The organism is Flavobacterium sp. P1_E4 (assembly GCF_056405915.1).
Genome location: NZ_JBFUBE010000005.1, coordinates 1 through 57,308 on the forward strand (window position 1 = coordinate 1; position 57,308 = coordinate 57,308).

Sequence of the window (57,308 nt, forward strand, 5' to 3'; positions counted from 1 at the left end):
TTATTGCAATTACGAGTTCGAAATTCTGATCCGAGGCTTTAGCCGAACAGAACGAAGTTAATTACGACTTGCAAATGATTGCCCAAAGCAATTGTAACGACTTAAGGTGGTTATTGCGGCGGGGCTCACCTCTTCCCATCCCGAACAGAGTAGTTAAGCCCGCCTGCGCAGATGGTACTGCAGTTATGTGGGAGAGTATGTCGCTGCCTTTTTTTACAAAACCCCGTTTCGAAAGAAACGGGGTTTTTTGTTTTACAATGGTTTTAAAAGAACAGATTTTGTAAAAATAAAGGATCAGGTGCAAAAGTTGGGGATTATGCAAAAAGATTAGATAATCTGAACAAGAAAAAATCTATATTTCTCACTCCTCTAAATTGACTTCTAAAAGCTTTTATTTTTGCATTGAAAGATTCGGCAGAAGCATTTGTACTTCTGTTATCAAAATAGTTTAAGATTGACTTGTAATTAAAAGTTATGGTATTAAGCAGAATGTTAAAGTTTTTAAAGCCTGAAGCGTGAGAATTAAGAAAATGATTGGATAATCTAAATTTTCAGAAAATAGTTAATAGATTTCAGAAAAATCATAAAAAATAATATCTTGTATTGTCTATATTTCTTTTTTTTTATGATTTTTAGGTTAAAATAACATCTTTTGTAGATGTAAAATTGCAATGATTTATGAAAAGATAAGCTGCTGTTATTATTAAAGTTGTTATGTGTGTGAGAGGGATAGAAGCAAGCTACCGAAGTAGCGCGAATAGCCCGACCGTATTTTTGAAAAGTGCCGTATAACCGCAAAGTAGATTTGGCTCTTTCTAAAAATGGGGTCTCGCCCAAATTTCTTGAATTAATTGGTAAGTATGCTTATTTTGAATTTTATTTATTGGCTGTAATGTAGTTTTAAAATATTTTATGCTTTAAAAATGTAAAAAAATGGTTTATTTTTACAGTAAAATAATTTAAAAGTTAATAGAATGGATTGGATTACCGCCAAAGAATTTGAAGATATAACCTATAAAAAATGTAATGGTGTTGCTAGAATCGCATTTAACAGACCTGATGTGCGCAATGCGTTTAGACCAAAAACAACATCTGAATTATACCAAGCTTTTTATGATGCGCAAGAAGATACTTCTATAGGCGTGGTTTTGCTTTCTGCAGAAGGGCCATCTTCTAAGGATGGTGTGTATTCTTTTTGCAGTGGAGGAGATCAAAATGCCCGTGGACATCAAGGTTATGTGGGGGATGATGGACAGCATCGTTTGAATATTCTTGAGGTTCAGCGCTTAATCCGTTTTATGCCAAAAGTTGTTATCGCTGTAGTTCCTGGTTGGGCCGTTGGCGGAGGACACAGTTTGCATGTGGTTTGCGATATGACTTTAGCGAGTAAAGAACATGCTATTTTTAAACAAACCGATGCAGATGTAACAAGTTTTGACGGTGGATATGGTTCTGCCTATCTTGCTAAAATGGTTGGACAAAAAAAAGCCCGTGAAATTTTCTTTTTGGGACGTAATTATTCTGCTCAAGAGGCTTTTGAAATGGGTATGGTTAATGCCGTTATTCCGCACGCGGAGTTAGAAGACACTGCTTACCAATGGGCCCAAGAAGTTTTAGGTAAATCTCCTATGGCTATAAAAATGTTGAAATTTGCCATGAATCTTACAGATGATGGTATGGTGGGACAACAAGTGTTTGCAGGTGAAGCAACAAGATTGGCTTATATGACCGAAGAGGCTAAAGAAGGTAGAAATGCATTTCTTGAAAAGCGTAAACCGAATTTTGAGAAAAAATGGTTGCCATAAAAAGGCTTAAGAGCATAAAAGTTTAAGGTTTCAAGTTTAATATCTTGAAACCTTAAGTTTATAATCAAAAAATAAAAATGGAAGATTTTATAAACGAAAAAATTGATACTACACAGCTTCCAAAATATGAAGAAGTTGAATTCTCTGTTTTGCATCCCAATTATTGGAAAGTTATTTTGATAAGCCTATCGTTTTTCTTTTTGATTACTGGAATTGGTTTAGGTCTTGCATTGTGTTTTAATGAGAAACTAACTGTGTTTATTTCGGAAATGAGTATAGCTTATGTTGTTTTGTTGTTTCTTGTGCTTTTCTTTTGCAGATTAGGTTTCAAGAAAAAAGGTTTTGCATTTCGTAATCATGATGTGTTGTTCAGACATGGCATAATTGCGACGAATACTCTTGTAATTCCATATAACAGAGTACAACATGTAGCTTTACATGAAGGGTTATTGTCCCGAGTTTTTGGTTTGGCCAAAATAGAAATTTTTACCGCTGGTGGTAGCTCCAGTGATATTGAAATTCCTGGAATTGCCAAAGAACAGGCCGAAAACATCAAACAGCTTTTGATGGGTAAAATTCAAAAACAATTGTGATGGAGGAGGATTTCAGTAAGCCTCAGCGACAGTCCATTGTGGGGATTTTTGTAATGTTCATTTATTCTGTTCAGGGTTATGCAAAAGCATTTTGGCCTTTATTGGTAATTTGTATTCTTAAATTTAATGAGTTTGATAAATTAAATGTATTAATAGGGGTGTTAATTGTTTTGGCTTTTTTTTCTATTATGGGAATTATATCCTATTTAAGATACTTGAACTTCACATTTTATATCGATCACGAAAATAATGAGTTTATTATAACTGAGGGTATTTTAAATAAAACTATAACAACTATCCAACTTTATAAAATTCAGCAAGTAAATATCAATCAGTCTTTAATCCAAAGATTGGTAGGTGTTTATGAATTGGTAGTCGATACTGCAGGTTCTAATAAAAAAGAGGGAAGTATCAAGGCAATTTCGCACGCTTTGGCATTGGACTTAAAAGCTCGGTTATTGGAAAATGAAAGCAAAAAGGCTTTAGTTTTTCATGATGACAGCACAGCTTCAGGTGAAATTTCAATTGAGAAAAGAAGTGATGCTGAAATTCCGTTTATAAAGATCAGTTTTTTGAGTTTATTGAAAATTGGAATTACCTCAAATTATGTAAAAAGTTTTTTTGTCTTGTTGGCTTTTTTTATTTCTCTTTATGATCATATCAAACAAATTACAGGAAAAGATGTTTTACATGATCAAAATATTGAGGATTACGTAGACAGAAGTCAGATTGTGACAGCATTTTTAACATTATTTATTGTTTTCTTTTTGACGGTAATTGTCATTAATTTGGTAAGAACTATTTTTACTTACTTTGATTATAAAATTGCGAGACAAAAAGGCTCTTTGTTACTGTCTTATGGTTTATTGAATACTAAAAGTACCATTATAAAGCCTGAAAAAGTTCAAATTACAAGTATTATCCAGAATTTTTTCCAAAAGAAAATGAATGTTTTACAGCTAAAGATAAAACAGGCAACTGGCGGAGAGCAGGAAGGTAACAAACAGCTTATCGAAATTCCAGGTTGTAACGAATTGGAAAAAGAGGGGATTCTGAAGCTGTTATTTCAAAAAATTCCTGAAAAGGGAGTAATGTTAAAGCCTAATTTTAGAAAACTCGGATTTTCTGTTTTTTTAACAATTGGATTACCATTATTAGGTTTCTATTTTATTAGAGATTTGATAACGGAACAACTGCCCATGAGTGATTATTTGGTATTGTTGTATGTTATTTTTGCTGGAATTATTCAATTTTATATATTTAAAAATAACCGACTGTATATAAATAATGACTTCATAATCCTGCAAAGTGGAGCTTGGGATGTTACTAATAAAATTATTTTACCAAGTAAAATTCAAGCGATTACAACTTCTCAACTGTTTTGGCATAAAAATATCAATATAGGATCTTTAACTTTGCATACCGCAGGAGGGAATATTAGTTTTCAATTGGGTAATTTTACAGCTATTAAGCAATACGTCAATCTTTGGTTGTACGAAATGGAAACTTCCGATAGTAATTGGATGTAAAAAATAGTTTCAAGTTTCAGGTTTCATGTTTGAAGCTTGAAAATATGAGACTTTAAACTTTAAACAAAAAATATGAAACACTGGATTGAAGCAGCAAGATTAAGAACATTACCATTATCAGTTTCTGGAATTATAGTAGGAAGTATGTATGCATTGGCAAACCCTACCGAGAATGTACTTACACCAACAGAAGTTTTCAATTGGGAAATATTTGCTTTTGCCTTATTGACAACTTTAGGTTTACAAGTACTTTCTAATTTTGCAAATGATTATGGAGATGGAGTTAAAGGAACAGATAATGAAGACAGAATAGGACCAAAACGCGCTATTCAAAGTGGTGTAATCACTCCGGAAGCAATGAAAAGTGCCTTGGTAATAACCTCAGTGCTTACATTGTTTTCGGCAATATTCTTGATTTATGTTGCTTTTGGTGAAACCAATCTTGTTTATTCCTTATTTTATTTAGTATTGGGAATTTTGGCCATAGCTTCTGCGATTCGTTATACAGTAGGGACTTCAGCATATGGATATCGTGGATATGGCGATATTTTTGTCTTTGTGTTTTTTGGTTTAGTAAGTACTTTGGGAGTTAATTTCTTGTATTCAAAACAATTAGATTTGGTACTTATTTTGCCAGCTATGGCAATTGGATTATTAAGTGTAGGAGTTCTGAATTTAAACAATATGCGTGATCAAGCTTCGGATGCCAAATCTGGAAAGAATACTATGGTGGTCAAAATGGGTGCCGATGCAGCCAAAAAATACCATTATTTTCTAATCGTTACCGCAATGGTTTCAGTAGTTGTTTTTGCTATTTTGGAAGATTTCCGTTTTGATCAATATTTGTTTTTATTAGCATATATTCCGTTGACAAAACATTTAATCACGGTTTCTAAAAACCAAGATCCAAAACTACTTGATCCAGAATTAAAGAAAGTGGCATTGAGTACCTTTTTGCTTTCGATATTATTATCTTTATGTATGATTTCTTTAATTTCAGACATCATTGTAAATGTTTTCTTGGGAGGAAGGTAATTCCTTTTATATTTCTCGATTTTTAATTTTAAACATATACTAAAATGAAAATAACTTTCTACGGTCATGCTTCTTTAGGAATTGAAGTTGGTGGCAAGCACATTCTTGTGGATCCTTATATTTCGGCAAATCCAAAAGCAGCACATATTGATATCAACAGTCTAAAGGCTGATTTTATTCTATTGACTCACGCTCACGGAGATCATATTTTGGATGTTGAAGCCATTGCTAAACGTACCAATGCAGTAATTGTTTCCAATGCTGAAATCGCAGGATATTATGGTAAAAAAGGGTTTCAATCACATCCTATGAATCACGGTGGAAGCTGGAATTTTGATTTTGGAAAACTAAAATATGTAAACGCCATTCACTCTAGTTCTTTTCCTGACGGAAGCTACGGTGGAAACCCTGGAGGTTTTGTAATCGAGGGCGAACACAAAAATATCTATATTGCTGGAGACACTGCCCTTACGATGGACATGAAACTCATTCCGATGCGAACAAAGCTCGATTTAGCTATTTTGCCTGTAGGCGATAATTTCACCATGGATGTGGATGATGCCATAATTGCCTCTGATTTTATCGAATGCGATAAAATTCTAGGTTATCATTACGATACATTCGGATATATCGAAATCAATCACGAGGTAGCCATCAAGAAATTCTTTGACAAAGGAAAAGACTTGATGTTACTAGAAATTGGCAGTTTCATCGAATTATAATTTGGAGCTATTTCCTGCTGTCCACTATATCTTTTGTGCCGAACCCCGGCACAAAAGGATGTCGTTTCCATCAGGGCTAGGAAATCCCTTTTTTAATATCTTTTATTTTAAAGAAAGATCAATATTTTCATAATGAAGAAAAAATATTTTCTATTATTTATTACACTTCAAATCACCATCAATGCTTTCTCGCAACAAGACGGTTATTGGGATAAAGATAGATCCACAACCAAAGAAATAAACGTTTCGGCAAGAGATCGAATTATTATCAAAACCGAAGATTTACCACTCGGTACTACCGAAATCGTATATAGAATCACGCTTTTGGACGAAAATCAGCAACTGGCAAGCAGTTTGGTTTCTGTCTTAAAATCAATTCCCGATCCAACTGGAATCAGTCAGGGTTCTGCTGGAGCCGTTTTTGTCTTGTCAAAAATTTCTGGTGACGATAAATGTACGTATGCCATTTTTTCTACCGATAAATTGGCAACAGAGTACAAAGATTCAGGCAAAACACTCGAATCCTGTTTGATTCAGGACGAACCTGTGAGCAAAGATGCTAAACGTCTTTCTGTTGATAAATCAAGCTGTTTGAATGGGAATTCATCCGCTTTGTGGTTTGGTTTTGAAAGCAAAAACTGGATAATGAAGCAAAAAATCATTTTGGAAGTTGTGCCTTGGGTCGATAAAAAATTAAGCCGCGGATGGAGTGTGGATAACAGAAAAGCAATTATTGATCAATGCAAAACCTCCAATTTGGCGCAAAAAATGACTAACTCGGATAATTTTTGTGTTTGTGTATTAGACAAAATTCAAACTAAGTACAAATACCAAGAGTTTCAAAAATTATTATCGATGGAACGGTCCAAAGTTTTTAAAGATGCTGGAGATAATTGTTTTGGCGAAACGAGCACTTCTACCGCTGTTTATGCCGATTTGCGTAAAGAAGCATCACTTTTAATAAAAAAGGGCAAATATGGTGATGCAATTGAGAAATTAGGGGTAATTATAAATGATGGTAAAGCTACAGTTCTGGATTATAATGCAATTGGGAGTAGTTATCTTTTGACCAAACAATACGGAAAAGCTTTAAGATACCTGAAAGACGGTGAAAAACTTGATAGTACGGAGTTATTAATTCAATTAAATTTAGCTCATGCGTATTTGCTGAATGATAATTACAAAGAAGCCAAAAAAATCTATAAGAAATACCAAAATCAAAACGTAACAGACAGCTTGAGTTGGACTCAAAAAACCGAACAGGATATTTTGGCTTTCCAAAAAGCCGGAATTCAGAACCAGGATTTTGAAAAAGTGCTGAAATTGATTAAAGAGTAGTAGTTAGTAGGTGGAATTTAGTTTGTAGTGAACAGGCTTTGTTTACGACAATTAGTATCAGTATTCTTAAACTCTAAAATATGTTTGCATCTTACCATAAATACATTTTAAACTTCAAACGACCGTCTGGAACTTCCCGTGGTGTGATGACCGAAAAAGAGACTTGGTTTATCATTCTGGAACAAAACGGTAAAAAGGGAATAGGCGAGTGCGGAATCTTGAGAGGTTTGAGTATTGATGATCGTCCCGATTATGAAGAAAAACTACAATGGACTTGTGCTAATATTCATCTTGGGAAAGACCAACTTTGGGATGCTTTATTAGAGTTTCCTTCAATACAGTTTGGAGTCGAAATGGCGTTCCTGTCTTTGGCTAGTGAAACTCCTTTTTTTCTTTTTCCTTCAAGCTTCACAAATGGTACAAAATCAATCCAAATAAATGGGTTAGTTTGGATGGGAGAAGAGGCTTTTATGAAGCAACAAATCGAAGAAAAATTAGCAGATGGATTTCGATGTATTAAACTCAAAATAGGAGCTATAGATTTTGATAAAGAACTGCAATTATTGCGGTTTATCAGACAGCATTTTACTCGTGAACAAGTCGAAATACGAGTTGATGCAAACGGGGCTTTTGATTTAAACGAAGCTTTAGGTAAATTAAATCAATTATCTGAATTTGAGTTACATAGTATTGAGCAGCCGATACAAAAAAGCAACACTGACAGTATGGCAGAGCTGTGTAAAAAGACTCCTTTTCCTATTGCATTGGATGAAGAGCTAATCGGAGTGTTTACAGCTGCCGAAAAAGAAGAATTGTTACTCAAAATAAAACCGCAATACATCATTTTGAAGCCTAGTTTTGTGGGTGGATTTCGAGGTACTCAAGAATGGATTTCCTTAGCCGAAAAGCATAATATCGGGTGGTGGATTACTTCGGCTTTAGAGAGTAATATTGGATTGAATGCCATCGCTCAATGGACTTTTTTACTCAATAATTCGATGCCACAAGGATTAGGGACTGGAGCATTATATACCAATAATTTTGATTGTCCTTTACTGGTTTCTCAAGGGCAATTATGGTACAGTAGTGAGTTGGATTGGAATTTGGATATTGATGTTTTTTAGGTTTTATACCAAAGAAAATAAAACGTATTAAAAGCAAAAGGCACAAAACAGATATTGTTTTGTGCCTTTTGCTTTTAGTATAATTAGGGTTTTAATATTAGTAAGGTAAAACTCTTTTGTTTTTTGTTTCTTCCAAGAGTTCGGCTACTGCTAAATAAAAAGCACTGCTTCCGCAAATTACTCCAATTGCACCCGCTACAGGAGCTAAAGATTCGATTCCACTAAATTTTTCAATAGCCAAAACGAAAAACAAAATAGTTAATGATAAAAAGACAAATTGCTGTACTTTGCTGCCGCCCCAAGTTCCCCACCACATAAAAGCGGTAAAAATTCCCCAAAGAGTTAAATAACATCCGAAAAATGGTGCAGGAGTTGTTCCAGCCATTTCAAATCCAGTATTTGGAAAAAGCCAAATTCCAACCAAAGTAAACCAAAAGAAACCATAGGAAGTAAAAGCAGTCCCTGCGAATGTTTTTCCGTTTTTGTATGACAATATACCGGCTATTATTTGAGCCAATCCACCATAAAAAATGCCCATAGATATGATAACGGCACTTACTGGGAAAAAACCCAAATTGTGGATGTTCAATAAAATTGTGGTCATTCCAAAGCCCAAAAGGCCTAAAGGAGCTGGATTTGCTGGTTTATTCTCCATTCTAGTTTTTTTAATTGTTAGTAAAGTTAAAAATAACGTTATAGTTCGTTATCAATTGGTATAAAAATAACAATTTATGATATTAAAAACTCATTTACTAGAATAAAGAGTTGCAAGGATGAATTATTTAAGCGTCTAAATCCAAGCCAAAAGTAGTTCTCAGTAATTCGATATTTGGATTGATTTCTAAAAGTCTGTTGTAACGATCTTGGTCAGTAAAGTTTCTTCTTATTTCGATGCTTTCATTGACATTTACTTCGATAGTGATGTCGTGATTATGCAAATGTCCACGCAAATGTCTTAAAAGACCAATCATTTCACTTTCGAAGTCTAATTTAGAACCCTCATTTGGAAGTTCAAAAGTGATGCTGGTGCCGTCTAATTTTGGATCATTGATCAGTAATAAGGATTCCATTATTTTGTATCCTTTTTCACCTAGACGCTGAGCATACTTTGTCCATTGCAAAAGCATTTCGGTTTCGGTAAAAGTTTCTGAAGGTAAAACAGTATTGTCTTCTTTGACAAATCCTTTTAAATTTTCTTCCAAAGATTTTTTAGCTCTAATGCTAGAAAGTGATAAGGCAGAAAACTTAGCTTCGTTACTTAGTATGCTTGATGTTACAGGACTTGAAGTTTGTGGTTTTTCTTCAGTAACAACAATTGGTTTGGTAATTTCAGCCTTTTCTATATTATTGTTAATATTGCTATTAGGGCTACTAGTTTCGTTGGTTTCTTTTTTAGAAACTTCAACTATGGAATAATCTGTTCTTCTGAAATAAGTAGGTGGAATTATAAATTGTTCAACTTTTTTTTTTCTCCATCATAAGTGATGGAGGCAAGTTGCATTAAGCAAAGTTCAACAAGTAGTCGTTGATTCTGGCTGGCTTTGTATTTTAAATCACAATCATTGGCAATTTCGATTCCTTTTAATAAAAAATCCTGACTGCATTTTTGCGCTTGAATTCCATACATTTTTTGAGCTTGTTCTCCAACCTCAAGTAATACAAGTGTTGCAGGCGTTTTGCTTACTAATAAATCTCTAAAATGAGTGGCTAATCCCGAAACAAAATGATGACTGTCAAAACCTTTTGATAGAATGTCATTGAATGCCATTAATAAATCAGGGATTTTATTTTCCAGAATTAAGTCGGTAACATTAATGTAGGTTTCGTAATCTAAAACGTTTAAATTTTCGGTAACGGCCTGACGTGTTAAATTATTTCCACAAAAAGAAACTACCCTATCAAAAATAGACAAAGCATCACGCATGGCACCATCTGCTTTTTGCGCAATAATATGAAGAGCATCATCCTCGAAAGCTACAGATTGACTAGTGGCTACTTCGGCAAGATGTTCTTTGGCGTCTTTTACGGTAATTCTTTTGAAATCAAATATCTGGCAACGCGATAAAATCGTTGGAATAATTTTATGTTTTTCGGTGGTTGCCAATATAAAAATGGCGTGTTTTGGCGGTTCTTCCAATGTTTTCAGGAAAGCATTAAAAGCGGCCGAAGATAACATATGTACCTCGTCAATGATATAGACCTTGTATTGTCCGGTTTGTGGAGGAATACGAACTTGATCTATCAAATTTCGGATATCATCAACAGAATTGTTGGAAGCGGCATCCAATTCGAAGACATTAAAAGCAAAATCTTCATTGGGATCATCGTAACCTGGCTGATTTATTTTTCGAGCCAAAATACGAGCACAAGTTGTTTTTCCAACACCACGAGGTCCAGTGAATAAAAGGGCTGAAGCTAAATGGTTGTTTTCTATGGCGTTGAGTAATGTGTTGGTAATCGCTTTTTGTCCCACCACATCTTTAAATGTTTGGGGGCGGTATTTACGAGCCGATACTACAAATTGTTCCATAGGTTTTTTTATTCGAAAGCAAATATAGGGCTTGAAAAATCAAAAAACAAGTTCCAAAATTTTAATTTTTTAAGCTTGTAATTTTCTTTCAAAAATACCTTTGAATTCGGTTTTTATGTAACATTTGTGTATTTTCACCTTAGTTTTGAAAACCAATCTTTTAAAATTAACTTTTCTATGAATGCTACTAAAACGGTTACAATTGTTGGAGGAGGGTTGGCTGGACTAACAGCGGCCATACATTTGTCTAAAATTGGTTTAAAGGTTATTGTAATAGAAAAAAATGAATATCCAAAGCATAAAGTTTGTGGTGAATATATTTCAAATGAAATTCTGCCTTATCTGAATTGGCTTTCGATAAATTTATCAGAGTTAAACCAAACTCATATCTCAAAACTAGATTTTTCAACCTCTGAAGGAAAAATAATTAAATGTGATTTACCGCTTGGTGGATTTGGTGTAAGTAGATTTGCTTTGGATGCTTTTTTATGCAAAAAAGCCATCGAGAATGGTTGTGAAATAATACAGGACAACGTTGATAATATTGTTTTTGATAATGATTTTTTTTCTGTTTCGACTTTAAACAATAGAATTGTTACTTCTGAAATTGTTATAGGAGCTTTTGGTAAACGATCCAATATCGATCAGAAATTAAAAAGAGGATTTATTCAAGAAAAATCGCACTGGCTAGCTGTGAAAGCTCATTATTCGGGTGAATTCTCTAATGATGTAGTGGGTTTGCATAATTTTGAAGGAGGTTATTGTGGGGTTTCAAAAGTAGAAAACAATGTTATTAATATCTGTTATTTGGTGAGTTATGAATCTTTTAAAAAATATAAAAGTATTGAGGACTTTCAAAATCAGATTGTTATTAAGAATCCATATTTAAAACTGATTTTTAATTCAAGTAAAATGCTTTTTGAGGCTCCGTTAACAATCAGTCAGATTTCATTTGATAAAAAGGCAACCGTGGAAAATCATATTTTGATGATTGGTGATACCGCGGGTTTAATTCATCCTTTATGTGGTAATGGTATGGCGATGGCAATTCATAGTGCCAAAATTGCTTCTGAATTAATAGGTGATTTTTATGCAAAAAAAATAAAATCCAGAGACGAACTAGAGAAAAAGTATATTGCAGAATGGAATGCTAATTTTAAAAAAAGATTAAGAATTGGACGTATTTTGGCATTTATACTGCAAAAAACAAAACTTTCTGCTGTTTTGATGGAAATAATGATTAAATTCCCATTTTTAATGCCGATTATAATTAAGCGGACTCACGGAAAACCAATTGTTATACAATGATAAAATAGCAATAGTAAAAGCAATTGAATTTAATTCGAAATAATTAAAAATAATGCTTGTAAATACACAACATAGAACGAATAATCCTGAAATAATGGATGATTTTGCGTTGGAGGGTGATGCTTTAAAAGTAGCATTGGATAAAATTGCACAAATAAATCGGCTTTTAGGAGGGAATCAATTGACTTTGAAAGGAGTTGAGAAATTACTAAAAAAAGAATCCTATTTAAGTCCGATCAAGATTGTAGATGTTGGGTGTGGAAACGGAGATATGCTGCGAAAATTGGCTGATTTTGGTTTGCAGAATAATTTAAATTTGGAATTGATTGGGGTTGATGCTAATAATTTTACCGTAAACTATGCAATTAATCTATCTGTGAACTATCCAAATATTAAGTATAGATGCGAAGATATATTTAGTGAATCTTTTAGTGAGTTAAATTATGATATTGTGCTTTGTACTTTGACTTTACATCATTTTAAAAATGATGAAATTATTGAATTGCTAGCGTTGTTTAATAAAAATTCAAAATTGGGTTTTGTTGTTAATGATTTGCATCGCAATTCTTTGGCGTATCGATTATTTCAAGCGCTTTGTTTTGTTTTTCGTATGAATAAAATGTCACGAGAAGATGGTTTGACTTCAATATTGAGGGGTTTTAAAAAAGAAGAGCTGATTGCATTTTCGGAAAATTTAAGATTTAAAAAATACAGTATTCAATGGAAATGGGCTTTTAGATATCAATGGATTGTGGAGAAATGAGTTCTTTTAATGATGTCAAAAAAGTAAAATATCTCTCTTTAGCCCCGATTGTAGCGAAAATCCTTATAAGCCGGGGTTCGGCTTATAAGATTGTAACGGAAAGCGGGAGGATATTGCTCAAAATGCCATATGTTTCTGCTCCAAAATTAATAAATGAATTAAAGTTTAAATTGACTTACTAAAGAAGATAAATGAGCGTAAAAATAAAATGTGTTGCCAAGCAATTGCCGAAGTTTTCAAGAACTACAGAGGAGATTCTTCCTTTTTTGGATATTTGGTTGGAAGGTCAAGAAGAGCGTTTTGTTAAAAAAGTAAAAAAAATATTTGAAGGGGCAGGAGTTGATAAGCGGTATTCGATAATGGATCCGATTGGGGTTTTTGAAAACACCTCCTTTGAAGAGAAGAATGATATTTATGTTCGGGAAGTAATCGATTTGGGTGAAAAAGTCTTGGATAAGGCATTGAAAAAAGCCCAATGGTTGCCTGAGGATTTGGATTATATTATCACCGTGAGCTGTACAGGGATTATGATTCCTTCTTTGGACGCTTATTTGATTAATAGTTTGAAATTGAGGCAAGATATTGTGAGGTTGCCTGTGACTGAAATGGGTTGTGCGGCGGGAATTTCGGGGATTATATATGCCAAGAACTTTCTTCAGGCAAATCCAGGTAAAAGAGCAGCTGTTATTGCTATAGAAAGTCCGACAGCAACGTTTCAATTGGAAGATTTTTCAATGCCTAACATTGTTAGTGCGGCAATTTTTGGTGATGGTGCGGCCTGTGTTTTGCTTTCGTCAGTAGAGGAAGAGGAAGGGCCTGAGATTTTAGCCGAAGAAATGTATCATTTTTTTGATAATATTCATATGATGGGTTTCAAGCTAACGAATTCGGGATTGCAAATGGTTTTGGATATTGAGGTTCCTGAAACGATATCGTCTCATTTTGGAGATATTATTCATCCTTTTCTAGAAAAGAATAGTTTGGAAATAGGAGATATTGATCATTTGATTTTTCATCCAGGAGGAAAAAAAATCGTTCAAATTGTTGAAGATCTCTTTTTAGGTTATGATAAAAATATTGATGACACAAAAGCTGTTTTAAAACTTTACGGAAATATGTCAAGTGCAACCGTGTTATATGTTTTAGAGCGATTTATGGATAAAAAACCAAAAAAAGGCTCTAAGGGCTTGATGTTGAGTTTTGGACCCGGATTTTCGGCTCAAAAAGTATTATTGCAGTTTTAGGGTGCTAAATAGGATATGGAAAAAATAGATATAATTTCAAAATTGCCTTATTCTAAACCGTTTTTGTTTGTTGACAAAATAATTAGAATAGATGAAGAAGGGGTAGAGGGCGAATATACTTTTGATGAAAATCTGGATTTTTACAAAGGTCATTTTAAAGGAAATCCAGTTACTCCAGGAGTTATTTTAACAGAGGTTATGGCTCAGATTGGTTTGGTTTGTTTGGGTATATTTATATTAAATGAAAATGTAAGTTCAATATCGCTAATCGGCTTAACATCAACTAATATTGATTTTTTAAAACCTGTTTTTCCGAATGAAAAAGTAAAGGTGATTTCAGAAAAAATCTATTTTAGGTTTGGGAAATTAAAATGCAAAGTCAGTATGCAAAATGATAAAGGAGAAATAGTTTGTAGTGGAATAATTGCCGGTATGATCGTTTGAAATTGTAATTTAAAATGAAAAATCGAGTTGTTATAACGGGTCTTGGTGTAGTTGCTCCAAATGGAGTGGGCCTTGATGTATTTAAGCATTCGATAAAAAATGGAATTTCCGGAATAAGACATTTTGAGGAATTGGAAAGATTGAAGTTTTCTTGTCAAATTGCTGGAATGCCTGATGTTTCAACGGAATTGGCATTACAATATTTCACGGAATTGGAACTCAAAAATTTTAATGCAACTGGGATTTTGTACGGTGTTATTGCAGGAATTGATGCTTGGAAAGATGCTGGTTTATCAACGGAAATACAGGAAGATCCTGATTGGGATAGCGGAACTATTTTTGGAACAGGTACTTCGGGAATCGACAAACTTCGAGAGAGTATTTATAAAATTGATGATTTAAAAGGAAGAAGCTTGGGAAGTACCACTGTAATTCAAACAATGAATAGCGGAATAAGTGCTTATTTAGCGGGGAAATTGGGTTTGGGTAATCAAGTTACAACCAATTCATCAGCTTGTACGACTGGAACCGAAAGTATCATTATGGCTTATGATCGTATAAAATCTGGTAAGGCCAAAAGAATTCTTGCAGGAAGTACCAGTGATTCTGGTCCGTATGTTTGGGGGGGATTTGATGCTATGAGGGTATGTACGTTTAGACATAACGATTCAGCGGAAACAGGTTCGAGACCTATGTCGGCGAGTGCTTCGGGGTTTGTGCCTGCGAGTGGAGCAGGAGCTTTGGTTTTGGAAGATATGGAGACAGCCTTGGCAAGAGGTGCTAGAATATATGCAGAAGTTTTAGGGGGAGATTTGAATTCTGGGGGACAAAGAGGTTTGGGGACATTAACTGCTCCAAATCCTATGGCTGTTCAAAAATGTATTCAGAATGCGATGAAGAGTTCAGGAATTACGGCTAAAGATGTTGATTTGATTAATGGTCATCTTACTGCTACGAGTAAGGATAGTTTGGAAATTTCGAATTGGAGTATAGCTTTGAATAGAGGAGGACTGGATTTTCCTTATGTTAATTCGCTAAAATCTACTGTGGGACATTGTTTATCTGCAGCGGGGAGCATTGAAAGTGTTGCTAGTGTATTGCAATTGTATCAAGGTTTTGTTTTTCCTAATCGTAATTGCGAAGATTTGCATCCAGAAATTACAGAAATAGTCGATTCGTCAAGAATTCCATTGCAACTGCTTGAAAAAGATTTAAATGTTATTTTGAAAGCTAGTTTTGGTTTTGGAGATGTAAATGGATGTGTTGTTTTTAAAAAATATATACCTTAGTAAACTTAAGTCTTAGTAGTTAGTTTAACAAAATAAAATAACTTTATGAGTAGAGAAGCGACAATAGAACAGTTAAAGAATATAGTAAAACCATATATTCAAAATCAAGAGGCATTTGATTCTCTTACGGAAGAAACAGATTTTGTGAATGATTTGAGAATCAATTCGGCTAATTTGGTTGATGTAATATTAGATATTGAAGAAAAATTTGACATTATAATTGATAATGAATCGATGGAGAAAATGGTCAATGTAAAATCAGCTATTGGTGTTATTGAGGCCGAATTGTTAAAAGAATGATTGGTAATGATATAGTAGATCTTGATTTGGCCCGAAAAGAAAGTAATTGGAAAAGGAAAGGTTTTTTGGGTAAAATTTTTTCTTTGCAAGAGCAACGTTTGATTCTCAATAATTCTAATCCAGAGCTCATGGTTTGGAATTTATGGAGCAGAAAAGAGGCTGCATATAAGATTTATAATCGTGAAACTGGAATTAGCGGTTATTTTCCAACCAGGTTACAATGTTATTATAAAGACGAAATTTCTGGAACGGTCTCTATTGACGGATTTGTTTTTTATACCCAAACTTATATTACGGATTTTTATATTTATTCTATTGCTGTTTCCAAAGTTGATTTTTTTAATAAAATAAAGCCTTTGAAATCTTTAGAAAATATAAAAAAAGAGAATGGTATTCCTTATATTTTGGATGCTCCCTCAAATGCAATCGTTCCAGTTTCTATAACACATCATGGACGTTTTCAAAAAATAATAACATTACAGCAATAAGTGGAAGTCTATTTGATTCCCAATCTGTTCTTTAATTTTAAAAACAGTAATGCAATGGAATATGCATCTTCTGAAGGAGATCTTCGATAGCTTTTGGGTAATTTGAAAATTTCTGATAATTCATCAAGTGAAAACTGTTTGTCATTGATGTCTACTAGTTTTCTATACATTACATCAATATCCAATGCTTCATTTTTTAATCTTCCACAATCCAATCTTAAAAGTGCACTATTGATCATATCGACATCAAAATCAACATGGTGCCCAATTAAAACGGCATTGCCGATATAATCTATAAACGCGTGAATCGCTTCTGGTTCACTTAATTTTTTCATTTTGCTTTCCAAAATAAACTCATTTGATAAACCATTATCGTGGAAATACTTGTATTGTAAGAAGATAGATTCAAAGCTGTCGCCAATATGAATTTTGTTGTTCACAATAGCAAAAGAACCAATGGATAAAATAACATCCTTATCAGGATTTAGTCCAGAAGTTTCTGTAGATAATACAACATATCGTTTTGATTTATGTTCAAACTTAGCAAGGTAAGTTTTCCAAAAATCAGGGTGTTCTTTATTTATGTTTTTAAGCCAATCTAGCATCATTATGAAAATTGCGTTAGTTTGAAATTACTTTTTATTAATTCTTCTAGTTCTTTCATTGGGGCTAAGGCATTCTTTAATTTTTCTTTGTCTAATTTGGTTAGTTCGCTCAGGTTAATGTATTGCCCTGAATTTTCGTTTTTTAAACCTTCATTTACTCTAAATTTTGATAAAGTTAAAAATGCTTCAGCGCAATTTAAGTAAATATCTGAATTTTTCGCGTCAATAATTGCTAATTGTTTGAAGCGCAGGTAGGTGCTGTTTAGTCCTTTTATGTTAAAATGCAAGGCAAACAGTCTGGCTCCATCAATTAAGGGCATTAATGCTCTCGTTTTTATGTCAAATTTGTTTTTATTTGGTCCCTCTTCTTCCAGAACAAATTTCTTGAAAAAAGTAAGAGGAGAATTTTTTCTTAATGCGTCATTTCCTAGGAAGTCAAAAAATAATGTGTTGTGATCCAAGTCTTTTAGGATGACATTTTCGATAGCTTCAAATATCTTTTTTTCTCCAAAAACAAGTTCCAAATCAAAGAAAATACTACTAAGATCATTGCTGTTTTCACCTGGAGTATTCATCCAGCTGTCATATTGTTTAGTCCAGTCTGTCAATGATTTACACCAAAGCATATTGCTGGCCATATGACCATTTGGACATAATTCATATCCGACTTTTTCAAGTGTTGCAGTTGTTCTTTTTGCTAATTTCAAGAAATAATCTCTTACGTCTCTATATTTATCAGGTGCTACATCTTCAAATATCAATAAACTGTCTTGATCTGTTAGTAATAATTGCTCTTTTCTACCCTGGCTTCCAATGCTTAACCATGAAAATCTTGCAGGAGGGGAGCCTAAATCTAAAATAGACAACTCAACGGCACGTTTTAATATAGCGGAGTTTATTTCACTGGCTATGTTATTTATATTAGAAAGTGGGATATTTTTATAAATTGAATTCTGAATCAATTCAGTCAATCTTTCTCTAAGGTGTTTTAGTTCCTTGGCATTTGATGATCTTTTGATTTCTTTGATTAAAACACCTGGATTATTGGCTTGAGCAATAATTAAGTCATGTTCAGAAATTACACCTTTCACAGGGGATTTATCCGTTCCATCCAAAGTAACACAAAGATGGGTTACATTGTTTTTTAACATCAAAAGCTGTGCTTCTGCTAAAGAGACATTTTCAACAACAGTTACAACCGGGGCAGACATAATGGCCTTCATAGTAATGGTCAAAGGGAACTGTCCTGTGGCAATTTTGGAACACATATCTGTATGCGTAACTATTCCAATAGGCAATTGATCATCGCAAATGACTACGCTGGTAGAACTATTTTCAGTCATTTTTAAGGCAACATCTTTGGCAATATCATTGATAGTTGCAGTAAGTGGCATTCTATTATAGGTTAGCGACTGAAAATATTGCATTTCTGACTTTTGGTCAATATAAACAACATTATCATTTGCTAATTTTCCTCTAAGATTTTCTTTTTCCTTTGGGTTCCAAGTATTTGTTGCGAAACTTTCCAAAAGAAAATTTAATACATCTGGATTATTTGCTACAAAAGGTCTAAAAGTGACAATGGGTATAGCATAAATAATACTTTCTTCACGGGCTTTGGCCGTCATCATGTAATTATTTTTAGCAAAAAAGGGTCTTAATCCCAAGACATCACCTGCATGACACTTATTTAATAAGGTTTCTTCAGCATCGGCGATAACGGATAAATGAATGATTCCTGAGGCAACTACATAGAAACAGTCATGTAGTTTGTCATTTATTTGGAATAAAGTTTCATTCTTTTCCATATTCAAAACTCGAATACTTGTAGCAATGGCTGATAGTTCTTGAAATGTCAAGTTGTCGAATGGTGGGTATTCTTTCAAAAAGTCAGCAATATTTTCCGCAATTGTATTCATAGTCTTGTTGTAAAGTAATGCTTGTAAAAATAATAAAAATAGATTTCAAAAGTAAGGCTAAAAAAACTAATTTTTATAAATTGCTGTATAGTTAAAATTTTCATAAAATACTATGTCTTAGAATGATATTGAAAGCAATTATTTAATTTTAATGCTAAATAAATAAATAAACTATGAAAATTTTAAAAATCTCATTGCTAGTATTATTATCTTTTTTTGCAATTTCATTTGCAAATGCCCAAGAGAAACCAAAGAGTCCGCCTGAAAAAGCGACTGGAATGATTAATGGAGCTACTATTCAAATTAATTATGGAAGTCCTTCGGTAAGAGGGCGAAAAATTTGGGGAGAATTAGTTCCTTTTAATGAAGTTTGGCGTGCTGGAGCCAATGAAGCTACGACATTCGAAACGGATAAAGATCTTACAATTGAAGGTTCAAAATTGCCGGCTGGTAAATATTCTTTTTTTGTTATTCCTAACCAAAACGAATGTGTCATCATTTTTAACAAAGAACCTAAACAATGGGGAGCTTATAAATATAATGTTAAAGAAGATCAGTTAAGAGTTACGGTTAAACAAACTGAATCTGAATCAAGTACAGAAAAATTAGTTTATAAAATTAATGCCAATGATGTTGTTTTGAGTTGGGACAAATGGAATGTTGGTTTCAAAGTGAAATAATTTTTATTTAAAGTATATAAAAATCATCGTCATATGGCGATGTTTTTTTTTGCCCTGAATTTATTTTAAATATTTATTGGAGATAAATAACAGAAAGGGTATAGTTTGTGAAAATTTCATTTGAAACCAATCAAAAGGGTAGACAATTGGATTTCTTTGAAATTGAAAACATTTAATCAATACTATTGATTAGGAGGCTTTTTAAATATTCTATTTTACATAATATAAATTATAGTTCAAAAAACTACATTGCAGATTAAAAAAAAATTGCTCTTTTTTCCTATTTTTTTTCAAAGATATAAACATTTATTTGATATTTCCTACTCTTTAAAGTTTGATTCTTAAAAACAGTCCATAAAAAAACCCCATTTAATTGGGGTTTAGACTTTTATATTTTAATTTCATTTATCAACTTATCATCAATATAATACCTTGAAAGTCGTTTATCACCATTTATATTAAATAAAGTTCGATAAACATGACCATTAAAAACGGTTACATTTCCATAAACAAAACCCAAATCTTTAGAGTTATACGAATAATCAAGTCTTGTATTATCGGGATAAATTAAAACATCATATTCCGTACAGTCCTTTGGCATTTCATAAACCAAATTCGACTCAACAAGAACCCTATTTTTTAAATCATTTGTATAATTATTGGTTACAGTTTTAGAAACTAAAATATCTGGATGATATTCATTGACCTTTTTTATTAAATCGTATTGATCAAAAGAAACCGCTACAGTTTGTTCTTCATAACCCTTTAATTTGTTTTGTCCAAAACCTAATACAGAAACAAAAAGAAATAAAAACGTAATTTTTTTCATATAATAATTATTTAGTTTGTGCGTAAATATAATATACATTGCGCATATTTCCTACAGAGAATTAATAATAAACCATTTTCTCAAACACCAATAAAAAAACCCCCATAACTCAATAAGGGGGTTTGTCAACTATAAACTTATCAAAATATTGCCGACACAGATACACACCAGTTTTTCTATTGTAAATATTTATATAGTGGTAGTCAAAGTCTTCTTTTTCAAGCAATTTATGTAAATAATAAATGCTTTTCATAAACTCGTAAATTAGAGGATGTCTATTTTTATCCTTATGAAATACAACACACTTGTAAGGCGTTGGCGTATTATTTGCCATATTTTTACGGTAAAGGTTGGTTCATAATTGTAACTATAAAATGTGGAGTTGTTAGAACTTGACCACCTACAACAGGCTTAACCATCCATTTTTTAATTCCACGACCACCCAAAGCTATTTCAGCATCTGGAAAGCCAAAACCAAAATATTGTAAATAAATTTCGTTTGTTCTTACGTCCATAATTAATTGACATTCACCCTTTTTTACATTTGCACTATACTCCATAAACGCACCAATCTGAGGCTCTACCTTTACATAGCAATCAAAGAAACGTACAAATTCTGTAAAAGGAACTACGGTACTTCTATAATTTGGATTAACATCATTGCTAAAATAATTTATAAACGGTCTAGTCGATTCATTATTAAATGAATCATTTGCAAAAATACGATTTGAGGTTGCAAACTCAGCAGTATCGAATTTGAATAATACCCTACATAAATACGGGTTATAATCCGTCCATTTTTGCGTTACATCTAGCAAATAAGGTGTACTATACTTATGTAAATATTTTGTAGGCTCTACAGGAGGAACATAAGGAAAATTTATAACCCTAACTTTTTGTTCTATTGCAATATAATCCAAAACAACCTCTTCAAATGCCGAAAAGAAAAAATTCTTTTCAATAGTATTTAAATCGATAACCGCCAAATCATTAATAACTGCCGAGCAGTTAACATTATCTTTGTTTAATATTTCTACACCTTGAACCCTCACATTATTGACAAACAAAGCCACAATCAAAAATTCCGTATTAATACCATCGACAACATAACCCCAATAATCATCCGTAGAATCAGATTTTTTCTCTACGTACTTTGTTTTTACTCTAAAATCCGAATCTATATACTGTATGAAATTTTTATTTTCCATCTTTATTTTATTTTATGTTATAACCATTTTTTACCATACTTTGCAAAGACCTTTTTTACCTCAGACAAATCCGAAGCAGACAAGTATTTATACAAATCCGTTTTTAAATTATGTGAACGTGTAAACACATTGTAATACAAATCCTCAACTATAGGAAAAGTAGTAGGGACAGTTTTTAATAATTTAACTACAGTAGCTTCGTCCTCAGTCCATGCATTCACATTGTACAAATCCGTGTTCAGTATGAAATGATTATCCTCAACATTTTCACCTAAAGCAATCGCAATCTTTTGAGCAACTGCCTTATATCTATCCATTTCGGGCGGTTTTACCTTTGGATATTTTTTAAAAATATCAAACGACTTTTGCTCTATTATATTCGGACTAGATTTACCGTTTTGGGCATTGCTTACAATAGTTTGTGCATTGTATTGGCTTGCTTTTGCTTGAGCAATCAGACCCGTAAACCAACGGTAAACGAAAGGAAATACAAGCAAACAGGCAACTATCAAGAGCCAATGAGTTTGTAGTTTTTCAAAAAAACCCGAATCACTTGAAACGGGTTTCCTTTGCGTAAAACGAGCTGTCATTTACTTCTTTTTTAAGAGTTTCCAACCAATGAAAACAACTAAAGCCCCAATTGCAATATTTACATAAAGTTTATGTTCTACGTAAAAAGTTTTGATTTTATCCCACATGATATTTTATTTTTTAAATTTTTGAATAATTATTTTTTATCTGTTTTTTTTTACACTGAAACGATTAAAACAGTATAGCAAAAAAGCAACAAACCCAACAGCAACGCTACATTAACTTTGCTTTTTGTATCGACTTTTATATTAGTCGTTTTAAACGTGCCTATATTGGCGATTGCGCTTTTAATATCCGAATCCGTAACATACTTAGAATCCTTACCATTTTCTTTTTTTACAATTGCTTTGGCAAGTAAAAATAAAAAATTCGAATCGATAGATTTGAGAACCTCGTCAGCGGTAACACCGACGGAAGTAGCAACTTGTTTAATATACAATTCCGTATCGTTTTCAATTGGAGGAGCATAAGTAGTTATTAATTTTCGAACGGTGTTTTCACCTTTATCTATATGGGTTACCAAATTGCGCAACATAGCACGGACCCCGTAAGACATATTTTCAAACTGTTCAAACTTTTTGCCTTTGTCAGTATTGAAACTTGATTGAATTTTACCAAGCCAAGTATTTTGTGTAAAAACCAAATTACCCGGATTGTTATTTCGAATCCCCCTCGATAAGTCCTTACGACCTAAATACGAAGCACTAGGCATCTTTTGCGGTTATTGATTTAACTTCTTTTTTATCATCCCCAAAGTCGATTTTTTCAAGTTCAGAATGCACAACCTCAATACCTTTGATAACCGCCATCACAATTGCGGAATATTTTACAATTAAGCCAATTACGGCAATTACACCTTTAATACTTTTCATTTTTAGCCTTTTTTAATTTAACAATATACCTTTGTTCRAGCGCATCGATAACCCCATCAACTATTGACAAGACTACCCTTTCCAATAATCTTTTAAACATGACTATCGTCTTAGCTTTGCGTTTTTAACCGCTTCTGGCATCAAGAAAGAGAAATAACCTTTACTTGGAGATACAGCGCATTTTTGATTACCTAATTCGAAAAAGAGTATCTTTTTCTTTTTGTTGTAAAGCGCACTTACTGTACTTTCCGAGATTCCAGTTTTTACTTTGCAATACCATTTTTCGTACCCCTCTTTTACAGGCTCACCCGATAAAATTTTTTGCTCTTTATTTTTATAAGCTTGTAAACTGATAAAACCAAATCTTTTAGTTGTTTTCCAAGCAAAAATCTTTTGAAAAGCGTCAAATCTATCACCGCTTTGCGGTTCAACTAACTGCATTTCAGCAAACGACTTGCTTTCGTGTTTTTTGTCGTTTCCGTTACTTCTTGGCGTTGAATTTGAACGCCCTCCACCGTTATACGATGCTTTTTTTGGATATGCCATTATTTATAAAATAAATGTTTAATATTTAGTAATACTTCTGTAAACTTTTTTAGAATAAGAATAAACGTATCTATTAAAAATAGTATCAAATAGATACGTTTATAATTTGTAGGCTTTCTATCGTCTCCCACGACCCCTCGTTCCTGTTTTGTTTCTAAATCCGAACCAATAAACTAGGAATCCAACAATTGAAGCACCCGCAACAATAATTAAAGTTTTATGCTTTAACCACATAGCCTGCAAGTACACTTTTGACATAAAGCCAGTCCCTTGGTCGGCTACGCTTTGCACCTCTTTTTTAGAAGCCAAGTAATTCACCGCTTTCGCTTCTTGTTGAGCGCCTTTTGCCATCAATGTATTTTGCAACACAGTAGGCAATTGATAATTTTCGGGTAAAAACGATTGGTCTGGCGTTAATACAGTAGGTTGTCCCACTTCTTTTTTTGGTCTGTCAGTTGTCGCAACCCTTAAAGCATCTTTTGCAACACCTAAATAGTTTCCTGTCGCTATTCCAATAACATTCTTTAGAGAAACAACCCTTTTAACCTTACTAGCTAATTTTTTAAATAAACCCATTTTGATTTTTTTATTAGTTAAACAAATTAGGTGTTAAACCTCTCTGATGTTTCTTACGACAAAATTGATTATTTCCCCTTGTGCCTTATTGATTTCGATACTGTCAACGTGTACCAACGGTAACGCTAACCTTGTATCAACTCTTTGAATCACGGTTGTTCCCTTCACTGCTGTAATCGGGTCAACATTTGTAGACAAAGTTTGCAACTCAAAAGGCAGATACTTTACAGTTTGACCATTTTCAAAACCGTATGAGATATCCTGTAAACTGTCTTTTCTGGTCATAATAGCCAAGTCAAAACCGTCCACATCAATTTTCTTATTGAAATCCTCTGATGCAATAGTTTTTTGCTCGAAAAAATACAAGTGGTTTGAACTTGACGGCTCTTCCACTCCGTACAAATCATAAGTTTCACCCGAAATTAAATCCTCTAAAAGAATTTTAATCGATTCCTTTTCGTCCAAAAAGATTCCACCATCTAAAGCCAATTCACACAAAGCAATACAATCATAATTTGCGTCAGATTGAACCGCCTCGTTCCCATAAGTGGAAGCCAAAATAAAATCCAATAAAGGCACTTTATTTGCTAGAATGACATTCGAACCGTTAGCACGTTCGATGTAAATAGAAATTTTTTCAGTTGTCAAGGCTGATAAATCCAAAGTAGTTCCAACAATCAAAGACCCAATTGATTTAGTGACTTGAATCTCGTTACTTCTTGTAACCCCTGTTAATGTGATAATTTTCATTTTTTTTGATTTTGTTAAATTTTACTGATGCAAAGATTTGTACAGAATCAAAACAGGGTTACCAATATTTACCTATTACGTTTCATTTTTACCGCTTTTTACCACCTTTACGACATTAAACCGTAATCCTCCAAGTCTTTTACGGTTAGATATAACCTAGTTAATTTTAGACTATCTAAAATGGTTTGATAATCTTTTCGAGCTGTTTTATAACTCACGCCTAAAAGAACACCAAGTTCTTTTTTATTGATTTTCTGAGTTGGGATACGTTTTGCCATTATTCTATAAATAGGTTGTTTTGTTCGTCATATAATCGGTAATCAAATTTTAAATCCATCTTTTCAAGTTCTTTGAACTCTGCCAAATAGAAAGACATTTTTTGCTTAAACCACTCAGAGAGTGGCAAGCCATCAAAAGGATTTGTTTCTAACAAAAGCCTATTTAACGCCACTATATAGGTGATATTCTGAAAGTTTGCGCAATACTCCCTAAAGAGGGCTTTCGCCAATCGCTTACGCTTGATTAGTGTTGGTACGTGGGTAGTTTTTAATTTTATAAACGTAGGATTGTATTCTGATTTTGTCGACAGTAAGTAATCGAAATCCAATATAAAAGGAACGGTTTCCTCTTTATTTGTTTGACTTTTACCCGTATTCTCACGAAGTTCGAAAAAGTTCTTTTGCGCCAATATTGTAAGATTGATTAACGCCCCATAGTCAAAAACCGCCCATGTTAAATCCTCAAAAGGCAAAGTTTGTTTTTCTTTTTGCACATCATAAAAATCCTTGTCATGCCCGAAAGCCTTTAAATTAGTGAAGAAACTTGCGTTTAACTGATATTCAAAACGCCATACATTAGAATTTTCAAAATTATTTGCTTTATAAAAGTCTACAATGTGCTGTTTTTCCTTTATTTCAAGAGAAAGTGTTTTATTATATACACGTAGAAATTTAGTACTAGTACGACTACCGAGATTGAAACCATTGTTAATGCATACACCCTTAACAAGTTCGTTATGAGTTGAAAAAGATTTTTTGCGCCCAGCAAGTTTATACTCTCCCCTAATGACGTTATTTGATAGATTGCGATAATAATCGTTATTATCATTAATATCGTAAGCGATATCCAATCGATTAATTGCAGTAAATTCAAGACTATAGGCGTTTGTAAGTTCATATATAATTGTTTTTATTTCTGTTAGTGTTTTAGTGTAAAAAATATGATTCTCGAATTGCATTTGGTTTAATTGATCGGGTATAATGTTTGAGCGTGGATTACTTAAAATCGATGCGATTTGCTCCCCTTTGTACTTCACTACGTTTTTATTAGCAAAAGTTTTTGTTCCAAACGGTTCGGTTATTAATTCAAAATCTAGTGAGTTGTTGGGCGTTCTAGGTATCAGTTCGCCCATTAAATTAATAATTAGGTAATCTATTGATATTAATGTATTTGGGTGCATTGTGTTAATTTTTTGGGTGAGTTAGTAGCCGTTTTACCTAACGGCTAGTTTTTAAATTGAAGTTTTATTTATGAAGAATAATTTGTGAAATCATCATCATCACATAATGTCAGTATAAACATTACATGAAACACTAAAATGATAAATAGTACCATAATCAAAAAGGTAAAATTTTCACTATTTCTAAGCGTGAAAAAACAAAACATTTACCGCTTATATCCTCTACAACTACCCCATAGATTTCAAAAGACATTACTTGATAAATTTCATCATTGATATAAAAAAAATCATTTACATTCAAATCGTTTAATATTAAAGGCATTTCCATAATTTTAAAATCTTAAGTCTAGAATAAATTGTTTTTCGTGTTCATTGGGTTTTTCGTTCATTTGCTCAAAATGCAACTTGATTCGTTCCTCTATGCTTTTCCAAGTTTGTGTAATCACCTCAGTTTTATAATGACTATGATTAACAATGGTAATACCCTTTAAATCTTTCTTAATTTGCACTTGGTATTGACTAACACTAGGAATATCCTTTTTATAGGTTTTATCTTTTAAAGTCTTTAGATAATAAAGGAATCTTTTCTCCGTTTCTTGATATTCAAGAGGTACGATAGCTTTTAACACTGTTATCATAACTCTCTAGGTTTTGTTAATTTGTAAACATGGTTAATTTTAAACATGATTTCCTTGCATGATTTCGCAGAAATCACAAGTTTGTCATATTTACAATCAGTCCAACCAATCTCAAAAAAATAGACCCCTTTCACGTAATTGTCGGGCAACCTAGTAATTGAAATAGTACGCTTGGAATTTTTTAAACAAAAGTTTATTCTAGTAGGTTCGTCAGATTTGACCCCCATACTCTGAGTCTTGCCATGAGGATAAGCAAGCCTTTGGATTGTACGTAAATTAATCGGGGATAGATTACGTAGCAAATCACATTTTATCACGAATTTGCGATAATTCAATAATTCATTGTGCATTTTTAACTCTTTTTTCGTCATAATACAATTATTAAACTGTAGGTTAATAATTGGAAAAAGAGTTTTTTTTGTAAGTAATCTAAGCGTTAAGCGCTTGAAATGTAGTTTTAATTCTCATACTATAAATTATAGTTCATTTTATATAGTCTTGCAAATGATGAGAAGGGATGCTTTTTTGATTTTATTCAGCCATTGTTGTCAGCTCAACTTCAAGTCTATCAAAGTTTTCTTCATTTTTGTCAACTACAAATGGTCTTAATTTATTGCTTTCTTCTGCTGTGTCGAAAATCATTTTGAAAACAATCTTGGTTTTGTCGCTGGATATTTCCTCAAATGTTGTCAAAATATTAAAAAGCGGTTTTGAATGACGTTTCCAGAAAATTAGATTTGGTTCGTCAATTTTTATAAATTCAATTTCATTGGGATAATTTCCTTTGTCTGGATCGTGCATAACAAAACTCCATTTTCCTCCAGGTCGTAAGTCGAATTCATTGAAAGTATTTGTGAATCCTTTTGGTCCCCACCAATTTTTTAAATGATTTGGATTTGTCCAAGCTTTAAAACAAAGATTTATGGGAAAGTTCATAATCCTTGTAGTTACTATTTCACAATCTGGTGTTGTTGAGAAAATTTCAGATTCCATTGGTTTTTTATTTTAAAGTTTAAAACTTGATGCTTGTCGACTATGTTACTTACGCGGAAAAAATTAGCCACAGATTGTACGGATCAAACAGATTAGCACAGATTTTTTTTGATTATTTAATTCAAAACTTCATTATAATTCTTGTAATTTATTGCTAAAATCTTTCTTTGAAATTAATTTTAAAAACAGACAGAAAGTTAGTAAAAATAATGGAAAGCTCAATTCTTGGATAAACATATTGTTGAGATTGCATCGTTATTTTCTTTTACAAGTGTTATCGTTCCTCGGAAAATTGAGAAATATGAGATTTCTATGCGCTATCTTTGCAAAAGATAAAAAAGATATTATGACAAAAGGAAAATACATTCAGCTGATATTAATTTTGGGTTCGATGACCGCACTTGGACCATTTTCTATTGATATGTATTTACCCAGTTTTTCGGGGATTGCCAAAGATCTTCATACTACAGTAACGATGGTTTCCGAATCTTTATCCAGTTATTTCATCGGGATTTCGTTCGGGCAATTGTTATATGGGCCGTTATTGGATCGTTACGGGCGGAAAAAGCCTTTGTTTATTGGATTGCTTGTTTATATTTTGGCTTCTTTAGGATGTGCTGTCGTTGCTGATATTCATATGTTTATTGGACTTCGGTTTATACAGGCTGTTGGAAGTTGTGCGGCTACTGTGGCTTCGGTTGCGATGGTTCGGGACTTGTTTCCGGTTAAGGAAATTCCCAATGTTTTGTCCAAATTAATGTTGGTTCTTGGGCTTTCGCCAATGTTGGCGCCGACTATTGGGAGTTATGTAACTACTTATTACGGTTGGCATCCTATATTTTTTATACTGATGTGCTTAGGCGGTTTGGTGCTTATTGCATCACAATTGGGCTTGCCTGAAACACACAAACCTGATCACACAATATCATTGAAACCACAACCAATCATCAGTAATTTTGTATCGATTATCAAAGTGCCACAGTTTTATACTTATGCTTTGACAGGTTCGATTGCGTTCTCGGGATTGTTCACGTATGTTGCGGCATCTCCTATTTTGTTTATGGATATTTTAAAAGTGGATGCCACGGTTTACGGTTGGATTTTTGCTTTTATGTCTGTAAGTTTTATTGGTTCGAGCCAATTGAACTCCATATTATTGAGACGATTCTCCAGTGAGCAGATGATTTTTGGCGCTTTGGTTGCTCAAATAGCAATCAGTGTGACCTTTTTGATTTTGGCAATAAATGATGATTTAGGATTGTATGGTACAATTGCAATGTTGTTCCTGTTTTTGGCTTGTTTGGGTATTTCCAATCCAAATACGGCAGGATTGACCCTTGCTCCTTTTGCTAAAAATACAGGAAGTGCCTCGGCATTGATGGGAGCCACTCAATTGGGGATTGGTGCTTTATCTTCTTTTGCAGTAGGTCTTTTTGTTAAAGATTCTATGGTTCCAATGGTCGTAATTATGACTTGCACCACGATTCTTGCTTTTATAATTTTGAATGTTGGTAAACGAAATATCAAGAAAACTGTTGTAAATGCTGGTGATGAAGAAATCATGATGGGGCATTAATTTGTGCCAATTATTGATTCACTTTACGGGGACGGATTACTTCGTCAGTTCACTTTCGCTAGTGTGTAAATCTACACTTATTAGATTTTTTTTAAAAAGCCTGCCAGTCAGAACCTTGTGTGTTGACTGGCAGGCTTTTTTCAACTAAGTCAGAAAATGAGTATCGAATTTCATAAAAATAAGAGCAATCATTGTACATTAGCAATCAGTTTATATCGAAGAATTTTAAGAAACACACATTATGAAACACTTTAAAAGCATCTTTTTATTTTTATGCATGACCCACTTTTTCTGTGCCAATGCCCAAGACAATGCACCTATTAAAGAATTTAATTTTGGCGCAAATGCTGATAAAAAATCAGGTACAGTCATAAGTAAAGCTGTTGCTTATACTAATGCTATAGGATACGGATTTGATTTACAATCCGATAAAAATGTAACATTTGACGAAAAATCAATATCGGCTAAGGGTTCGTTCTATTTTTCGATGAAGCTTCCAGAAGGGAATTATAGCGTGGAGGTCGTTTTGGGCGGAAACAACAGCGGAATTACAACTGTAAAGACGGAGTCCAGAAGATTGATGTTGCGAGAAATTAAAACTGCCGCAAAAGAAACTAAAACAGCACGTTTTGTAGTTAATGTCAGAAATGCGAAATTTGATATTAACAGTACCATTAAACTTAAACCTGCTGAACTTAAGGGGCTGAATTGGGATGATAAATTAACCTTGGAGTTTTTGGGGACATCAATTGTTCAAAGCATCAAAATTTATCCTATTTCAAAAATTAAAACAATTTATGTGGCTGGAGATTCTACCGTTATGGAACATGATTCGGAGCCGTGGGCATCTTGGACTCAGTTTTTTCCAAATTATTTGACGACAGATGTAGTGATGGCCAATTATGCTTGTTCAGGTTTGACGCTCCGTTCTTTTACATCCGGATATCGATTAGATAAAATTTTATACTTGATGGAACCAGGTGATTATCTTTTTATTGAGTTTGGCCACAATGACGAAAAAGCAACAGGAGACGGGAAAGAAGCTTCGGGAGTGTATACCGCATTACTAAAGGATCTTATTACAAAAACTAGAAATAAAGGAGGTTCTCCAATATTGATAACTCCAATACAAAGACGTTATTTTAATCCTAATGGGACTTTAAAGCCTACTCACGGCGAGTTTCCAGATGCAATGCGAAAAGTGGCTCAAGAGATGCAGGTTCCTTTGATAGATCTTACTAAAATGACAACTTCTTTGTACCAAAGCTGGGGTAATGAACTTTCAAAAAAAGCATTCGTTTATTATCCAGACAACACCTTCCCTGGACAAATAGGTGCTTTGGCTGATAATACCCACTTTAATAATTTTGGTGCCAATGAAGTGGCTAGATGCATAGTACAGAATATTAAAAATACAGGTATGGATCTTTTTAGAAATATAAAACCTGGAGTTCCTTATTATATTTTTAAAAGCCCAAGCAAACCAAGTGATTGGACTTTACCGATGAGTGCTCGAATTGAAGTTGCCAAACCCGATGGGGAATAAAAACTTGGATTTCTAAACATATTGCAATGCCTAAAAATTATCTTATATAAAAAAAATAAAGCTACTTGTAATAGTAGCTTTATTTTTTTATGGTATTAATAACTTTTATGAGATACAAAATGTTCGTCTTATGATTGCGGGCACGGACGGCAAATCCGCGCTATCGGGCTTTATGAGCAAAGAGTTATAACTTTTCCAAAAAGACGGATTTACCATTCACCATTACATCATACTGGCCTGTCTTTTCATTTAAAGTTGTTTTGACATATTTTCCTTTAAAAACAACAACGGCACCATAAATTTTTCCACTTTTCACTGATTCATAATCGAATACTATTCTTTTGTTATCAGGACTAATACTTACTTTATAAGTAGAAAATTCTGTGTTTTTTGTTGCAAATTCTTGTTTTGTGTCAATTATTTTATCATCGACGTAAAAATTGACAACTTTATCGCTTAAGCTAATATCTGGATAATATTCATTAGCTTTTTTTAGCAATTCATATTGTGCCGGAGTTGCAGTCTCCATTTTAGACGTAATGTTTTGTGAAAATGAAGCTACCGAAAACATAAGACCTAATATTAAAATGTACTTTTTCATAATGTTGATTTTTTAAATTTTTTAAAAGGTTAGTTCAAATCATAAAGCAATTTACGAATATTTTTTATAATTAATTGAAAGTTAATTAATTGTATTTTTTTTTATAATGATGTTGGCTCTTGTTTTTTTACCTAAAATATTGGTATTATCAAATTTGGTATTCAATTCTTTTACTTTGATAGCGGAGTTTCTTGTGGAGTTTCCTCCTCTGTCGGAATGACAATATTGGGTGTTGGTATTGTGTGATATGACTACTTGAATGTTATTTGATTTGCAAATGAGGATGCTAAGACCGTAAATGGGAATGCTAAATCCGTAAGTAGGAATGCGAAAACCATAAATGAGAATGCGACAACCGTAAATGGGAATGCAAGAATCATAAATGGGAATGCAAGAACTGTAAATGGGAATGCAAGAACTATAAATGGGAATGCAAGAACTGTAAATGGGAATGCAAGAACTATAAGTGGGAATGCGAGAACTATAAGTGGGAATGCGAGAACTATAAGTGGGAATGCGAGAACCGTAAATGAGAATGCAAGAACTGTAAATGGGAATGCGAGAACCGTAAATTGGGACGTTATATACGTAGTGAGATTGCTTCGTTCCTCGCAATGACTCAGATAGCCGTAATTGGGGACGTTATACAGGACAAGTTTAATTTTATAGACTTGTCCTGTTTTTATTTTTAGATTTTATTTTATGCTTTTTACGAATTTCAATCCTTTTACTTGAGCGAATTGCGGGGATGTTGCTCCGTAGATTGATTTTATGTATTTTTTTACATCGGCAGTAATGTCGAGTAATCCTGTTTCTTCTTTGTAAAATAGGGTGTTGCGAGCGATTCTTGAGTTACTTACGGCAGTATATGCTGTTGCAACGGCGTTGTTTTTGGCAGTCAGGTCGGTTTGTTTTGCGGTTAGGGTTGCCACTTTTAATTCGGTTTCGTTTGGGGCATAACTGGTTTCCGATTGCAGGACTGAAATTAATCCCGCCCAGTGCTGTATTTGCAGGTCAAAGGATTGCTGACTTGTAGAAATAGTTTTTGGAGCTTCGGCATTTGGATCTGTTGGCGTTTCGATTTTTCTTGATTTAGATCCTTGCAATTTTTGGTTAAATCCTTTTGCGTCGTCTATTTTGTTGGTTGTGGCATCTGTGATTTGCAATGCATTTACCACTCTGGTTGCCAGTGGTTTTAAATTACTAAAGGCCTCTCCCCTTTCGTTTGTTTTATTATTGAATGCGGTGTTTTTGGTTACCACATCTCCCAAACTTGCCTGGCTTGCTGTAGCGAGTGCTGTAAGCTGAGGCAGTTTTAATGCGTTTTTACTCGGGTTGTAACTTGCCCCGTAAGCCGTTACGAAAGCGATTAAACTCTGAAGGTTTGCCACGTTCTTTGCGTGACCTGTCTCGCTCACTGAAATTCTTTTTTTAGCGGAGTTCGCGCTTGTTAAGTCTGATGTTGTTGTCATTTTTAAAAGTTTAAATTGGTTAATTAATCTTTCAAAAATAAAATTATAAAATTTAACCTACACTATTTTTATTACAAAAAATAAAATAATTTGTAATATAAGTTTTCTTTTTTTGTGATAAATTAAATTTCAGAAAGTGGATTAGTCAATTATGATGTGGTATTTATTTTAAAATCACTTCAATTCTTCGATTGCCCTTTCCAGAACAGGATCCATTTTTTCTTCTAAATTTTTGCTAGTATTTAGAATCTTAATGTTTACAGGGGTTCCGGTGGCTTCATAGCATACCCATTTGTTATTATAATATCGCTGGTTCGAAAGTGATATTAGCCAACCGTTGGGCAAAGTGAAACCATACATATCTGAATAAATGCCACGACTGTTTGACCCGATTAATTTTACATTGGGGATTTCTTTCATTATTAATGAAAAAACATCGGCTGCACTTACGGTCTTATCGTTTGTCAAAACTACAACGGGCTTGAGGAATTTAAATTTTCCTTTTGGTTCAATGTACCAGGTTTCGGGATTATCGAAATCTTCGTATCCTTTTCCTGTTTTACGGGTTTTCTTGTACATTCCGATGATTTTGGTATTGGTAAATCGTCCGGCAACCTCATATGCAAATTCATCGTTCCCGCCTATATTGTCCCTAACATCTATGATGAGACTTTTGACATTTTGAAAGTGCTCGAAAACGGAATCGAGTATTTTAGAAGCTACTTCGGCATCTTTTATATTATCCGCATCACCGTCAACAAAACATCGGTTAAATCTTAAATAGCCACTATTTTTTGATGTTGTATAAGCAAACAAAGGCAGGCCATTTCTCGCGGGGCCAAAATATTTAATGGGACTGAAACCTTTATTTGTTAGTATTTGCTCTCCCATTTGCAGAAATGCGTTTCTCAGGCTATCTGTTGGGAATTCGTTTGTGTATTGTGATGGTTTGACAGACTTAAATTGCTTGACATTTGGAATTATCACGTTTATATGATTGTCTTGAAAAGGTGCCAACATTCTTGAAAAATATGTATATAGAGAATCATTGGTGGTTTTTGAATTGACCAATGGGCGGTATTTTTTGTATGTGTCCTGCCAATTTATATTTCGAAGAGTAAAAAAAGCATAATTGTCTTCGAAAGTATGCCAAAGGATTTCAAAGTTTAATTCTGTTTTAGAAAGTCCGACAGTATCTTTGGGATATGATATCGGATTTTGAGCCAAAACATTATTTGCAATAAAAATTGATACAATTAGGTAAGCTATCTTTTTCATAAGTTGTTTGTTGATACTGAAATCTGTCAGCTATAGTCGTTCTTCGAAATTATTTTGAAATAACTTTGAAAGCAATATAAGGAGCTATTGCCAACCAAATCGGTATAAGAATACAAATTTGGCCTTCAGTAAAATTATAAGCATGTAACAATTGTTTCCAAGAAATTCCACGTATAATTCCAAAGCCAAACTCAAAAAACAAAGTCAAGATTGACCAAACAATTCCTATTATTAATGCTTGTTTTGCCGTATTTGGAGGTAACCATTTTATGACTAAACAACTATAGATTCCAATTAGAATAATTAAGGAAAATGTTGAAATTTGATGTGCCGCTAATTCACTTATGTATTTTTTATACCATAAATCTCTAGCAGCTCCATTTAAAATTGCAAGCAGAACCATAGGAAACCAGCATAGTAAGTATTTTATCATTGTAGTTAAGGTTTCTGGAGTTCTTTGCAAATTTAGCTAAGTTTTGGTACTACAGCGAGACATCAAAACGTACACGAGCGTGACGCTCGCGCTAGCCGGGGGTATTTTTTACGAAATCCAAGTATCTTCCATTTTTTCGATTATCCACTTTCCGTTAATTTCTTTAATATAAATTCGATATCCTCTTCCGCATGTTCCGCAATAAGCAAAACTAGCTTCTAAAACTCCGCCTTTTTTGTTTTTGTCGAATTTTATTCTTGAAATTTCGAGAAAACCCGAAAACACAAAATTATATTTTTGCTCATATAACAAAACTTTATGAGCTAATAATAGCTTTTCTACTTTTGGAAATTCAGTGATATTTTTTATTTTAAATTTATTATTTAGTTTGATTTTTGAATAGTCAAATTTAAAATTACTGAAATTAGAATTCAATAATTTTGATTCGATATTCACTCTTCTTTCTCCATAATTTAATATGTATTGGTCAAAACCAATTATTATTTTAGAGGTATCATTGTCAACTCTTTTTTGCTCTTTCTTCCAATTATGATAAGTAATTCTTTCTTTATTCGTGGCTTTTGAAGTGTCAACTTTTATTATAATTCCTTTTTTCCAAGTTTCAATTCCGAATTTTGGTGGAGGATCCATTTTTCTGCTATCAAGACAAATTGAGTCAACTATTTTCGAAAATACTTCTGTCAATACATTTTTTTCAAATTCTACTTCATCTATTTTTTTTTCACAATTATCTATTTTCTTTTCACAATTCGTAAAAAGAATTAGGAATGATAGTAAAAAGGTTGTTTTTAGCAGTTTTTTCATAATATGTCGGCTAACGTTCTCGCGTTAGAAGCAGTTTAGGACTAAAGTAAGCCCATTCTTCGGATTTGCCAAATCTTCCAAATACAAAACCAATTTCAAATTAAGCCTAATACCCAAATTGCTTGTAGCGTGTGTTGGCAGGCGTTATTTTATTAATTTCCTTTTTTTGATTAATTTTTCTTTGCCATCAACTATCCAAAACATTTTAGTCCACAATCCGTCACTATTGTATACATACCTAAATTTTTCAATTTCGTATTGTGGCCTTCCTCCGGTCATAATTATTGGAAACTTAATATTCGGTTCATTTTCCCTTTTAATCTCAATTATATTATTGAATTTATCGTATTTATAGTGATTTGTTTCAATTTGTATATCTGTTTTAGTACGACTGTTTTCTTGCGAATATGAAAATACATATATCATTTCTTTTTCAATGTTTCCGTTTCCATCGTAAATAATAATTTTCTTAGATGGCCACAAAATTAATGAATCATTTTTGGGGATAAATGACTCAATTAATCTAGGTTTACCAGTTTCGGTAAAATCTGAATACTTTTCGATATTTCCAGAATGATAGTCTATTTGACTTAAGAAACCTTTTGAATTGTATATTAATTTATTGTTTTGGATTGTATCATTTTTTGTTCCAATATTACTGTCAAAAGTTTGCACTTCATAAATCTCATTTCCAAATTTATCATAGATAAAATATTGTTTAGACCTTAACTTACCTTCAAAATAATGTTCATTTTGATTTATGATTCCATTAATCAAATAATTGATTTGTGACCAAGAACTTTTGTAACTATCTAGATTTTTTATTTCGAACGATTTATATCCAACGAGTTTAGACTTCTCTTTTTCAAAATTTTGAGAAAAAGAAAATTGGGCTATAAAAATTAATATGATTATTGTCGTTTTTTTCATAATGCCTGCCAACTAGTTAATACACGAAACAAACCTTCGCAAATAAACCCAAAATGGGTATATTATACGAAGGTTTGTTTTACTTTGTATTTCTCAAATATATAGTTTTTTAATCAGAAATTATAGTCTGAATGAAAAACTATTTGAGGCTACGCCCAATGTCATTAAGTTTAGAACTTGTTGCAAGGTTTTTCTAAATGTAGCTCTAATAGTAACGTTTTTAAGTTCCTATTATCCCCAAACTTGTCATTTCGACGGAGGAGAAATCTCCGCAATACTATTCGACAAAGAGACTCTTTTTTTATTTGGATTGCGGAGTTACTTGCGGAGATTCCTCCTTCGTCGAAATGACAATATTGTGGGTAAATGCTACACCACAAGTATTTTACTGATCTATATTGTGTTTTTCATAAACAAAGTTTCACTAATAGCATTGAGCTACACCTCCCCTTTCGTTCTCTTCTCCGGTCTGATAATCATTCGTAGCGATTGGTCTTTTGAGAAATAAGCAATCATCCAATGGTAAAAGGTATTGATTCTATTGCGGTAGGTTATCAACGACATTAAGTGTACGAATAACCAAATCATCCAAGCGAAAAAGCCATTGAAATGCATTTTTGGTTTTGGTAAATCGACAACGGCTTTGTTTTTTCCTATGATAGCCATTGAGCCTTTGTCATTGTATTTAAAAGGTTTTAACGGCTTGTTTAGAACCATTAATTTGAAGTTCTCGGCAAGGTTTATTCCTTGTTGAATTGCCACTTGCGCCACTTGCGGGTGACCTCCCGGGAAATCTACATCATTGAGTTGGATGCAGGTATCGCCAATGGCATAGATGTTATTGGTAACATTTACTTTGTTGAATTCATCAGTAGCCATTCGTTTGCCACGACCGTAGCTTTCTGCTGGAATTCCTTCAAATTCCCGTGCTGAAACTCCTGCCGCCCAAATTAAGTTTTTGGTTTGTATGGTTTTGCCGTCGCCTAGGAAAACGGTATCGTCTTTGTAATCCACCACTCGGGTGTTTAGTTTGACAACGACTCCAAGTTGTGTCACTGCTTTGAGCGTATCCGCTTGTGACTCCAAACTCATAGGCGATAACAAGGCATCTCCCCCATCGATCAAATATATATTACTGGCGGAGGTTTGCAATTCAGGATATTCTTTGAGTAAAATGTTTTTTCGCATTTCGGCAAACATTCCGGAAACTTCCACTCCTGTTGGGCCTCCTCCAACAACTACAATGGTTAAATGTTTTCTGCGCTCGTGAATGTCTTTGCAAATGGCGGCTTTTTCCAGATTTTTCAATAAGGCATTGCGCATTTCAATGGCATCATTGAGGGTTTTCATCGGAATGGCATTTTTCTTGACATTTTCCATTCCGAAATAACTGGTTTCGGCTCCCGTTGCAAAAACTAAGCAGTCATACTGCAATTCGCCGTTATTGAGGATGATTTTGTTTTCGCCAGGAATTACTTTAAGTAATTCGCCCAAGCGAAACTGCAGATTCTTTTTGCCTGCAAAAAACTTTCGGAAAGGATAACTGATGCTCGAAGGTTCCAAAAAGCCTGTGGCAACCTGATAGATGAGTGGCGGAAAGAAATTATAATTGTTTTTGTCAACAAGGGTTACTTCAATTCCTTTGTGGTTGGTGAGTTCTTTGGCTAAATTAATTCCAGCGAAACCTCCGCCTATTATTACTATTTGCATATTGGCTTTTATTTTTATTAGTAAATAGCTGTTAGTAAATGGTAAATGTCATTAAGCTAAAGAATTCTTGCTAAGTCTTTTTTAAAATAACTCTCGCAAAGGCGCGAAGTCGCAAAGAAATCGGTTCTAAACTTTGCGTCTTCGCGTCTTTGCGAGGAAAAGATAAAGCTTAACTTAATTAGATTAGGCTAATCACTTATTACTAGTCACTAATAACTTGCTATGACCATAAAAGTACAATATATATTAGGAGCAAATATTAGTTTTTGAATTTTTTAACAGGCTTTTCTGCTATTTCAGTTTTGTTTTGCAACAAATAATTAGCTAACAATTTTTCTATCAATTCGTCTTTGGTAAGATGATGAAAAATGGTTTTTATTTTTGTTTTTAATTCGGCGTCAACATCGTGATTGGGTTTTGTTTTAAAGATTTGCTTCGCCCATAAAAGTGTGTTGTTTTCTTCAATACTCGCAACAGACGGTTTTTTGTATTTGGTAAACTGGATTCCCAATTCTCTTTCGAAATCGGCAATTTCAGCCACTTCTTCGGGTTGCAATACAGTTAGAGAAAGACCTTTGGCCCCTGCCCTAGCTGTTCTTCCGCTACGGTGAACGTACACTTCATAGACATCTGGTAAGTGATAATTGACTACATAAGAGATTTCTTTTACGTCAATTCCCCTTGCGGCTAAATCGGTTGCCACCAAAATATTGATGTGACCTTCACGAAATTGCTCCATAATTCGGTCACGGATTCCCTGTGACAAACTTCCGTGTAATGCTCCTGATGAAAATCTGTTGATAGCCAGGTTTTTGGCCAGTTTATTAACGGCAGCTTTGGTTTTACAAAAGATAATACCGCGCTCGCCATCTTTAGAATTCAGGAAATGCATTAAAACATCCAGTTTTTCTATAGGATCTACAACAATATAATTATGATCAATGCCTTGATTACCGACAGTTTCCATACTGGCGCTTACCGTCACTACGTTTTTGTTTAGGTAATTCTGGATTAACTGTTTAATTGTCCCTGGCATAGTCGCCGAAAACAAAAAGGTTCTGTATGTTTTGGGTAATTCGGTTATGATTTCGTCCAAAGCTTCTTTAAGGATAGAAACCATTTCATCGGCTTCGTCGAGAACGAGGAATTTGGTTTCCTTTAGGCTTATGGCTTTGCGTTGCAACAAATCGATCAAACGACCCGGTGTTGCCACGACAATATGTGTTGGTGTTTTTAAACGTTCGATTTGTGGCTTGATTGGAATACCTCCACAAACGGCAGCTATTGAAACTTCAGGAAGGTATTTGGCGTAACTTTCCAGATTATTGAAAATTTGTTGTCCCAATTCTCTTGTAGGTACAAGGATTACGGCTTGTACAGCAGCAACATTGGTGTCTATCAATTGCAATAATGGCAATCCAAAAGCAGCGGTTTTTCCCGTTCCTGTTTTGGCAAGTCCCACGATATCGGTAGTGTTTGCTAACAATAGCGGAATGGTTTTTTGCTGAATTTCGGTTGGGGTTACAATTCCCATTTCGGTAATCGCTTTTAGTGTACCTTTTGAAACTCCTAAATCTGAGAATTGTGTTGACATGCTTTTTGTTTTTTAATTGTAAAATGCTCTTGAATAGCAGAATGTTGTTTTAGCCCCGATAGCAGTGGAAATCCTTTTCTTTTTTTTCTTTAAAAAAAGAAAAGATTGCAACGGATAGCGGGAAATAGCTCCTGAAAATTATTTATATAAATCAAAATAGAGACACATTGTATTGCGTCTCTATGTTGAAATTTGATTTTTTATTAATCGAGTTCGTTCATGACTTTTTCACGGTATTTTTTACCGATTAATAAAGTCATTTTTAATTTGTAATCATCCATTAGCCATTCTCTGTAGTTTTTACTGCATTGGCTAAGGCATTTTGAAAAACGTTTTACGCGGTATTCGATATCGGCTTCCAATTCTTTAGAAAGCGCTTTGGCTTCCTGTAATTCTTCGGTATTGTCCACACACATTGCAGCGTGTTGGTCAATCGATTTTTCAAGAACTACTTTGGACCTTAAGTTCTGAGCTATAGCGAGTTTGTGCTCTTCATCTACATCAAAAGTTACATCGGCAGTTTTACTGAACTTGGCACGCAATTCTGGTGGCATAGCATATTTGAAATGCAATTCGATTTCGCTGTCATCCCTTAAATTCTCTAAGTAAAACTCAGGGGATTTAAAGATGTGCTGCCAGTTTACAGGGTCACTCCACAGTCCGAAACGAGCTGCATTATTTCCTAAATCGATAACTGAAAATTCATCTTTGTTAGGCAGTTTTCGAGAACCACGACCTATCATTTGGAAATATAAGGTCAACGATTTTGTTGCTCTGTTCAATATAATGGTTTCAACGGTTGGTTCGTCAAATCCGGTTGTAAGGATCCCCACCGAAGTTAGAATCGCATCCGGAGTGTGCTTGAACCAATGTAGAATTTCTTTTCGTTCTTCGTTGCTGCTGGTGTTATCCAAGTGGCGAATTCCGTATCCTGCTTCTCTAAAAGTTTCATACACATATAATGATGTGTTGATTCCGTTGTTGAAAATCAGGGTTTTTTTGCCTAATGATTTTTCAGTATAAGCGTGCAGTAATTTTTCCTGCATCGCCATATTGGTGTATAAATCATCTGAAGATTTTACGGTGTAATCTCCGTTGATACCTACTTTTAAAGATGTTAATCCAACGTCATAACTATAGGTAACGGCTTTTGCCAAGAAACCGTTTTCTATTAATGAGCTAATGGTGTCACCCACGATTAGTTCATCATAGCTTTGGTGCATTGGTAATTTTATGTTTGAACTCAAAGGAGTAGCTGTTACTCCAAGGATGAATGCATTTTTGAAAGATTTCAATAATTTTCGGAAGGAATTGTAATGCGCCTCATCGATAATCACTAAACCAATATTGTCTAAATGTAGTTTTTCGTCATTGATACGGTTTTTCAATGTCTCAACCATAGCCACAAAACAAGAATAGTCATTTTGGTCCGGAAGTTCTTTTACTTTACTGTTGATGATTTTGTTTTTTACATCAAAACCTTTTAACATTTTTGAAGTTTGCTTACACAACTCGATACGGTGAGTTAACACTACCACTTTTTTGTTGTGTTGTGACAAATAACGGCGAACGATTTCAGAAAAAATCACAGTTTTTCCTCCACCAGTAGGCAATTGGTATAATAAATGGTGTTGTCCAGGTGCATTGTCTATACGCTCAAATATGGCGTCAATGTCTCCTTGTTGGTAAGCGTAAAGTTCTTTTTTGGCTTCGATTTCAATTTCTAAACTCTCTTGATGCATTGTATATTTTTCAATTTTTGCAAAAATACGCCTAAAAAACAGTTATTCGGTCAATTTTTTTTTAAAATATATAGGACGGATTAATTAAAATCGGTTACAAACGGCTCTTTTTAGTTGTCTAAAAGTTCAATATTTGTTTTGAAATCAGCGGTATTCATCCATTTTTGGTCTGATGCTTCCTCGCAAATGGCAATTAATCTGCTTTTAAATTCGTTGATAATTCCATTTGAAATAATGAATTTTAAGGCTTGTTCGAAAGAATTCAACATGCTTTTGTAAAACAATTCCTGTTTTACGATGTTTTCTGCAGAGAAAGTCTGGGCAATTTCGATGTTATATAGCATTACATCGGCAATGACAAAAGGATCTACACCCAATAAAATAAAATGCTTGATATATTTTTGAGCTACCGAGCGCCTCATTTTTGGTTTTTTTCTTTTGCCTTTTGTTTGCAGTGGAAAATATTCATGAGAGATTTTGAGTTTGCATTCCTGTAATAGTGTTTCTTCTTTTGGATTGAATACGAAATTGTAATAGACTTTTATCGGAGCGAACTTTTCATACAATTCAAGAATTTGCTCTTCTAATTGCTCTTTATTGAGTTCATTCAAATATTTTTTTAAATCGCGCTTGCTCATTTTCAAAGTTTAAGAATACAAAAGTAATTTAGTTTTCTAATGAATACACCAATAATGATTGATATTGACTAATTTTGCCCCTTATAATTGCAAAAACAACTACAAATGCTTAAAATTTTCAAAGTTACTGCCATTTTAGAAGGCATCTCTTATTTGGTTTTATTTTCGAATATGCTTTTTATTAAAATAAACAACCCCGAACTTTATCATACTATATTACGTCCATTGGGAATGACTCATGGTGTATTATTTATTGGTTACGTTTTATTGGCTTTTTTGTTGAAAAAGGTTCAAAATTGGAATTTTAAAGTTTTCGGTGTTATACTAATTGCTTCATTAGTTCCGTTTGGTACCTTTTATATAGAAAAAAAATATTTGTAAAATTATGAACAAACTCATTCAACTCATTTTTGAATTCCTCTACCCTATTTTCAGACATTGGGGAATGAGCAGGTCTGTGTCGACTTATTTGAGTTTGTTTTTCAATATTATTTTGCTTTGTTTTTTGGCGTATGGATTGTATGTGGTTTTCCGATTTATATTGGTAACCATCATGGCTATTGTAGCCCAAAGAACCAAAACTAAGTTTGATGATTTATTGGTAACCAATAAAACGGCTAAGTATATTGCTTATTTGGTTCCGTTGTTTTTTGTGTTTAGATCTGTTCCAGTGATTTTGGATAAGTTTGAATACTGGGAAAGCATTTTTGGTAAAGCGGTTGGGGTTTATATCGTTTTACTGATTTTATGGATAATCCGAACCATTTTTAATTCCCTACGTGATTATTTAAAATTGATGCCAAGGTACAGCGACAAACCAATTGACAGTTTCATTCAGGTTATAATGATTGTGCTGTGGATGTTTGGAATTGCGCTGATTATTTCAAAATTGTTTGATATTGATCAAAAGGAATTGCTGACTATTTTGGGAGCAGTTTCGGCAGTAATCATCTTAATTTTTAGAGATACTATTTTGGGTTTTGTGGCAAGTGTTCAAGTTGCGATAAATGACATGGTGCGTATTGGTGACTGGATTACTATGGACCGTTATGGCGCCGATGGTGATGTGATAGAAATCAATCTGGCCACTGTAAAAGTTCGAAATTTCGACAATACCACAACTACGATTCCAACTTATAGTTTGAGTTCTGACTCTTTTCAAAACTGGAGAGGAATGCTTAATTCTGACGGAAGACGAATCAAGAGACATATAATTATAAAAGCGAGCAGTATCAGGTTTCTAGAAGATCATGAGCTTGATGATTTAAAGAAGATTGATCTTTTGAGTACTTATATAGATACTCGAAAAACCGAAATTGACAACTACAATCGCGGACATAAAGTTGATAAAAGTTTGGCTCTAAACGGTCGAAACCTGACTAATTTGGGGTTGTTCAGAAAATATATTATCCAATACCTACATCAATATCCTGGATTGAACAGAGATATGTTGATGCTTTGCCGACAATTGCAGCCTACACCTTATGGTGTTCCTCTTGAAATTTATGCCTTTTCAAAAGACAAACGTTTTGAGAATTACGAATACATTATGGCCGATATATTTGACCATATTATTGCTTCGGTTTCCTACTTTGATTTGGAAATTTTTGTAATGCCTTCCGAAAATGTAGTAAAGCCTTAAGATAAGACCGAATTAAAAAAATATAATCTGCTTAAATCTGTTGAATTGCATTGCATTCAAATTCAACAGATTTAAGCAGATTTTTTAATGATTGAAATTAATAAAGACTCAGAAACTTAGTCTCTCTTTTAGGCTATCCTGTCTTTTACGTACTCAATTTCGGTTTTTCCGTGCGCTTTTGGTTTCCCGTCATCTCCTAGATTTACCATTGTAGTACTGTCTATAGTAATGATTGTTTCTCGCGTCATCATATTTCTGGCTTCACATATTAATTCAATCGAACTACGGCCAAATTTCACAACGTCAATTCCAATTTCGATGATATCACCTTGTCTGGCAGAACTTCTAAAGTTGATTTCAGACATGTGTTTGGTAACAATTCTGGAATTTTCTAATTGAATAATGGTATATAAAGCCAGCTCTTCGTCAATCCAAGCCAATAATTTTCCACCAAATAATGTCCCGTTAGGGTTTAAATCTTCTGGTTTTACCCATTTTCTAGTATGAAATCGCATAATTTTTTATTTAATAATGCTAAAATAAGATATTGCTAACAGTAATTTTTATATTTTTAAAGAAAAAAGAAAGATGAATCAGAGAGATCAATTAATCAGAGAAATTCGAGGAGAATCATTGGGAAATGTGAGTAATCAGTCGTCTTCAGATGAATTATTTCAAAATGAGGTGCTTAGGCCTATTTTGAAATTACAGAACGATTTGTTTATTGCTTCTTTTTTAAATTACATCAGTAAATACAAAAGAGATTTCTACACTAAAACTGTTGAAAACAAATTGTCTATTATAGAAAATGCGATTCAGAAAGATATTAAGTTCCGAAATGCTTTAAAAGGAATGATTATCGCATTGTTTACGACTGATGAGTATGCTCTTTATATTCAGAACTCTTCTAGTCTGAATAAACGAATGATGAATTTATTGATTGATAGATTGAAAAGTCAAGTTCAATTGTTTGATGCAGAGAATCAAATAACTTAGTATTGTGTTGTTATAACGCAATGAAGCTTGTTTTTGACTAAAATAATTTTTTTTAATAAGATTTTTATAGTATAAAAAAACTTTTACCTCTTTTATTTTTATATTTTTAAAAAAAATACATTCTTAAAATTTTGCATTTTTTCTTACTTCTTATCGCTTGTCGCTTGATATTTTTAAATATTATTTGCTAAAACGTTTTAATATTGTGAATTATTAATTTATACTATTTAATTAACGTATTTATAATTAATATGTCTATTTTTTGCTTATTATTGTAATGTATTGATAATTGCATTATTGATAATTATTAGGTAATATTTTTAATATTTCGCAAATGGAAAGAAGAGAAGCACTAAAAAAGATAGCTTATTTGATGGGAGGCGCAATTTCTGCCACAACAATGGGTGTTTTATTTGAAAGTTTTACGGTATATGATCCAGAAAAGAATACTTATTCCTTTTCAGCTACGGATGAAGAAATTTTAGCCGAATTTTCAGAAATTATTTTACCGACAACTGCAGCATCTCCAGGAGCAAAAGAAGCAGGTGTGGGTACTTTTATACCATTAGTTATAAAAGATTGTTATCCTCCAAATCTACAACAAATCTTTAAGAGTGGATTTGATGATATGTTAGCCAAATGCAAATCTAAATTCAACAAAGAATTCTTGAGTCTCAATACAGATGAAAAAATTCTGCTTATGAATGAATTAAAACAGCAGGCTATCGATAATAATAAGGAACCTTCTTTCTTTATGATTGCTAGAGATTTAACCATATTAGGTTATTTTTCTTCAGAAATTGGTTGTACAATGGCCAGAGAATATTTGCCGATACCAGGAAAATATGATGGCAGCGCCGAATACAAACCCGGTCAGAAAGCTTGGGCGACATAATATTGAAGAGCTTGCTATTAAAATTTATTAATTACTAAAAAGAGACTCGTGAATATAAATACTGATCTAAAGAAGCAAAATACTTATGACGCAATTGTTATAGGTTCAGGAATAAGTGGTGGATGGGCAGCCAAAGAATTAACTGAAAAAGGATTAAAAGTCCTGATGTTAGAACGTGGTCAGAACATCGAACACATTAAAGATTATGAGTCGGCTATGAAAGCTCCTTGGGAAATACCATATGCTGGAAAAATGACAGAGGAACAAAAGCGAACACATCCTGTACAAACCAGAGATTATCCTTATAGCCAGGCTAATGAAAGCTGGTGGGTAAACGATTTAGAATGTCCTTATACAGAAGACAAGCGTTTTGATTGGTATAGAGGTTATCATGTTGGTGGGAAATCTTTAATGTGGGGACGTCAGAGTTATCGTTTTAGTGATCATAATTTTGAAGATAACGCCAGAGATGGTCATGGAAATGACTGGCCGATTCGATATAAAGATATTGCACCGTGGTATGACTATGCAGAAAAATTTGCCGGAATAAGCGGTCAAAATGAAAATTGGCCTTTGCTTCCAGACGGTCAATTTTTGCCTCCCATGGATATGAATTGCGTTGAAAAATCGGTAAAAGACCGTATTGAAAAGCATTATAATAAGTCCAGAATTATGACAATTGGACGAACTGCAAATCTAACTCAGCCTCATTTAGGAAGAGGCAGTTGCCAATATAGAAATTTGTGCAGTAGAGGTTGTCCATTTGGCGCCTATTTTAGTACACAGTCTTCTACTTTACCGGCTGCTATGGCTACCAAAAGATTAACTGTTCGCCCCTACTCTATTGTCAATCATATCATTTATGACAAAGACACTAAAAAAGCCAAAGGGGTAATGGTTATTGATGCCGAAACGAATGAAACTATGGAGTTTTATGCAAAAATTGTTTTTGTAAATGGATCAACCTTAGGGTCAACCTTTATTTTATTGAATTCAACTTCTGAAGCTCATCCAAATGGTTTGGGTAATGGTAGCGGACATTTGGGACATAACTTAATGGATCATCACTTTAGATGCGGTGCTGAAGGAAGCGCCGAAGGTTTTGAAGACAAATATACTTATGGTAGAAGAGCCAATGGTATTTATATTCCAAGATATCAAAATTTCAATAATGACAAGCGTGACTATTTACGTGGTTTTGGTTATCAAGGTGGAGCCAGTAGAGGTAGTTGGCATAAAGAAGTGGCCGAATTAGCCTTTGGTGGTGATTTCAAAGAAACAATGTCAAGACCAGCTGACTCATGGACAATGGGATTAGGAGGTTTTGGAGAAATGCTTCCTTACTATGAAAACAAAGTATACATCGACCACTCTAAAAAAGATAAATGGGGACAACCTGTATTGGCTATCGACTGTGAATACAAAGAAAACGAGGCCAAAATGCGTGAGGATATGATGTATGATGCCGCCGAAATGTTGGAAGCCGCCGGTGTAAAAAACGTAAAAACCTATGACAATGGATGTTTTCCTGGAATGGCTATTCACGAAATGGGTACAGCCCGTATGGGGAACGATCCAAAAGAATCTGTATTGAATAAATGGAATCAAATGCATGAAGTGAGCAATGTATTTGTTACCGATGGTTCTTGTATGCCATCCATTGCTTGTCAAAATCCATCATTGACTTTCATGGCTCTAACCGCCAGAGCTTGTGATTATGCTGTAAAAGAATTAAAGAAAAAAAATATCTAGATTAGGATTGTTTAATTATGAGAAAATTAAAAATGGGAATGATTGGCGGTGGCAAAAATGCTTTTATCGGAGCAGTTCATCGCATCGCAGCCAACATGGATGGATTAATTGAATTGCATTGTGGTGCTTTTAGTTCCAATCCTGAGTTATCCCTTGAATCTGGTAAAGAATTAGGTTTGGCAGAAGATAAATGTTATGGTTCCTATGTCCAAATGATTGAGACCGAAGCAAAGTTACCTCTTGAAGAAAGAATGGATTTTGTTTCTATAGTGACTCCAAATCATGCCCATTTTGCTCCAGCAATGTTAGCATTGGAAAATGGTTTCCATGTTGTTTTGGACAAACCAATGACTTTGACTTTGGCTGAAGCTAAATTATTGGAACAAAAAGTTAAAGAAACTGGACTTTACTTGTGTTTGACACATACTTACGCTGGCTATCCGATGGTAAAGCAGGCCCGATACATGGTGGCTGAAAATAATTTTGGAGCCATTCGAAAAATAATGGTTGAATATCCACAAGGCTGGTTAAGCACTGATTTTGAAAAAGGTGGAAACAAACAAGCTGCTTGGAGAACAGATCCATCAAAGAGTGGTATTAGTGGTTGTATGGGAGACATTGGAACTCATGCTGCCCATTTAGCAGAATATATTTCAGGATTAAAAATCACACAACTTTGTGCGGATATTAATACTGTCGTTGCCAACAGAAGATTGGACGATGACGGAAACGTATTGCTTAAATTTGATAATGGTGCCAATGGAATTTTGGTGGCGAGCCAAATTGCTGCTGGAGAAGAAAATAGCTTAAAAATTAAAGTATATGGGGAAAAAGGAGGTCTAGAGTGGCATCAGATGGAACCAAATACTTTGGTTGTAAAGTGGCTAGACTCCCCTACTCAATTGTATCGCACCGGAAACGGATATTTATCACAGATAGCAGCTTTCAATACCCGAATTCCAAGCGGACATCCAGAAGGATATCTGGAAGCTTTTGGGAATTTATACAAAAACTTTGCTTTGACTTTACAATCGAAATTAGAAGGTAAAGAACCAACTGCAAATATGCTTGATTTTCCAACAGCAAAAGATGGTGTTCGAGGAATGGCTTTTATAGAAAATGTAATCGCTTCGGGGAAATCAACTCAAAAATGGACTGAATTTAAAATTTAAATCTCAACAAATGACCACAATGCAAGGACCTGCGGTTTTTTTAGCGCAATTTATATCTGATGAAGCTCCTTTTAATTCTTTGGAAGGAATTTGTCAATGGGCTGCCAATCTAAATTTTAAAGGGATACAAATACCTACTCTGGATTCCCGCTTTATTGATTTACAAAAAGCTGCCGAAAGTAAAACCTATGCTGATGAACTTACAGGAATTGTTGGTTCGTACGGATTAAAAATATCTGAACTTTCTACGCATTTGCAAGGTCAGTTGGTTGCCGTTCATCCAGCCTACGATGATTTTTTTGATGGATTTGCTCCGCAGGCTTTGCGAGGTAATCCAAAAGCAAGACAAGAATGGGCAGTACAACAATTGCATTATGCAGCAAAAGCTTCTCAAAATTTAGGTCTTAATGCACATGCGACTTTTAGCGGTTCGTTATTATGGCAATATTTTCATCCTTGGCCTCAACGTCCACCTGGTTTAATTGAAGATGGATTCAAAGAACTGGCTAAACGCTGGTTGCCAATCCTTAATGAATTTGATAAAAATGGTGTAGATGTTTGTTATGAAATCCACCCAGGTGAAGATTTATTTGATGGTGAAACTTATGAAATGTTTCTCAAAGCGGTAAACAATCATCAGAGAGCTTGTATTTTGTATGATCCTTCACATTTTGTGCTTCAACAATTGGATTATATTCAATACATCGATTTTTATCACGAGCGAATCAAAGCTTTTCATGTGAAAGATGCAGAGTTTAATCCGACTGGAAAACAAGGAACTTTTGGAGGGTATCAAAGTTGGCTGAATCGTGCAGGGCGTTATCGTTCACCTGGAGATGGTCAAATTGATTTTAAAACCATCTTTAGCAAATTAGCACAATACGATTACAAAGGTTGGGCGGTGATGGAATGGGAATGTTGTTTAAAAAATCAAGAAGATGGTGCTCGTGAGGGAGCTGAATTTATAAAAAAACACATTATCAAAGTGACTGATAAAGCTTTTGATGATTTTGCTGCGGTCGAAACCAACACACAACTTAATAGAAAAAATTTAGGGTTATAAATTGTTTAATTAATTACATATATGAAAATCAAAATTTTAACAGCAATAATAGCTCTAGGAGGTTTATGTTCTTTTTCGAATTATGAATCAGTACCAACGGAATATAGTGGTAAAGTAGAAGTTCAACCTTCTGAAGGAGAGTTAATAATGAAGAAACAAGATTGTGCCACTTGTCACAAAATTGATAAAAAAGTAATTGGGCCCTCTTTTTTGGATATTGCCAAAAAATATCCAATGAATGACAAAAACATCAACTATTTATCGGATAAAATTATTAAAGGAGGTTCTGGTGTTTGGGGCACAATACCCATGGCGGCCCATACTGCATTAAAAAAAGATGACGCTAAAAAAATTGCGAAATACATTCTATCATTGAATAAGTAAATTGTAACCTACTTTTATGGATAAAGATTTAAATAAAAATAAAGAGCCAGAATCGGTTGTTCGCAGGGATTTTCTAAAAAAAGGAGCGTTGGCGACAGCCGCTTTTATGATTATTCCAAGACATGTAATGGGTAGAGGCTTTGTGGCACCCAGTGACAGATTATTAATTGCAAGTATTGGTGTTGGTGGAAAAGGAAGGTCAGATGTCGCTTCTTTTGAGAAAAGTGGACTTGCTAATGTTGCTTTTTTGTGTGATGTTGATACAAGAAGAGCAGCTGATAGTGTAAAAGATTTACCGAAGGCAAAATTTTACAAGGATTGGCGTGAAATGCTAGACAAAGAGCATAAAAATTTTGATGCTGTTTCAGTTTCTACACCCGATCATAATCATGCTATTCAAGCCTTTTCGGCTATGCAGTTAGGCAAGCATGTCTATGTACAGAAACCAATGGCACATGATATTTATGAAGCACACATGATGACTCAAGCAGCTTCTCGTTATAAAGTAGTGACGCAAATGGGAAATCAAGGATCATCCAATGATGGTACTCGAATCCTAAAAGAATGGTACGATGCCGATTTGATTGGAGATGTTCATACAGTTTACGCCTGGACAGATAGACCTGTTTGGCCTCAAGGAATTCCTTGGTCAACGGCAAAAACAGAAATTCCAAAAGAATTAGATTGGGATTTATGGCTTGGAACTGCTCCGAATAAAAATTATGTTGACAAATTAGTGCCATTCAATTGGCGTGGTTGGTGGGATTATGGAACAGGTGCATTAGGAGATATGGGATGCCATTTGATGGAAGCACCATTTTCTGTTTTAAATCTAAAATATGCCAAAGATGTTCAGTGCAGCGTAGGTTCTGTTTATGTTGATGAATTCAAAAGAGGTTATTTTCCAGAGAGTTGCCCTCCTTCTAGTCATGTCGTGCTAACATTCCCAAAAACAGATAAAACGAAAGGTGATATCAAAATGCACTGGATGGATGGTGGAATTCAACCGGAACGTCCTGAAGAATTAGGTGCAAACGAAATATTTGGAGACGGAGGTAATGGTACTTTATTTATTGGAACCAAAGGAAAAATGATATGTGACACTTACAGTGAAAATCCAAGATTATTGCCTTTAAGCCGCAATGAGAATCTAAAAATTGCGGAGAAGTATCCTAGGGTAAAAGATGGTGCAAGTGGTCACCAAAAACAATGGATAGAAGGCTGTATTGCTGGTTATGGCAAAAAAGAGTTGAGTTCGCCTTTTGAAATTGCTGGCCCTTTAACCGAAGCTTTACTAATGGCTAATCTTGCCGTAAGAGGTTATGATTTGCACAAAGAAGTATTAGGTGAAGATGTGTTTCCAGGTCGTTCAGTTAAGCTTCTTTGGGATAATGATGCCAAGAAAGTAACGAATATAGATGATGTAAATCAATTTGTTAAACGTAATTATAGAGAAGGTTGGAAAAACCTAAGTTTTTAAAATAATAAAATTAAATAGTAAACCCATGAAAAAAATTATAACAGCAGTATTAGTATTCACTTTATTTCAAAGCATTCAAGCTCAAAAAGGTTTTAAACCCCTTTTTGATGGAAAAACAACAACAGGTTGGCATACTTATGGTAAAACTTCGGCTAGCGCTGGATGGAAAGTTGAAGATGGTGTATTGCATTTTGATCCAGAAGCAGCCAAAAATGGTCAAGGAGGAGATTTGGTAACTGATGCTGAATATGAAAATTTTCATTTAAAAGTAGACTGGAAAATTGCTCCAAATAGCAATAGTGGAATTATTTTTTACGTAAATGAAAATCCAGAGAAATATAAAAACACCTATGAAACTGGTTTGGAAATGCAAGTTTTGGATAACGACGGTCATCCTGACGGAAAAATTACTAAACACCGTGCTGGAGATTTATATGATTTAATTCAAAGTAAATCGGAACCAGTTAAACCAGTTGGAGAATGGAATACTGCCGAAATTGTTTGTAAAAACGGAAAGTTGACTTACGTTTTAAACGGAGTTATTGTTGTTGAAACAACTCTTTGGGATGATAATTTTAAAGCATTGGTTGCAGGAAGTAAATTTAAAGCTTGGCCAGCATTTGGAACATTCAAAAAGGGGAAAATTGCTTTGCAGGATCATGGCAATAACGTTTGGTATCGTAATATCATGATTAAAGAATGGAATACGATGGAAACTACAACTGGCTGTAAATAATAGCTCCAAAACTAACTTAACCAAAATCAACCTCATTTTATGAATACAACTATCCGCATTAAATTATCTGTAATGATGTTTCTGGAATTTTTTATCTGGGGAGCATGGTTTGTTACTCTCGGTACTTTTTTAGGAAACAATTTGAAAGCTTCTGGTTCAGAGACTGCAGCTGTTTTTTCTACCCAATCTTGGGGAGCTATCATTGCACCTTTTATTATTGGTTTGATTGCAGATCGTTATTTTAATGCTGAGAAAATCTTAGGGATTTTGCATTTAGCAGGTGCATTTTTAATGTATCAAATGTATCAATCGGCAGATGTTGGGTCATTTTATATCTATGTATTGAGCTATATGGTTTTGTATATGCCAACATTGGCTTTGGTAAATTCAGTAGCATTCAACCAAATGAATGATCCAGAGAAAGAGTTTGCAAACATAAGAGTTTGGGGAACCATTGGTTGGATTTTGGCAGGTTTGTCTATCAGTTTCTTGTTTCATTGGGATTCTGCAGAAAATGTTTCTAATGGTTTACTTAAAAACACATTCCTTTTGGCTGGAATTGCAGCTTTGGTTTTAGGTTTGTTAAGTTTTACATTGCCTAAAACACCACCCAAAGTTAGTGAGGGAAAAATCAAGATTTCCGATATTATTGGTCTTGATGCTCTAAAACTTTTAAAAGATAAAAATTTCTTAATATTTTTCATATCATCTATTCTGATTTGTATTCCGTTGGCTTTTTATTATCAAAATGCGCACCCTTTCTTGACTGCCGCAGGAGTTGAAAACCCAACAGGAAAAATGGCAATTGGGCAAATATCCGAAGCGCTATTTTTATTGTTCATTCCTGTGTTTTTTGCTCGTTTTGGATTCAAAAAAACAATTTTGGTTGGAATGCTTGCTTGGGCAGTTCGCTATGTTTTATTTGCTTATGGGAATGGTTCTGATTTGAGTTTTATGCTTATTATTGGAATAGCTTTACATGGAATTTGTTATGATTTTTTCTTTGTTTCAGGGCAAATTTATACCAATTCAAAAGCAGGAGAAAAATACAAAAGCGCCGCTCAAGGGTTAATAACATTAGCAACTTATGGTATTGGAATGCTAATTGGATTTGCAGTTGCCGGTTGGATTACTGATAATTACAAAACGGCTGAAGGAGCAATCAATTGGCAAATGGTATGGATAATTCCAGCAGGAATTGCTTTTGCAGTATTCTTGATTTTTGCTCTTTTATTTCAAGATAAAAACAAAGTAGTAAATGAAATTTAAGTAATTTAAATATAGAAAAGATGAGTGCAAGTTTTGATAGAAGAACCGCTATAAAAGGCATTCTCGCAGGAACTGTGACTTTAGGGATTCCAACAGGCTTATCTGCTTTTGCTGCTCCTAAAGAAGAATTGAAATTGGAATCGAATATGTTGAAAGGAAGAATTAATCATTCAGTAGCTCGTTGGTGTTTTAATGATTTTGATATCGAAACACTTTGTGTGGAAGCTAAAAAAATTGGAATTACCGGTATTGATTTGGTTGGCCCAAAAGATTGGCCAGTACTTAAGAAACATAATCTTGTTTCCACTATGTGTAATGGTGCCGAATTAAATTTAGTAGATGGTTTTAATGATCCAAAATTTCATGAGCAATTGATTAAAAATTATACCGAAATGATTCCTTTGGTTGCTGAAGCTGGATATAAAAACTTGATTTGTTTTAGCGGAAGCCGAAGAGGAAAAACTGATGAAGAAGGTTGGAATAATTGTGTAGTAGGTCTGCAAAAATTGATTCCGTTGGCCGAAAAACATAAAGTAACTTTGGTTATGGAGCTTCTGAACAGTAAGATTGACCACAAAGATTATCAATGTGATAAAACCTATTGGGGAGTGGAATTGGCAAAACGAATCAATTCGGAAAATTTTAAATTGCTTTATGATATTTACCATATGCAAATTGACGAAGGTGATGTAATTAGAACTATTAGAGAAAATCATAAACACATTGCTCACTATCATACTGGTGGAGTTCCTGGACGCAATGAAATTGATGAAAGTCAAGAACTCAATTATAGCGCTATAATGAAAGCCATTGCAGATACTGGTTTTACAGGTTTTGTGGGGCAAGAATTCATTCCTAAACAAAAAGATAAAATAGCCTCTTTGAAAAAGGCAATTGCAATTTGTGATATTTAATAATTTTAAAAAATAAAAGCAATGATAAAACGTAGAGATTTTATAATTAACAGCGGTTTGGCTTTAGGTGCTTTGGCAATTGCTCCTTCCCTTGCCTTTTCAATTAAGCCAAAAAATATTGGTCTTCAATTATATACTTTGAGAGACGCATTTTCTAAAGATGTAAAAGGAGTTTTAGAACATGTGGCTAAGTCTGGGTATAAAGAAGTAGAAACTTATGGATTTTCAGCCGAAAAAGGTTTTTTTGGTACTTCTCCAAAAGATTTCAAAAAAATACTTAGTGATAATGGACTAAAAGCAACAAGTGGACATTATGATTTTAAATCATTTATAAAAGACAATAATGCTGATTTTCTTAAAGCATCTATTGAATGTGCCAAAGTATTAGGAAGTGAATATGTGGTTGTTCCGTGGTTGGAAGAGAGTTTGAGAAGTAATTTAGAAGATTATAAACGAATTGCTCAAAAAGTAAACGAAGCAGCAACTTTATGTAAGCAATCAGGATTGAAATTGGCTTACCATAATCATGATTTTGAGTTTGTGAAATATGGCACTCAATGTGGATATGATATTTTATTGCAGGAAACAGATAAAAAGCTAGTCGATTTTGAATTGGATTTATACTGGGCAGTTCGCTCAGGAAATGATCCTTTGCAATTGTTTAAAGCTAATCCTGGCAGATTTAAGATGTGGCACGTAAAAGATATGGATAAATCCAAAGTGGAATGGAATACAGAAATAGGTGAAGGAAGTATCAACTTTAAAGCCATTTTTGCAGAAGCCAAACTTTCGGGAATGGAACGCTTTTTTGTAGAACAAGAAACGAATTATTCTCCAAATCCAACTGATTCTATTAAAGCAAGTTGGGAATATGTATCCAAAGAGTTAATTTAATAAAAAAGACCAGCAATTGCTGGTCTTTTTTATTAAGAAGTAAAAACTATTTAATTTGTATTCTTTGAAAAAACATAGTAATCTTTATTTACTTCTACTTTTTCAATTTTAGAAGAATTTTCGAATTCACTCCAGTCTGCTTTTGGGTTCAAAGTAATCTCAGTTCCGTTTAGGGCAACCTTTACAGGCATAACAAAACTAGAAACAATATTTGTCCAACGGTATTTCAAAATATTGTCTTGAAAAGTATATTCTAATGTTGGAATTCTGATATCTCTTAAATATTGATTGAAGAAAGGATTCAAATCCATACCAACCTGTTGACTTAAGTAATCTTCAATTTGTTTGGTAGTTACTGTTTGATGGTAAAAAGTACTGTTTAAACCTCTCAAGATACTTCTCCATTTTTCATCATTATTAACGATTTGACGTAATGTATGCAACATATTAGAACCTTTGTAATACATGTCTCCAGACCCTTCATTGTTTACATTATAGTGACCGATGATTGGTTTGTCGTTTTGAATGTTTTTTCGAATCCCTCTTTCATATTCAAAACCTGCTTCTTTCCCATAATAGTACTCTAAAAAAAGACTTTCGGAATAATTAGTGAAACTCTCGTGAATCCACATATCGGCAATATCTTTATAAGTGATATTATTGGCAAACCATTCGTGTCCCGATTCGTGGACAATAATAAAATCAAACTTTAATCCCCAACCGGTACCACTCAAATCGCTTCCTAAATAACCATTTTTATAACCATTCCCATAAGTCACACTACTTTGATGTTCCATCCCTAAATAGGGAACTTCAACCAATTTGTAGCTGTCTTCATAGAATGGATAAGGGCCAAACCAATGTTCAAAAGCTTTCAACATTCTAGGTACTTCTTTGAATTGTTCTTTGGCTTTTGCCAAATTTTCTTTTAAAACATAATAAGTACAATCCAAATCACCTTTTTCTCCTTTGTATTTTTCAGAAAAAGTCACGTAATCACCAATATTGATATTTACTCCATAATTATTGATTGGATTTTTCACAACCCAAGTATATGTTTTTGTACCGTCTTTTAGTGTTTTTACATTTTGTAAACGACCATTGGAAACATCTGTTAATTTCCTTGGAACATTTACGCTAATTTTCATTCCTTCAACCTCATCATACATATGGTCTTTGTTTGGCCACCAAACACTCGCTCCCAATCCTTGACAGGAAGAAGCTATAAAATCCTTTCCGTTTTTATCTTTTTTCCAAGTTATTCCTCCATCCCACGGGGGTCTAACAGCTACTTTTGGTTTACCGTGATAAAATACTTTTACTTCTTTTATAGCACCTGCATTTTGTGCAGAAGCTAATGTTATGAAAAATACATTACCTTCTCTTTTGTATTTTAATGCAACTCCGTCTTGAGTAACTTTGGAAATTTCCATCGGAGTTTGCAAGTCAATTTGCATTATGTTATAAGGCTGTAAAACTTTATATTGAATGGTGTTAGAGCCTGTAATTGTGCTATCAGCAGGGTTTATTTTAACATCCAAAGAATAATGTTTTACATCCCACCAAACTCTTTCTTTGGTGATACTAC

General features: G+C 33.8%; 60 protein-coding genes, 1 rRNA gene and 2 pseudogenes (1 of these 63 running past the window's edge). 33 read left to right on the forward strand and 30 right to left on the reverse strand.

Annotated elements, in window-relative coordinates; genetic code table 11:
• Positions 1–102: 102 nt before the first annotated feature.
• A 5S ribosomal RNA gene (gene rrf / locus AC1DY0_RS06475) occupies positions 103–212 on the forward strand.
• Positions 213–314: 102 nt separating this feature from the next.
• On the opposite strand, the pseudogene AC1DY0_RS06480 reads toward rrf, so the two are convergent.
• Positions 315–512: pseudogene (locus tag AC1DY0_RS06480) on the reverse strand (transposase); the annotation flags it as partial.
• Between the two features lie 462 nt (positions 513–974).
• Between AC1DY0_RS06480 and AC1DY0_RS06485 the strand changes: the two are divergent.
• From AC1DY0_RS06485 to AC1DY0_RS06515, 7 genes are all read left to right on the forward strand, one after another.
• Positions 975–1,805, forward strand: coding sequence for a 1,4-dihydroxy-2-naphthoyl-CoA synthase (locus AC1DY0_RS06485; protein WP_173504557.1), 831 nt, complete (start codon positions 975–977; stop codon positions 1,803–1,805).
• A 77-nt stretch (positions 1,806–1,882) separates the two neighbouring features.
• Positions 1,883–2,398, forward strand: a complete 516-nt coding sequence (locus tag AC1DY0_RS06490; RefSeq protein WP_477187822.1) for a PH domain-containing protein — start codon at positions 1,883–1,885, stop codon at positions 2,396–2,398.
• A complete protein-coding gene (locus AC1DY0_RS06495) occupies positions 2,398–3,927 on the forward strand; it encodes a PH domain-containing protein (RefSeq protein WP_477187823.1) in 1,530 nt (509 codons plus the stop codon). Before AC1DY0_RS06490 ends, AC1DY0_RS06495 begins: the two co-directional genes overlap by 1 nt.
• 72 nt (positions 3,928–3,999) lie before the next feature.
• Positions 4,000–4,962 (forward strand): 1,4-dihydroxy-2-naphthoate octaprenyltransferase, encoded by a 963-nt coding sequence (menA, locus tag AC1DY0_RS06500; protein ID WP_477187824.1) that lies wholly within the window; start codon positions 4,000–4,002, stop codon positions 4,960–4,962.
• A gap of 44 nt (positions 4,963–5,006) precedes the next feature.
• Positions 5,007–5,684, forward strand: a complete 678-nt coding sequence (locus AC1DY0_RS06505) for a metal-dependent hydrolase (protein ID WP_477187825.1) — start codon at positions 5,007–5,009, stop codon at positions 5,682–5,684.
• A 132-nt stretch (positions 5,685–5,816) separates the two neighbouring features.
• Positions 5,817–7,022, forward strand: a complete 1,206-nt coding sequence (locus AC1DY0_RS06510) for a tetratricopeptide repeat protein (protein WP_477187826.1) — start codon at positions 5,817–5,819, stop codon at positions 7,020–7,022.
• 80 nt (positions 7,023–7,102) lie between these two features.
• On the forward strand, positions 7,103–8,146 hold the full coding sequence (locus AC1DY0_RS06515) for an o-succinylbenzoate synthase (RefSeq protein WP_477187827.1): 1,044 nt from the start codon (positions 7,103–7,105) through the stop codon (positions 8,144–8,146).
• A 97-nt stretch (positions 8,147–8,243) separates the two neighbouring features.
• Here AC1DY0_RS06515 and AC1DY0_RS06520 read toward each other — a convergent pair whose 3' ends face one another.
• Positions 8,244–8,801: an acetate uptake transporter gene (locus AC1DY0_RS06520; RefSeq protein ID WP_477187828.1), complete on the reverse strand. Its 558-nt coding sequence runs from the start codon at positions 8,799–8,801 to the stop codon at positions 8,244–8,246.
• A gap of 127 nt (positions 8,802–8,928) precedes the next feature.
• Positions 8,929–9,348, reverse strand: coding sequence for a DNA polymerase III subunit gamma/tau (locus AC1DY0_RS06525; RefSeq protein WP_477187829.1), 420 nt, complete (start codon positions 9,346–9,348; stop codon positions 8,929–8,931).
• A gap of 16 nt (positions 9,349–9,364) precedes the next feature.
• Between AC1DY0_RS06525 and AC1DY0_RS06530 the strand changes: the two genes are divergently transcribed.
• Complete coding sequence (locus tag AC1DY0_RS06530) at positions 9,365–9,562, forward strand: hypothetical protein (protein WP_477187830.1); 198 nt, start codon at positions 9,365–9,367, stop codon at positions 9,560–9,562.
• A gap of 28 nt (positions 9,563–9,590) precedes the next feature.
• Here the strand turns inward: AC1DY0_RS06530 and dnaX are convergent, their stop codons facing one another.
• On the reverse strand, positions 9,591–10,676 hold the full coding sequence (gene dnaX / locus AC1DY0_RS06535) for a DNA polymerase III subunit gamma/tau (RefSeq protein WP_477187831.1): 1,086 nt from the start codon (positions 10,674–10,676) through the stop codon (positions 9,591–9,593).
• A gap of 177 nt (positions 10,677–10,853) precedes the next feature.
• Here dnaX and AC1DY0_RS06540 point away from each other — a divergent pair, with 177 nt between their 5' ends.
• The 7 genes from AC1DY0_RS06540 (at position 10,854) to AC1DY0_RS06570 (ending at position 16,512) form a co-directional block, all read left to right on the forward strand.
• Positions 10,854–11,984, forward strand: coding sequence for an NAD(P)/FAD-dependent oxidoreductase (locus tag AC1DY0_RS06540; protein WP_477187832.1), 1,131 nt, complete (start codon positions 10,854–10,856; stop codon positions 11,982–11,984).
• A 52-nt stretch (positions 11,985–12,036) separates the two neighbouring features.
• Positions 12,037–12,747: a methyltransferase domain-containing protein gene (locus AC1DY0_RS06545; RefSeq protein ID WP_477187833.1), complete on the forward strand. Its 711-nt coding sequence runs from the start codon at positions 12,037–12,039 to the stop codon at positions 12,745–12,747.
• 191 nt (positions 12,748–12,938) lie between these two features.
• Positions 12,939–13,991 carry a type III polyketide synthase gene (locus tag AC1DY0_RS06550; RefSeq protein ID WP_477187834.1) on the forward strand — a complete coding sequence of 351 codons (1,053 nt, stop codon included), beginning with the start codon at positions 12,939–12,941 and terminating at the stop codon, positions 13,989–13,991.
• Between the two features lie 15 nt (positions 13,992–14,006).
• On the forward strand, positions 14,007–14,435 hold the full coding sequence (locus AC1DY0_RS06555) for a 3-hydroxyacyl-ACP dehydratase FabZ family protein (protein WP_477187835.1): 429 nt from the start codon (positions 14,007–14,009) through the stop codon (positions 14,433–14,435).
• Between the two features lie 14 nt (positions 14,436–14,449).
• The gene (locus tag AC1DY0_RS06560; protein WP_477187836.1) at positions 14,450–15,724 is read left to right on the forward strand and encodes a beta-ketoacyl-[acyl-carrier-protein] synthase family protein; all 1,275 of its coding nucleotides are present in this window, start codon (positions 14,450–14,452) and stop codon (positions 15,722–15,724) included.
• Positions 15,725–15,769: 45 nt separating this feature from the next.
• Complete coding sequence (locus tag AC1DY0_RS06565) at positions 15,770–16,024, forward strand: acyl carrier protein (protein WP_477187837.1); 255 nt, start codon at positions 15,770–15,772, stop codon at positions 16,022–16,024.
• Positions 16,021–16,512 carry a 4'-phosphopantetheinyl transferase family protein gene (locus AC1DY0_RS06570; protein WP_477187838.1) on the forward strand — a complete coding sequence of 164 codons (492 nt, stop codon included), beginning with the start codon at positions 16,021–16,023 and terminating at the stop codon, positions 16,510–16,512. The genes AC1DY0_RS06565 and AC1DY0_RS06570 overlap by 4 nt, the downstream gene beginning before the upstream one ends.
• Before the next feature lie 8 nt (positions 16,513–16,520).
• Here AC1DY0_RS06570 and AC1DY0_RS06575 read toward each other — a convergent pair whose 3' ends face one another.
• Positions 16,521–17,120: a 3'-5' exonuclease gene (locus AC1DY0_RS06575; protein WP_477187839.1), complete on the reverse strand. Its 600-nt coding sequence runs from the start codon at positions 17,118–17,120 to the stop codon at positions 16,521–16,523.
• A complete protein-coding gene (locus tag AC1DY0_RS06580) occupies positions 17,120–19,036 on the reverse strand; it encodes a DUF294 nucleotidyltransferase-like domain-containing protein (protein WP_477187840.1) in 1,917 nt (638 codons plus the stop codon). Before AC1DY0_RS06580 ends, AC1DY0_RS06575 begins: the two co-directional genes overlap by 1 nt.
• 173 nt (positions 19,037–19,209) lie before the next feature.
• Here AC1DY0_RS06580 and AC1DY0_RS06585 point away from each other — a divergent pair, with 173 nt between their 5' ends.
• A complete protein-coding gene (locus AC1DY0_RS06585) occupies positions 19,210–19,716 on the forward strand; it encodes a DUF2911 domain-containing protein (protein WP_477187841.1) in 507 nt (168 codons plus the stop codon).
• A 388-nt stretch (positions 19,717–20,104) separates the two neighbouring features.
• Here AC1DY0_RS06585 and AC1DY0_RS06590 read toward each other — a convergent pair whose 3' ends face one another.
• The 12 genes from AC1DY0_RS06590 to AC1DY0_RS06645 form a co-directional block, all read right to left on the reverse strand.
• Positions 20,105–20,545, reverse strand: a complete 441-nt coding sequence (locus AC1DY0_RS06590; RefSeq protein WP_477187842.1) for a hypothetical protein — start codon at positions 20,543–20,545, stop codon at positions 20,105–20,107.
• 338 nt (positions 20,546–20,883) lie between these two features.
• Positions 20,884–21,753 (reverse strand): hypothetical protein, encoded by an 870-nt coding sequence (locus AC1DY0_RS06595; RefSeq protein WP_477187843.1) that lies wholly within the window; start codon positions 21,751–21,753, stop codon positions 20,884–20,886.
• A 17-nt stretch (positions 21,754–21,770) separates the two neighbouring features.
• Positions 21,771–22,343, reverse strand: a complete 573-nt coding sequence (locus AC1DY0_RS06600; RefSeq protein ID WP_477187844.1) for a hypothetical protein — start codon at positions 22,341–22,343, stop codon at positions 21,771–21,773.
• 158 nt (positions 22,344–22,501) lie between these two features.
• Entirely contained in the window at positions 22,502–23,056 is a 555-nt protein-coding gene (locus tag AC1DY0_RS06605) for a hypothetical protein (protein WP_477187845.1), read from the reverse strand.
• Positions 23,049–23,216 (reverse strand): hypothetical protein, encoded by a 168-nt coding sequence (locus AC1DY0_RS06610; protein WP_477187846.1) that lies wholly within the window; start codon positions 23,214–23,216, stop codon positions 23,049–23,051. Before AC1DY0_RS06610 ends, AC1DY0_RS06605 begins: the two co-directional genes overlap by 8 nt.
• A 102-nt stretch (positions 23,217–23,318) precedes the next feature.
• Complete coding sequence (locus AC1DY0_RS06615; RefSeq protein WP_477187847.1) at positions 23,319–23,762, reverse strand: hypothetical protein; 444 nt, start codon at positions 23,760–23,762, stop codon at positions 23,319–23,321.
• A gap of 117 nt (positions 23,763–23,879) precedes the next feature.
• Complete coding sequence (locus AC1DY0_RS06620) at positions 23,880–24,338, reverse strand: hypothetical protein (protein ID WP_477187848.1); 459 nt, start codon at positions 24,336–24,338, stop codon at positions 23,880–23,882.
• A 33-nt stretch (positions 24,339–24,371) separates the two neighbouring features.
• The gene (locus AC1DY0_RS06625) at positions 24,372–25,088 is read right to left on the reverse strand and encodes a hypothetical protein (protein ID WP_477187849.1); all 717 of its coding nucleotides are present in this window, start codon (positions 25,086–25,088) and stop codon (positions 24,372–24,374) included.
• A 107-nt stretch (positions 25,089–25,195) separates the two neighbouring features.
• Positions 25,196–25,366, reverse strand: a complete 171-nt coding sequence (locus AC1DY0_RS06630) for a hypothetical protein (protein WP_477187850.1) — start codon at positions 25,364–25,366, stop codon at positions 25,196–25,198.
• On the reverse strand, positions 25,366–26,547 hold the full coding sequence (locus AC1DY0_RS06635) for a replication initiation factor domain-containing protein (protein ID WP_477187851.1): 1,182 nt from the start codon (positions 26,545–26,547) through the stop codon (positions 25,366–25,368). The genes AC1DY0_RS06630 and AC1DY0_RS06635 overlap by 1 nt, the downstream gene beginning before the upstream one ends.
• Before the next feature lie 332 nt (positions 26,548–26,879).
• Positions 26,880–27,185 carry a hypothetical protein gene (locus AC1DY0_RS06640; protein ID WP_477187852.1) on the reverse strand — a complete coding sequence of 102 codons (306 nt, stop codon included), beginning with the start codon at positions 27,183–27,185 and terminating at the stop codon, positions 26,880–26,882.
• A gap of 531 nt (positions 27,186–27,716) precedes the next feature.
• The gene (locus AC1DY0_RS06645) at positions 27,717–28,178 is read right to left on the reverse strand and encodes an SRPBCC family protein (protein WP_477187853.1); all 462 of its coding nucleotides are present in this window, start codon (positions 28,176–28,178) and stop codon (positions 27,717–27,719) included.
• 346 nt (positions 28,179–28,524) lie between these two features.
• Between AC1DY0_RS06645 and AC1DY0_RS06650 the strand changes: the two genes are divergently transcribed.
• Both AC1DY0_RS06650 and AC1DY0_RS06655 read left to right on the forward strand, forming a co-directional pair.
• Positions 28,525–29,754 carry a multidrug effflux MFS transporter gene (locus AC1DY0_RS06650; protein WP_477187854.1) on the forward strand — a complete coding sequence of 410 codons (1,230 nt, stop codon included), beginning with the start codon at positions 28,525–28,527 and terminating at the stop codon, positions 29,752–29,754.
• Positions 29,755–29,995: 241 nt separating this feature from the next.
• On the forward strand, positions 29,996–31,300 hold the full coding sequence (locus AC1DY0_RS06655; protein ID WP_477187855.1) for a rhamnogalacturonan acetylesterase: 1,305 nt from the start codon (positions 29,996–29,998) through the stop codon (positions 31,298–31,300).
• A gap of 184 nt (positions 31,301–31,484) precedes the next feature.
• Here the strand turns inward: AC1DY0_RS06655 and AC1DY0_RS06660 are convergent, their stop codons facing one another.
• Positions 31,485–31,901, reverse strand: coding sequence for a hypothetical protein (locus AC1DY0_RS06660; protein ID WP_477187856.1), 417 nt, complete (start codon positions 31,899–31,901; stop codon positions 31,485–31,487).
• A gap of 330 nt (positions 31,902–32,231) precedes the next feature.
• Here AC1DY0_RS06660 and AC1DY0_RS06665 point away from each other — a divergent pair.
• Positions 32,232–32,519, forward strand: a pseudogene (locus tag AC1DY0_RS06665) (hypothetical protein); the annotation flags it as partial.
• A gap of 77 nt (positions 32,520–32,596) precedes the next feature.
• On the opposite strand, the gene AC1DY0_RS06670 reads toward AC1DY0_RS06665, so the two are convergent.
• From AC1DY0_RS06670 to AC1DY0_RS06710, 9 genes are all read right to left on the reverse strand, one after another.
• Positions 32,597–33,373 carry a hypothetical protein gene (locus tag AC1DY0_RS06670; protein ID WP_477187857.1) on the reverse strand — a complete coding sequence of 259 codons (777 nt, stop codon included), beginning with the start codon at positions 33,371–33,373 and terminating at the stop codon, positions 32,597–32,599.
• Positions 33,374–33,547: 174 nt separating this feature from the next.
• On the reverse strand, positions 33,548–34,651 hold the full coding sequence (locus AC1DY0_RS06675; protein WP_477187858.1) for a S41 family peptidase: 1,104 nt from the start codon (positions 34,649–34,651) through the stop codon (positions 33,548–33,550).
• Between the two features lie 49 nt (positions 34,652–34,700).
• Positions 34,701–35,084 carry a hypothetical protein gene (locus tag AC1DY0_RS06680; RefSeq protein ID WP_477187859.1) on the reverse strand — a complete coding sequence of 128 codons (384 nt, stop codon included), beginning with the start codon at positions 35,082–35,084 and terminating at the stop codon, positions 34,701–34,703.
• A gap of 108 nt (positions 35,085–35,192) precedes the next feature.
• Positions 35,193–35,909 (reverse strand): hypothetical protein, encoded by a 717-nt coding sequence (locus AC1DY0_RS06685; protein WP_477187860.1) that lies wholly within the window; start codon positions 35,907–35,909, stop codon positions 35,193–35,195.
• Between the two features lie 144 nt (positions 35,910–36,053).
• Positions 36,054–36,839: a hypothetical protein gene (locus tag AC1DY0_RS06690; protein ID WP_477187861.1), complete on the reverse strand. Its 786-nt coding sequence runs from the start codon at positions 36,837–36,839 to the stop codon at positions 36,054–36,056.
• 438 nt (positions 36,840–37,277) lie between these two features.
• Positions 37,278–38,549: an NAD(P)/FAD-dependent oxidoreductase gene (locus AC1DY0_RS06695; RefSeq protein ID WP_477187862.1), complete on the reverse strand. Its 1,272-nt coding sequence runs from the start codon at positions 38,547–38,549 to the stop codon at positions 37,278–37,280.
• A 259-nt stretch (positions 38,550–38,808) separates the two neighbouring features.
• Entirely contained in the window at positions 38,809–40,143 is a 1,335-nt protein-coding gene (locus AC1DY0_RS06700; RefSeq protein ID WP_477187863.1) for a DEAD/DEAH box helicase, read from the reverse strand.
• A gap of 203 nt (positions 40,144–40,346) precedes the next feature.
• Complete coding sequence (locus AC1DY0_RS06705; RefSeq protein ID WP_477187864.1) at positions 40,347–41,885, reverse strand: DEAD/DEAH box helicase; 1,539 nt, start codon at positions 41,883–41,885, stop codon at positions 40,347–40,349.
• A gap of 110 nt (positions 41,886–41,995) precedes the next feature.
• Positions 41,996–42,523, reverse strand: a complete 528-nt coding sequence (locus AC1DY0_RS06710; RefSeq protein WP_477187865.1) for a DUF6155 family protein — start codon at positions 42,521–42,523, stop codon at positions 41,996–41,998.
• Between the two features lie 105 nt (positions 42,524–42,628).
• On the opposite strand from AC1DY0_RS06710, the gene AC1DY0_RS06715 reads away from it, so the two are divergent.
• Both AC1DY0_RS06715 and AC1DY0_RS06720 read left to right on the forward strand, forming a co-directional pair.
• Positions 42,629–42,904 (forward strand): DUF3817 domain-containing protein, encoded by a 276-nt coding sequence (locus AC1DY0_RS06715; RefSeq protein ID WP_477187866.1) that lies wholly within the window; start codon positions 42,629–42,631, stop codon positions 42,902–42,904.
• 4 nt (positions 42,905–42,908) lie between these two features.
• Complete coding sequence (locus tag AC1DY0_RS06720; protein WP_477187867.1) at positions 42,909–44,165, forward strand: mechanosensitive ion channel family protein; 1,257 nt, start codon at positions 42,909–42,911, stop codon at positions 44,163–44,165.
• 128 nt (positions 44,166–44,293) lie between these two features.
• Here AC1DY0_RS06720 and AC1DY0_RS06725 read toward each other — a convergent pair whose 3' ends face one another.
• Positions 44,294–44,680 (reverse strand): acyl-CoA thioesterase, encoded by a 387-nt coding sequence (locus tag AC1DY0_RS06725; RefSeq protein ID WP_477187868.1) that lies wholly within the window; start codon positions 44,678–44,680, stop codon positions 44,294–44,296.
• 73 nt (positions 44,681–44,753) lie between these two features.
• Between AC1DY0_RS06725 and AC1DY0_RS06730 the strand changes: the two genes are divergently transcribed.
• The 11 genes from AC1DY0_RS06730 to AC1DY0_RS06780 all read left to right on the forward strand — a co-directional run bounded on the left by AC1DY0_RS06730 (position 44,754) and on the right by AC1DY0_RS06780 (position 55,720).
• Positions 44,754–45,161 carry a glyoxalase gene (locus AC1DY0_RS06730; protein WP_477187869.1) on the forward strand — a complete coding sequence of 136 codons (408 nt, stop codon included), beginning with the start codon at positions 44,754–44,756 and terminating at the stop codon, positions 45,159–45,161.
• A 334-nt stretch (positions 45,162–45,495) separates the two neighbouring features.
• Positions 45,496–46,056: a gluconate 2-dehydrogenase subunit 3 family protein gene (locus AC1DY0_RS06735; protein WP_477187870.1), complete on the forward strand. Its 561-nt coding sequence runs from the start codon at positions 45,496–45,498 to the stop codon at positions 46,054–46,056.
• A 48-nt stretch (positions 46,057–46,104) separates the two neighbouring features.
• Entirely contained in the window at positions 46,105–47,808 is a 1,704-nt protein-coding gene (locus AC1DY0_RS06740) for a GMC oxidoreductase (RefSeq protein WP_477187871.1), read from the forward strand.
• A gap of 17 nt (positions 47,809–47,825) precedes the next feature.
• Positions 47,826–48,980, forward strand: a complete 1,155-nt coding sequence (locus tag AC1DY0_RS06745; protein ID WP_477187872.1) for a Gfo/Idh/MocA family protein — start codon at positions 47,826–47,828, stop codon at positions 48,978–48,980.
• 10 nt (positions 48,981–48,990) lie between these two features.
• Entirely contained in the window at positions 48,991–50,043 is a 1,053-nt protein-coding gene (locus tag AC1DY0_RS06750) for a sugar phosphate isomerase/epimerase family protein (protein WP_477187873.1), read from the forward strand.
• Between the two features lie 21 nt (positions 50,044–50,064).
• On the forward strand, positions 50,065–50,427 hold the full coding sequence (locus AC1DY0_RS06755) for a c-type cytochrome (protein WP_477187874.1): 363 nt from the start codon (positions 50,065–50,067) through the stop codon (positions 50,425–50,427).
• A 16-nt stretch (positions 50,428–50,443) separates the two neighbouring features.
• Positions 50,444–51,907, forward strand: a complete 1,464-nt coding sequence (locus AC1DY0_RS06760; RefSeq protein WP_477187875.1) for a Gfo/Idh/MocA family protein — start codon at positions 50,444–50,446, stop codon at positions 51,905–51,907.
• 25 nt (positions 51,908–51,932) lie between these two features.
• The gene (locus tag AC1DY0_RS06765) at positions 51,933–52,643 is read left to right on the forward strand and encodes a 3-keto-disaccharide hydrolase (RefSeq protein ID WP_477187876.1); all 711 of its coding nucleotides are present in this window, start codon (positions 51,933–51,935) and stop codon (positions 52,641–52,643) included.
• Between the two features lie 39 nt (positions 52,644–52,682).
• Positions 52,683–53,912 carry a nucleoside permease gene (locus tag AC1DY0_RS06770; protein ID WP_477187877.1) on the forward strand — a complete coding sequence of 410 codons (1,230 nt, stop codon included), beginning with the start codon at positions 52,683–52,685 and terminating at the stop codon, positions 53,910–53,912.
• A gap of 20 nt (positions 53,913–53,932) precedes the next feature.
• Entirely contained in the window at positions 53,933–54,826 is an 894-nt protein-coding gene (locus tag AC1DY0_RS06775; protein WP_477187878.1) for a hydroxypyruvate isomerase family protein, read from the forward strand.
• A gap of 21 nt (positions 54,827–54,847) precedes the next feature.
• Complete coding sequence (locus tag AC1DY0_RS06780) at positions 54,848–55,720, forward strand: sugar phosphate isomerase/epimerase family protein (protein WP_477187879.1); 873 nt, start codon at positions 54,848–54,850, stop codon at positions 55,718–55,720.
• 50 nt (positions 55,721–55,770) lie between these two features.
• Here the strand turns inward: AC1DY0_RS06780 and AC1DY0_RS06785 are convergent, their stop codons facing one another.
• A protein-coding gene (locus tag AC1DY0_RS06785; protein WP_477187880.1) for a M1 family metallopeptidase crosses the window boundary here: on the reverse strand, positions 55,771–57,308 show its 3' portion. Its footprint extends 115 nt past the window's final position; the window shows 1,538 of its 1,653 coding nt (coding positions 116–1,653); the start codon falls outside the window, past its right edge; its stop codon occupies positions 55,771–55,773.

Bases quoted from the DNA above. Each gene is read 5' to 3' on its own strand.
- AC1DY0_RS06485 (WP_173504557.1), top strand. From the start codon at position 975: ATGGATTGGATTACCGCCAAAGAATTTGAAGATATAACCTATAAAAAA.
- AC1DY0_RS06490 (WP_477187822.1), top strand. From the start codon at position 1,883: ATGGAAGATTTTATAAACGAAAAAATTGATACTACACAGCTTCCAAAA.
- AC1DY0_RS06495 (WP_477187823.1), top strand. From the start codon at position 2,398: ATGGAGGAGGATTTCAGTAAGCCTCAGCGACAGTCCATTGTGGGGATT.
- menA (WP_477187824.1), top strand. From the start codon at position 4,000: ATGAAACACTGGATTGAAGCAGCAAGATTAAGAACATTACCATTATCA.
- AC1DY0_RS06505 (WP_477187825.1), top strand. From the start codon at position 5,007: ATGAAAATAACTTTCTACGGTCATGCTTCTTTAGGAATTGAAGTTGGT.
- AC1DY0_RS06510 (WP_477187826.1), top strand. From the start codon at position 5,817: ATGAAGAAAAAATATTTTCTATTATTTATTACACTTCAAATCACCATC.
- AC1DY0_RS06515 (WP_477187827.1), top strand. From the start codon at position 7,103: ATGTTTGCATCTTACCATAAATACATTTTAAACTTCAAACGACCGTCT.
- AC1DY0_RS06520 (WP_477187828.1), bottom strand. From the start codon at position 8,801: ATGGAGAATAAACCAGCAAATCCAGCTCCTTTAGGCCTTTTGGGCTTT.
- AC1DY0_RS06530 (WP_477187830.1), top strand. From the start codon at position 9,365: ATGCTAGAAAGTGATAAGGCAGAAAACTTAGCTTCGTTACTTAGTATG.
- dnaX (WP_477187831.1), bottom strand. From the start codon at position 10,676: ATGGAACAATTTGTAGTATCGGCTCGTAAATACCGCCCCCAAACATTT.
- AC1DY0_RS06540 (WP_477187832.1), top strand. From the start codon at position 10,854: ATGAATGCTACTAAAACGGTTACAATTGTTGGAGGAGGGTTGGCTGGA.
- AC1DY0_RS06545 (WP_477187833.1), top strand. From the start codon at position 12,037: ATGCTTGTAAATACACAACATAGAACGAATAATCCTGAAATAATGGAT.
- AC1DY0_RS06550 (WP_477187834.1), top strand. From the start codon at position 12,939: ATGAGCGTAAAAATAAAATGTGTTGCCAAGCAATTGCCGAAGTTTTCA.
- AC1DY0_RS06555 (WP_477187835.1), top strand. From the start codon at position 14,007: ATGGAAAAAATAGATATAATTTCAAAATTGCCTTATTCTAAACCGTTT.
- AC1DY0_RS06560 (WP_477187836.1), top strand. From the start codon at position 14,450: ATGAAAAATCGAGTTGTTATAACGGGTCTTGGTGTAGTTGCTCCAAAT.
- AC1DY0_RS06565 (WP_477187837.1), top strand. From the start codon at position 15,770: ATGAGTAGAGAAGCGACAATAGAACAGTTAAAGAATATAGTAAAACCA.
- AC1DY0_RS06570 (WP_477187838.1), top strand. From the start codon at position 16,021: ATGATTGGTAATGATATAGTAGATCTTGATTTGGCCCGAAAAGAAAGT.
- AC1DY0_RS06575 (WP_477187839.1), bottom strand. From the start codon at position 17,120: ATGATGCTAGATTGGCTTAAAAACATAAATAAAGAACACCCTGATTTT.
- AC1DY0_RS06580 (WP_477187840.1), bottom strand. From the start codon at position 19,036: ATGAATACAATTGCGGAAAATATTGCTGACTTTTTGAAAGAATACCCA.
- AC1DY0_RS06585 (WP_477187841.1), top strand. From the start codon at position 19,210: ATGAAAATTTTAAAAATCTCATTGCTAGTATTATTATCTTTTTTTGCA.
- AC1DY0_RS06590 (WP_477187842.1), bottom strand. From the start codon at position 20,545: ATGAAAAAAATTACGTTTTTATTTCTTTTTGTTTCTGTATTAGGTTTT.
- AC1DY0_RS06595 (WP_477187843.1), bottom strand. From the start codon at position 21,753: ATGGAAAATAAAAATTTCATACAGTATATAGATTCGGATTTTAGAGTA.
- AC1DY0_RS06600 (WP_477187844.1), bottom strand. From the start codon at position 22,343: ATGACAGCTCGTTTTACGCAAAGGAAACCCGTTTCAAGTGATTCGGGT.
- AC1DY0_RS06605 (WP_477187845.1), bottom strand. From the start codon at position 23,056: ATGCCTAGTGCTTCGTATTTAGGTCGTAAGGACTTATCGAGGGGGATT.
- AC1DY0_RS06610 (WP_477187846.1), bottom strand. From the start codon at position 23,216: ATGAAAAGTATTAAAGGTGTAATTGCCGTAATTGGCTTAATTGTAAAA.
- AC1DY0_RS06615 (WP_477187847.1), bottom strand. From the start codon at position 23,762: ATGGCATATCCAAAAAAAGCATCGTATAACGGTGGAGGGCGTTCAAAT.
- AC1DY0_RS06620 (WP_477187848.1), bottom strand. From the start codon at position 24,338: ATGGGTTTATTTAAAAAATTAGCTAGTAAGGTTAAAAGGGTTGTTTCT.
- AC1DY0_RS06625 (WP_477187849.1), bottom strand. From the start codon at position 25,088: ATGAAAATTATCACATTAACAGGGGTTACAAGAAGTAACGAGATTCAA.
- AC1DY0_RS06630 (WP_477187850.1), bottom strand. From the start codon at position 25,366: ATGGCAAAACGTATCCCAACTCAGAAAATCAATAAAAAAGAACTTGGT.
- AC1DY0_RS06635 (WP_477187851.1), bottom strand. From the start codon at position 26,547: ATGCACCCAAATACATTAATATCAATAGATTACCTAATTATTAATTTA.
- AC1DY0_RS06640 (WP_477187852.1), bottom strand. From the start codon at position 27,185: ATGATAACAGTGTTAAAAGCTATCGTACCTCTTGAATATCAAGAAACG.
- AC1DY0_RS06645 (WP_477187853.1), bottom strand. From the start codon at position 28,178: ATGGAATCTGAAATTTTCTCAACAACACCAGATTGTGAAATAGTAACT.
- AC1DY0_RS06650 (WP_477187854.1), top strand. From the start codon at position 28,525: ATGACAAAAGGAAAATACATTCAGCTGATATTAATTTTGGGTTCGATG.
- AC1DY0_RS06655 (WP_477187855.1), top strand. From the start codon at position 29,996: ATGAAACACTTTAAAAGCATCTTTTTATTTTTATGCATGACCCACTTT.
- AC1DY0_RS06660 (WP_477187856.1), bottom strand. From the start codon at position 31,901: ATGAAAAAGTACATTTTAATATTAGGTCTTATGTTTTCGGTAGCTTCA.
- AC1DY0_RS06670 (WP_477187857.1), bottom strand. From the start codon at position 33,373: ATGACAACAACATCAGACTTAACAAGCGCGAACTCCGCTAAAAAAAGA.
- AC1DY0_RS06675 (WP_477187858.1), bottom strand. From the start codon at position 34,651: ATGAAAAAGATAGCTTACCTAATTGTATCAATTTTTATTGCAAATAAT.
- AC1DY0_RS06680 (WP_477187859.1), bottom strand. From the start codon at position 35,084: ATGATAAAATACTTACTATGCTGGTTTCCTATGGTTCTGCTTGCAATT.
- AC1DY0_RS06685 (WP_477187860.1), bottom strand. From the start codon at position 35,909: ATGAAAAAACTGCTAAAAACAACCTTTTTACTATCATTCCTAATTCTT.
- AC1DY0_RS06690 (WP_477187861.1), bottom strand. From the start codon at position 36,839: ATGAAAAAAACGACAATAATCATATTAATTTTTATAGCCCAATTTTCT.
- AC1DY0_RS06695 (WP_477187862.1), bottom strand. From the start codon at position 38,549: ATGCAAATAGTAATAATAGGCGGAGGTTTCGCTGGAATTAATTTAGCC.
- AC1DY0_RS06700 (WP_477187863.1), bottom strand. From the start codon at position 40,143: ATGTCAACACAATTCTCAGATTTAGGAGTTTCAAAAGGTACACTAAAA.
- AC1DY0_RS06705 (WP_477187864.1), bottom strand. From the start codon at position 41,885: ATGCATCAAGAGAGTTTAGAAATTGAAATCGAAGCCAAAAAAGAACTT.
- AC1DY0_RS06710 (WP_477187865.1), bottom strand. From the start codon at position 42,523: ATGAGCAAGCGCGATTTAAAAAAATATTTGAATGAACTCAATAAAGAG.
- AC1DY0_RS06715 (WP_477187866.1), top strand. From the start codon at position 42,629: ATGCTTAAAATTTTCAAAGTTACTGCCATTTTAGAAGGCATCTCTTAT.
- AC1DY0_RS06720 (WP_477187867.1), top strand. From the start codon at position 42,909: ATGAACAAACTCATTCAACTCATTTTTGAATTCCTCTACCCTATTTTC.
- AC1DY0_RS06725 (WP_477187868.1), bottom strand. From the start codon at position 44,680: ATGCGATTTCATACTAGAAAATGGGTAAAACCAGAAGATTTAAACCCT.
- AC1DY0_RS06730 (WP_477187869.1), top strand. From the start codon at position 44,754: ATGAATCAGAGAGATCAATTAATCAGAGAAATTCGAGGAGAATCATTG.
- AC1DY0_RS06735 (WP_477187870.1), top strand. From the start codon at position 45,496: ATGGAAAGAAGAGAAGCACTAAAAAAGATAGCTTATTTGATGGGAGGC.
- AC1DY0_RS06745 (WP_477187872.1), top strand. From the start codon at position 47,826: ATGAGAAAATTAAAAATGGGAATGATTGGCGGTGGCAAAAATGCTTTT.
- AC1DY0_RS06750 (WP_477187873.1), top strand. From the start codon at position 48,991: ATGACCACAATGCAAGGACCTGCGGTTTTTTTAGCGCAATTTATATCT.
- AC1DY0_RS06755 (WP_477187874.1), top strand. From the start codon at position 50,065: ATGAAAATCAAAATTTTAACAGCAATAATAGCTCTAGGAGGTTTATGT.
- AC1DY0_RS06760 (WP_477187875.1), top strand. From the start codon at position 50,444: ATGGATAAAGATTTAAATAAAAATAAAGAGCCAGAATCGGTTGTTCGC.
- AC1DY0_RS06765 (WP_477187876.1), top strand. From the start codon at position 51,933: ATGAAAAAAATTATAACAGCAGTATTAGTATTCACTTTATTTCAAAGC.
- AC1DY0_RS06770 (WP_477187877.1), top strand. From the start codon at position 52,683: ATGAATACAACTATCCGCATTAAATTATCTGTAATGATGTTTCTGGAA.
- AC1DY0_RS06775 (WP_477187878.1), top strand. From the start codon at position 53,933: ATGAGTGCAAGTTTTGATAGAAGAACCGCTATAAAAGGCATTCTCGCA.
- AC1DY0_RS06780 (WP_477187879.1), top strand. From the start codon at position 54,848: ATGATAAAACGTAGAGATTTTATAATTAACAGCGGTTTGGCTTTAGGT.